Source organism: Micromonospora sp. DSM 45708 (assembly GCF_039566955.1).
Classification (GTDB): domain Bacteria; phylum Actinomycetota; class Actinomycetes; order Mycobacteriales; family Micromonosporaceae; genus Micromonospora.
In genome coordinates this window covers 6,836,880-6,894,097 of the sequence record NZ_CP154796.1, presented here as the reverse complement: position 1 = coordinate 6,894,097, position 57,218 = coordinate 6,836,880, and the positions used below count along the sequence as shown (strand labels likewise).

Here is a 57,218-nt window from a genome sequence, read left to right as displayed (position 1 = left end):
TGCCGATCGCCCCGCCGGCCGTGGTGGGTGGTTCGCCGGGGCCCCCTGTTATGCGTCAGGCGTTAACCGGGGGCCCCGCCTTGCACCTCACCCGGCGGGCGCCGCTGGGGGAGGTGGTGGGGGCGCGGTCGGGCGACAAGGGCGGCGATGCCAACCTCGGCGTCTGGGCGCGGACGGACGCCACCTGGGCCTGGCTGCGCGGCTGGCTGACCGTGGCGCGGCTGGCCGAGCTGCTGCCGGAGACCGCCCCGCTGACCGTGGAGCGGTACGAGCTGCCGAACCTGCGCGCGGTCAACTTCGTGATCCGGGGGCTGCTGGGGCCGGGCGTGGCCGCCTCCACCCGGTTCGACCCGCAGGCCAAGGCGCTCGGCGAGCTGCTCCGGGCCCGGGTGGTCGACCTGCCGGCGGAGGTGCCGGCGTGACCATCGTGGACACCCCCGAGCGTCGCCAGCTCCGCGAGCTGACCCGCGCCTTCGTCACCCGGGAGGTGCTGCCGCACCTGGCCGACTGGGAACGGGCCGGTGAGGTGCCCCGGTCGCTGCACCGGACCGCCGCAAAGGTCGGGCTGCTCGGCATCGGCTTCCCGGAGTCGGTCGGCGGCAGTGGCGGCGACCTGCTCGACTCGATCGTGGTCACCGAGGAGATCATCCGCTCGGGTGGCTCGTCCGGGCTGATCGCCGCGTTGTTCACGCACGGCATCGCGCTGCCGCACATCGTCGCCGCCAAGGGCGAGGATCTCATCGGGAAGTACGTACGGCCCACGCTCGCCGGCACGATGATCGGCGCGTTGGCGATCACCGAGCCGGACGGCGGTTCGGACGTGGCCGCCATCCGGACGTGCGCGGTGCGCGACGGCGACCACTACGTGGTGAACGGGTCGAAGACCTACATCACCAGCGGCATCCGGGCGGACTTCGTGACCACCGCGGTCTGCACCGGTTTTCCCGGCTCCGGCTCGCTGAGCCTGCTGGTGGTCGACAGGGGCACGCCCGGGTTCACCGTGGGCCGGCGGCTGGAGAAGCTGGGCTGGCACTGCTCGGACACCGCCGAGCTGTCGTTCGTCGACGTCCGGGTGCCGGTGGCGAACCGGGTCGGCCCGGAGGACACCGCGTTCCTGGCCATCATGCAGCAGTTCGCCACCGAGCGGCTGTCGCTGGCCACCCAGGCGTACGCGACCGCGCAGCGCTGCGTCGACCTGGCGGTGCGGTGGTGCCGGGACCGCGCCACGTTCGGCCGTCCGCTCGCCAGTCGGCAGCTCGTCCGGCACCGGCTGGCCGAGATGCACACCCGTGCCGAGGCGGCCCGCGCGTACGTGCACGAGGTGGCCGAGCGGGTGACCGCGGGGCAGCCGGTGGTGACCGAGGTGGCGATGGCGAAGAACGTGGCGGTGGCCGCCTGCGACCACGTGGTGGACGCCGCGCTGCAACTGCACGGCGGTTTCGGCTACCTGCGCGACGCGGAGGTGGAGCGGCACTACCGGGACGCCCGCATCCTCGGCATCGGCGGCGGCACCACCGAGATCATGAACGAGATCATCGCGAAGGGCATGGGCCTGTGAGCACTGTTCTCCGGAGCACGGTCGACCCGTCCGCGCCGGCCTTCACCGCCAACCGGGAGGCGCTGCTGGAACGCCTCGCCGAGCTGGACGCGGCGCTGGACCAGGCGCGGGCCGGCGGCGGCGAGAAGTACGTGACCCGGCACCACAAGCGGGGCAAGCTGCTCCCCCGGGAGCGCATCGAGCTGCTGCTCGACCCGGACAGCCCGTTCCTGGAGCTGTCGTCGGTGGCCGCGTACGGCACGGACTTCCCGGTCGGTGCCAGCACCGTGACCGGCATCGGCGTGGTCGAGGGCGTGGAGTGCCTGATCGTGGCGAACGACCCGACGGTACGCGGCGGCGCGATCAACCCGTGGTCGCTGGCGAAGACGCGCCGGGCGGGCGAGATCGCGTTGGCCAACCGGCTGCCGATGGTGAACCTGGTCGAGTCGGCCGGCGCGGACCTGCCTTCCCAGGCGGAGATCTTCATCCCCGGCGGGCGGGTGTTCCGCGACCTGACCCGGCTCTCCGCGGCGAAGATCCCCACGGTCAGCGTGGTGTTCGGCAACGCCACCGCCGGCGGCGCGTACGTGCCCGGCATGTCGGACTTCACCATCATGATCCGGGACCGGTCGCAGGTCTACCTGGCCGGGCCGCCGCTGGTGAAGATGGCCACCGGCGAGGTCACCGACGACGAGTCGCTGGGCGGGGCGCGCATGCACGCCGGCACGTCCGGCCTGGCCGACTTCCTCGCCGAGGACGAGCGGGACGGCATCCGGCTGGCCCGGCAGTGCGTACGCCGGCTCAACTGGCGCAAGGGCGGCCCGCCGCCGCGCACCTCCCACCCGCTGCCACCCCGGTACGACCCGGAGGAGTTGCTCGGCATCGCCAGCGCCGACCTGAAGGTGCCGTTCGACCCGCGCGAGGTGCTGGCCCGGGTGCTGGACGACAGCGCGTTCGACGAGTTCAAGCCCGGTTACGGCACGGCGCTGGTGACCGGTTGGGGCGAGCTGCACGGCTGGCCGGTCGGCGTGCTGGCGAACGCGCGGGGCGTGCTGTTCAGCGAGGAGGCGCAGAAGGCGGCGCAGTTCATCCAGCTCGCCAACGCGGCCGACACGCCGCTGGTCTTCCTCCAGAACACGACCGGCTACATGGTCGGCACCGAGTACGAGCAGCGCGGCATCATCAAGCACGGCGCGCTGATGATCAACGCGGTGTCGAACTCGACGGTGCCGCACCTGACGGTCAACCTGGGCGCCTCCTACGGCGCCGGCAACTACGGCATGTGCGGCCGGGCGTACGAGCCGAGGTTCCTGTTCACCTGGCCGAACGCGAAGTCGGCGGTGATGGGGCCGGCGCAGTTGGCCGGCGTGCTGTCGATCGTGGCCCGGCAGGCCGCCGCGGCCCGGGGCCGGGACTACGACGAGGACTCCGACGCCGCCATGCGGATGATGGTCGAGCAGCAGATCGAGTCGCAGTCGGGCGCGTTGTTCCTCTCCGGCCGGCTCTACGACGACGGGGTGATCGACCCCCGGGACACCCGTACCGTCCTCGGGCTCTGCCTGTCGGCGATCCACAACGGACCGGTGAAGGGCGCCGACGGTTTCGGCGTCTTCCGGATGTGAGGGGCTCGATGATCACGAGGTTGTTGGTCGCCAACCGGGGGGAGATCGCCCGCCGGGTCTTCGCCACCTGCCGGGCGCTCGGCGTGCAGACGGTGGCGGTGCACTCCGACGCGGACGCCGACGCGCCGTTCGTCGCCGAGGCCGATCACGCGGTCCGGCTGCCGGGTAACACGCCGGCCGAGACGTACCTGCGCATCGACCTCATCCTGGACGCGGCCCGCCGGGCCGGCGCGGACGCGGTCCACCCCGGCTACGGCTTCCTCGCCGAGAACGCGGAGTTCGCGGCGGCGGTGACCGACGCGGGCCTGACCTGGGTGGGGCCGTCGGCGAAGGCGATCGCCGCGATGGGCGACAAGATGGCGGCCAAGGCGCTGCTCGCCGACGCGGGCGTGCCGATGCTGCCGACCTGGACCGACCCCGAACAGGTCACCGCGTTCCCGGTGCTGGTCAAGGCCAGTGCCGGCGGCGGGGGCCGGGGCATGCGGATCGTCCGCGACGCGGCCGGGCTCGCGGAGGCCGTCGCGGGCGCGCGTCGCGAGGCGGCGGCGGCGTTCGGCGACGACACGGTCTTCATCGAGCGGTACGTCGAGCGCGGCCGGCACGTCGAGGTGCAGATCTTCGGCGACACCCACGGCACGGTCGTGGCGCTCGGGGTCCGCGACTGCTCGATCCAGCGCCGGCACCAGAAGATCGTCGAGGAGGCGCCCGGGGTGCTGCCCGACGACGTGCGCGCCAAGCTGCACGAGGCGGCGGTGGCGGCCGGCCGGGCGGTCGACTACGTCGGCGCGGGCACGGTGGAGTTCCTGCTGGCGCCGGAGGGGCAGGTGCACTTCCTGGAGATGAACACCCGCCTCCAGGTCGAGCACCCGGTCACCGAGCTGACCACCGGCCTGGACCTGGTGCGGCTGCAACTGCTGGTCGCCGAGGGCGAGCCGCTGCCGCAGCGGGCCACCGACGCGTCCTGGATGCGCGGTTGTGCCATCGAGGTACGGCTCTGCGCCGAGGAACCGGCCCAGGGTTTCCGCCCGGCCACCGGCACGCTGCACCGGTTCGCGATCCCCGGGGTGGACCGCGAGTTCGGCAACCTGGCCCGCGCCGGGCTGCGCCTGGACTCCGGCGTGGTGGACGGCTCGACGGTGAGCGTGCATTACGACTCGATGCTGGCCAAGCTGGTCGCCTGGGCGCCCACCCGCGCCGAGGCGGCCCGGGCCCTGGCCGGCGCGCTGGCCCGGGCCGAGCTGCACGGCGTCGCTACCAACCGGGACCTGCTGGTCCGGGTGCTGCGCAGCGGGGAGTTCGCCGCCGCCGACGTGGACACCGGCTTCCTGGACCGGCACCCCGAGGTCTTCGCACCGCTGCTGCCGGCCGACCAGCTTCCGCTGGCCGCGCTGGCGGCGGCACTGGCCGGGGCCGCCGCGCGCCGGGCCGCCGCCCCGGTGCTGGCCGGGCTGCCGTCGGGCTGGCGTAACGTCCCGGCCGTCCCCCAGGTCACCCGCTTCACCACTCCCGATGGCGACCTGGAGATCCGCTACCGCCTCACCCGCACCGGCACCCTCGCCGAGTGGGAAAGGCGGGGCCCCTTCTCAACGCCTGGAGTAGAGCAGGGGCCCCCGGTCAACACCGAGCCGGAACCGCCGGTGGAGCTGGTGTCGGCCGAGCCGGACCGCGTGGTGCTCGACGTGGACGGGGTGCGGCGGGCGTTCCGCGTACACCGGGTGGGGTCGTCGGTCTTCGTGGACGGCCCGGACGGGGCGACGAGCCTCACCGAGCTGCCGCGACTGCCCCGGCCCACCGCGGAGCTGCCGGCCGGGTCGCTGCTCGCGCCGCTGCCCGGCGCGGTGACCCGGGTGCACGTCGAGGTCGGCCAGCGGGTCGCCGCCGGTGACCTGCTGCTGACGCTGGAAGCGATGAAGCTCGAACATCCCGTGCTCGCCCCGGCCGACGGCGTGGTGGCGGAGCTGCCGGTCGCGCCCGGCGGCCAGGTGGAGACGGGCGCCGTGCTGGCCGTGGTCGACCCCGAGGAGGACCCGCAGTGAACTTCGACCTCACCGAAGAACAGGACCAGCTCCGCGACGCGGTACGCGCGCTGGGCCGCAGGTACGGCCACTCCTACTTCGTGTCCAAGGCCAAGTCGGGCGAGCACACCACCGAGCTGTGGCACGAGGCCGGCCGGCTCGGCTACCTCGGCGTCAACATCCCCACCGAGTACGGCGGCGGGGGCGGCGGCATCACCGAGCTGGCGCTGGTGTGCGAGGAGCTGGCCGCGGCGGGCTGCCCGCTGCTGCTGCTCGTGGTCTCCCCCGCCATCGCCGCCACCGTGATCAACAAGCACGGTACGGAGGAGCAGCGCAAGCGGCACCTGCCCGGCCTCGCCGACGGCTCCCAGAAGATCGTCTTCGCGATCACCGAGCCGGACGCCGGGTCGAACTTCCACCGCCTCGCCACGGTGGCCCGCCGCGACGGCGACGACTGGCTGCTCACCGGCCGCAAGGTCTACATCTCCGGCGTCGACGAGGCCGACCACGTGCTGGTGGTGGCCAGGACCGAGGACGCCTCCTCCGGAAAACTCAAGCCGGCGCTGTTCCTCGTGCCGACCGACGCGCCCGGCCTGGAGAAGTCCAAACTGGACATGGAGATCCTGTCGCCGGAGAACCAGTTCCAGCTCTTCCTGGACGACGTGCGGCTGCCCGCCGACGCGCTCGTCGGCGAGTCGTTGGCCGCCGGCCTGCCGGCGCTGTTCGCCGGGCTCAACCCGGAGCGGATCACGGTCGCCGCGATGGGCGCCGGCACCGGCCGCTACGCCATCGAGAAGGCGTCGGAGTACACCGCCACCCGCAAGGTCTGGGGCGGGCGCTCGATCGGCTCGCACCAGGGCGTGTCGCACCCGCTCGCGCACGCCGCCGTCCAGGTGGAACTGGCCCGGCTGATGATCCACAAGGCAGCCACGCTCTACGACGCCGGGCGCGACCTGGAGGCCGGCGTCTCCGGCAACATGGCCAAGTACGCGGCCGGCGAGGCCGCCGCGCTCGCCGTCGACACCGCCGTCCAGGCGCTCGGCGGGGCCGGCATGACCACCGAGTACGGCGTGGCGACGCTGCTCGGCGCCGTGCGCGCCGGCCGGATCGCCCCGGTCAGCCGCGAGATGATCCTCAACTTCGTCGCCCAGCACGTCCTGTCCCAGGACAAGTCCTACTGACCTGGGTGTCTCCGGCCCCGTACGACAGCCATGGCGTCCCACCCGAGTGGTCGGGGAGACTGGTGGGGTGGGAGCGGGTGAGGTGGAGCGGGCGGGTGAACGGCTGTACGCCGTGTTCGCCGGGCATCCGATGCCCGCAGACATGGCGGCGTGCGAGCACTGCGTGGACCCGGCCGACGTCGACCACTTCCGGCGGACGCCGCTGCACGCTTTGACGCCGGACCAGCTCGGCAGCTACCTGTCCAACCCGGGCACCTGGGGCGACGGGAGCGAGCTGCCGCACCTGGTGCCCCGGCTGCTGACCGCGTACGCCGCCGGCGAGATGACCGACCAGTCGTGGCCGGACACGCTGGCCCGCCGGATCGCCGGGCACTGGGCGGACTGGACACCCGCCGAGCGGAGCGCGGTCGAGGACTTCCTCCGCGCCTGGTGGCGGTCGACGCTGACCTCGTGGCCGTCGGACCATCCGGCGGAGGACATCCTGGACGCGGTGGCCGCGCTGGACCTGGACCTCGGCCCCTACCTGGCGGACTTCGCCGAGCTGCCGGGTCAGACGCCCAGCCGCCACCTCGCGGAGGTCGTGCGGTGGTCGGCACCCGACGAACGGTCGAGACGCGAGCTGGACCGGTGGCTGACCTCCGACATCCCGGCCGGGCTGCTGTGGGCTGCGGCGGTGGCCGACGCGGGGACCCCGCTCGGCGACGAGTTGGTCGAGGCCGCCGACCTGGCCGACCTGCTCCGCACCACGCGCTGACCCGGGTTCGGGGCAGATCTTGGAAGCAAACGGCCCTCAGCTTCCAAGACCCGCGTACGAGAACGCGTCAGGCGTCGAACGTGCCGGACCTGATCGCGTGGACGAAGCCGGTCCACCGGTCGGCGGCGAACGACAGCGTCGGACCCTGCCGGTCCTTGGTGTCGCGAACCATCACGGCCTCGGGCGGGGTGGCAACCTCGACGCAGTTGCCGCTGGAGCCGGACCGGGTGCTCTTGCGCCAGGTGACGCGAGTCAGGTCCATGCCGGCGCCCTCCTAGGCGATCAGGTCTGCTGCGATCGAACGCAGCGTATCTCGCGTTTGCTTGGGTGCCAGCGCAAGGGCTTGCAGTTGCTCATGAGCCGCCGCGTAGGCGACCACCTCGCTCGGTCGGTCCAGATACAGCGCGCCGGTCAGGGTGTCGACGTACACCATGCGCTCCTCGGCCGCGTCCGGATACGGGTCGGGCAGGGGTGGGAAGTCGAGGATCACGAAGCTGCCGTCGAAGCCGACCCCTGCCGAGTAGGGCAGCAACTGGATGTGGACGTTGCTGCGGGTCGACTCCTCCGCGAGCCGCAGGAGTTGGCGGTGCAGCACCTCCGGGCCACCGACCATGCGACGTGCCGCTCCCTCGTCGATGACCACTCGTAGGATCGATGGTTCGTGACCGGCAAGGATGGCTTGGCGCTCCAGCCGTAGGGCGACCTGGCGTTCCACCTCGTTGTCGCGCATCGGCACCGGAGCACCTTCGAAGGCCGCCCGGGCGTACTCCTCCGTCTGCAACAGGCCGGGCACCATCTGGCACTCGTAGGTGCGGATGACGGACGCCTCCGACTCCATGCCCACGTAGGCCGCGAACCAGTCCGGCAGGACATCGCTGTACCGCTGCCACCAGCCGCGCTGCTTGGCCTGCCGGGCTACCGCGATCACCGCTTCGGCCTGGTCGCCCTCGACGCCGTACAGCGTCAGCAGGGCGCGCACGTCGTTCGGGTGCGGGCGGACTTCCGCCGTCTCGATGCGGCTGAGCCAGCTCGCGTCGTGGTCGACCCGCCGCGCGGCTTCGGCCGAGGTGATGCCGGCCCTGTCACGGAGTTGCCGCAGGGTGAGCGCCAAGCGTCGCCGCCTGACGGTGGGGCTCTGACGTGGAGGCACGCCGACATCCTGCCATGCGGAAGACATGATTTCTGCTCGCAGACACCCTCTCCGCAATCACGCCATACGCATATTGCGGATTACGTGTGTGCGTGGGACGGTGTTGGTGGGTGTGGTGGTCGGATGACCGTGCGTGGCCCGGCTGCCACGCCCCTCACGCGAGGAGGGGCGGATGAGCAGAAACCTCAGCTACGCCGAGTACGTGCTGGCCCTGGCCGAGGAGTTGGCACGAAAGCACCGTCCGGTGTGGTCGCTGCGCCGGGCCAGGCGGGTGTGCGCGTGCGGGTCTGCGCTGCCGTGCCGGGTCAAGCAGCGGGTCCTGACCAACCGGGGTCACTGGCCGACGTGAAGGCCGGCGACCTGCTCCACGTGACCCGCGCGGCCAGCCCGCAGTTCGTCACGCCGATCCTGTTCCGGGTGATCCGCGAACTCGACTGGACCACCTTCGACGGGTGGGTGTGGCTCGACGGCTACCAGGTGGACGAACGCGGCGAGGCGACCGCCCGTCGAAGCATCTTCGTCATGAGGGCCGCCCTGCGTCCCCCGATCCGCCAGGTGCGCCCCGGCACCACGATCCCACGCGAGCCGCGCCGGTCAGCGGACCGTACGGCAGGCGGCGTCGATGCGGTGCACCGGACGGACCCGGCGACCCAGGCCCTCCAACAGTGAGTCCTCCACGTGGAAGTCGCGCACCCGGAGCTGCCGCCGGGGCAGCTCGTCCTCGCTCGGGCAGAGCACCTGCGCGCGTACCTGGCCGATCGGCAGGTAGCGGACGCCGCCACGTTCCTGGAGCAGCACCACGTCGACGTCGTCCACGGTGACCACGTGACCGCGGACGTCCTCGGTGACGCCCGGCGACGTCTCGACAGTGGTGACGGTCAGCGGCAGCACCGGCGTGCTGATCACCGGCAGCGCGGCCCAGACCAGCATGGCCAGCACCGCCGCCTCGGTGACCGAGGCGAGCGGCCGGATCACCGCCGCCGGCAGCGGGCCGGTCACGAACAAGGCCAGCACCGGGGGTACGACCAGCAGCGCCAGCGCCAACGTCTCCCCCTGCCGGCCGGCGTCGAGCAGGGTGGGCCCGAGCAGCCAGAGGTAGCCGGCGAAGCCGACGGCGAGCAGCAGCAGGCGGGGCACCCGCTGCTCGTGCAGTCGTTCCGGGCCGAGCTGGAACGCGGCCACGAACGCCGGCAGCAGCAGCGGCAGGTAGAGCAGCGGCCAGGTGACCAGCGCGAGCAGGAAGCTGGCCACCGCGAACCAGGCCGGCGTGCTGTCCACCCAGCGGGCGAAGAGCGGCCGGCGGATTCCGGACGGCATCCGGTCCACGCTGACCCGCAGCACCGCGCCGAGCGCGAACACCGCGACCAGGGCGGTGGAGAGCAGCGCGGCGGCGGTGGTGAGGAAGCCGGCCAGCAGGTTCACCGTGCCGACGTTGGCGACCAGCAGCAGCGTGGTCTGCAACTCGCCGCCCGCCTCGACGCCGAGCCGCAGCACCGAGAAGACGGCCGGCACACCGACGACCGCGGTCCAGAACGACTGGGTGGCCCGCGCGCGGCGCTCGGCCGGGTCGGCCGGCGGCGGCACGGTCCGGGCCGGCGCGGCGGCAACCGGGCCGGCAGTGGCAGCCCCCGGAGCGGCAGTGCCGGCACCCGGCCCGGCCGCACCCGCCCCGACGGCGTCCGCCGGGGCGGTCATCGCCGGGGCGCCTTGTCGTCGAAGTCGACGAGCTTCGGCACGTTCAGCGGCTGCGGCTGGGACTTCTCCGCCTTGAGCCACGGCCCGAGCGTGCGGTTGTACGCGGTCAGCCACGGGCTGCTGATCCCGTCCCGCCCCTCCAGGTAGCTCTTCTGGAGCGCGAACGCGACCAGGTCACGCAGCGCCGGATCGCCGATCGGCACACCGACGCCGAGCAGCTCGCTGGTGCCGAACGGCATGTCGACGATCTCGAACTCGGTGGGGTACTGGGAGAGGAAGCCGGCCAGGATGGTCTCGTCGGAGCTGACCGCGTCGTACCGCTTCTCCCGGATGCCCCGCACGCAGTCGCCGACGGTCTTCACCACGTACGCCCGGATCTGGTGCTTCTCCAGTTCCGCCTCGGTGGTGGAGCCGCCGCTGGTGCAGACGCGCAGCCCCGGCCGGCGCAGGTCCTCGATGGTGCGGACCTGGTCGCGCAGCCGCGTCGGCACCATCACCTCCTGGGTGGTGACGAAGTACGGCCCGGCGAAGCTGATCAGCTTCTCGCGCTCCTCGGTCATCGAGAAGCTCGACACGATCAGGTCGACGGTGCCGCCCTGGAGCGCGGGAATGCGGTCCTCGGTGGCCAGTGCCACCCACTGGATGCGCTGTTCGCCCTGGAAGCCGAGGGAGGCGGCGATGTAGCGGGCGATCTCGACGTCGAAGCCGGTGTGCGCGCCGTTGCGCAGCTCGCCCATCAGCGGCTCGGTCTCCGACACCCCGATCTTGATCTTCGCCTGGCCGTCGATGTGCGAGTCGTGCAGCTTGTCGAGCACCGAGGGCAGCGGGGGTTCGCGGCGGTTGTCGCAGCCGGCGGCGGCGGCCAGGGTGAGCGTCAGCGCCACAGCCAGCGTGGTGGCGAGGGAACGGAGCCGGCGGGGAGAGACCTCGGGCATCGGGCACCTCGATCACGGGACACGACTACGGGAACACCCAGCGTAGCGAGCGTCGCACAACACGCTGTCTCCCCACGGCCCGGGGTACGGCGGACGCCCGATCGCCCGCCGTACCCCGGGGGTCCGTCAGCGGACGGTCAGCGTGCCGATCGCCGGCCGCGGCGTGGTCACCGGCGGCAGCCGCTTCGGCTCGCCCCGACCGGGCACGCCGGCGCGGGCCAGCTCGCTCTTGGCCGCGGCGACCCGGCCGGCGGCCGGGTCCTCCTGGAACGGCTGGGCGTCACCGACGCAGCGCACGCCCTTGGCCGGCGGCTTGCCGGTGAGCAGGTACGCGTCGATCTTCCCGGTCACGCACGCCGAGGTGCCGTACGCGGTGTGCCCCCAACTGTCGCTGCTCAGCAGCCGGCTGTTCGGCAGCAGCGCGGCCGAGCTGACCGCACCCTGGTAGCTGGTCGCCGGGTCCCAGTAGTTGCCGACCACGAGCACCGGGGCGGCGGTGGTGCGGTTGAACGGGCCGGTGTAGGCGTCCTCGTCGCGCACGGTCCAGGTGTCGCGGGCGCAGGGCGCGGTGCCCCAGGCCCAGGCCCGCCCGAAGTAGGGCGCCCGCTGGTCCTCCCTGGCCGCCAGTGCCGGCCAGGCGTCCGCGCTCCTCGGGTGGTACGCGTCGGTGCAGTCCACGGTCAGGAACGTCTCCAGCCCGTTGTCGTACGGGAAGTCGTACCCCCGCTGCTGCCGGGCCTGCGCGGCACGGGCGGCGAGCGCCTTGCGGGCCGACGCGGCGGCGGCCCGGCCGGTGGCCGGGTCGGTCGCGGCCAGTAGTTGCCCGGTGATGTCCACGACCGACTGCCAGCCGTACGGGTCGTAGAGCACGTTGAGCGTGGCCCCGACGAAGTCGGCGTAGCTGACGGTGAACGAGCCGTACTCCGGGTCGTCGATCACGGCCGGCTTCTTGCGCAGCCGCTGCGCCACGGTGTCGTACACGGTGACCGGGTCACCGTCGGCCGCCAACGCGCACCGCTCCGGACCGACCTTGCCGCATCGCACCAGGATCTCGTGCAGCGCCCGGTACGCGCCGTCGGCGCTGCGCAGCCGCGTCTCCTGGAGCTGGTTGCGGGCCCGGCCCTGACCGACCCAGGCGTCCGGGTTGAGCACGCCGTCGACGACGAGCGCGCGGAACCGGTCCGGGAACATGTTGGCGTAGTACTGGCCCAGCGCGGTGCCGTAGCTGAAGCCCAGGTAGCTGAGTTTCCGGTCGCCGACCGCCCGGCGCAGCACGTCCATGTCGCGGGCCACCTCGACGGTGGACGCCGCACCGGTCAGCGGCCTGCCGGTGGTCGAGCACGCCGCGCCGACCGCCTTCGAGGAGGCGACGTACGCCTTCTCCTCCGCCTTCGTCCACGGGAACGCGACGTTCAGCCCGGCGTACGCCCGGGTCTGGTCCTTGACGGTGCGGAAGCACTTGATGGTGTCGCCGGACCCGACGCCGCGCGGGTCGACGCCGACCACGTCGAAGCGGTCGAGCAGGTCGTCGCCGAGGAAGTAGGGCGCGGCGAGCGCGATGCTGGTGCCGGAGCCACCCGGACCCCCGGGGTTGAGGAACAGGCTGCCGATCCTGTGCTGCTGGTCGCGGGCCCTGACCCGGAGCAGCGCGACCTCGGTGGTGGCGCCCTTCGGGTTGTCGTAGTCGAGCGGCAGGCGGACGGTGGCGCACTCGGCGTAGTCGTAGCAGGCGTACCAGTCCAGCTCCGGCGTCGGCACGCGATCCACCCGACGCGCCTCCGCCGCGCTGGTGCGGTCGTACGTCGTCGGTTGCGGCGTCGGCGCGGCCACGGCGGGCGAGACGGCCGATCCGGCGAGGAGGATCCCGGCGATCCCTGTTGCGGTGAGGGACCGGATTACACGGGGCATGTGACTGCCTTCCGGTGGGGAACAGATCCGTCGAGGGGACCTCGATCCCGTCACTCTAGGATTCGCCAGCGACCAGAGTCGGCCCCCAAAGACTGACGAAAGCCGCAAAAGGTCAAGTTATGTAACGATTTTTTCTCGATCGACGCTTTTCGTGCTCCGATGTGGAGCGCGAGTGACGGGAAGCCGTCCCGGGCCGACGGTTGACAGTTCGACGCGCTGGGCCATGCTTGTCGGGTGAGTTCGTTCCCGAGGTCCGATGCGCGGGTGAAGGCCGTCGCCGCGTCCATGGCGACGGTGGCGGCGCTGGTGACGCTGGCGGTGTGGCGACCGCCCGGCATCCTGTCGGTGGTCCTGGCCCTGGTCTGCGTCGTGCTCGGCATGGTCGCCGGCGTGACGATCACCGCCGCCCGGCAGTCCCCCGGCGGCGGCGCCACGCCACCGGTCGAGAGCTGGCCGATCCCCGACCCGGGATACGGCGTGGACGCCGACACGCTGGAGGCGATCGACCCGCGCGCGGTGCGGAACCTGCGCACCCCCGGCGGCGCTCCGGTCGACGCGGACACGCTGGAGGCGCTCGACCCCCGGGCGGTCCGCCGCCTGCGCGCGGCCGGCGCGCTCGACGCCGACACGCTGGAGGCGCTCGACCCGAGGCCGGTGCGGCAACAGCGGACGTGAACGGGCTCAGCGACCGGTGAGCGTGGGACGGGCGAGCGCGTTCACGCCCTGCCCGGCCAGGCAGCGGTAGGTGCGGTCGGGCTCGCTCTCGGCCGGCGGCAGCACCTCCAGGTTCCACCCGGTCGCCGGTTCGACGCCACTGACCAACCGGAACGTGCCCACATTGCAGACCTTGCGGACGGTCGGGTCGGCGGCGACCACGTCGTGGCCGGCCCCGGTGAGACCGCTCGGCAGGTCACCGGCGGCGTAGGTCTCCCAGGTGTGCTGACCGTCGCACGGCACCCGGCTCGCCTCGGCACGTTCGCGGCGCAGGCGTACCGGCCCGTAGCACTCCAACTCGGGCGCGCAACGCGCACCGGCCGGGAGCCGGACGTCGGCGGACGCGCAGCCGGGCATCGGCGTCGGCCCGGCCACGCCGGTGGCCACCGGTGTCGGCGACACCACCACCGGCGGCGTGCCACCGGCCAGCCACGCGCCGCCGCCGGCCGAGGCGGCCAACGCGAGCACCCCGGCCCCACCGAGGAACCAACGCCTCGGCCAGCGCCGGCTCCGCGTCGGCATGGTCGGGTGGTCGTCCCGGACCGGCTGCCGAGGGCTCGGCCCGCCGGTGCGGTCGTACGGCCCGCCGGTGCGTTCGTACGGGCCACCGACGAACGGGGGCGCCGGGGTGCCGGGGTCGAGCGGCAGCGCGGCGAGCAGGCCGCGAAGCTCGACGGCGGAGGGCCGCGCGCCCGGGTCGTTCGACATGCCCAGACGCAGCACGTCGATCAGCTCGTCGGGCACCCCGGGCAGGCCGGGGATCGGATGCTGGAACATCTCCAGCACGGTGACCAGGCTCGGGTTGCGCTCGGACTGCCAGCGCGGCGGCCGGCCGTGCATCACCGCGTAGAGCGTCGCGCAGAGCGCGTAGACGTCGACGGCCGGGCTGGGCGGGCTGTGGTTGAACATCTCCGGCGGCGCGTACGCCGGGGTGAGCACCTCCAGCGTGACCGAGGCGTCGCGCACCTCGGCCAGCACCGCCAGACCGAAGTCGGCAAGCACCGCCGAGTTGAACTCGGAGTGCAGGATGTTGGCCGGCTTGACGTCGCGGTGCAGCACGCCGGCCGCGTGCGAGTGGGCCAGCGCGTCGGCGATCTTCACACCGAGGTCGCGGGTCTCCAGCGCGTCCAGCGGCGAGGTCCGCATCCGTTCCGCGTACGAGCCGTCGCACAGCTCCATGATGAGGTAGGGGTGCTGGTCGACGGTGACCCCGACGTCGAAGAGGTCGACCACGTGCGGGTGCGACGACATCCGCCCGGCGGCGCGGGCCTCGCGCAGGAAGCGGGCCTGGTCGCGCTCGCTGTCCAGCGTCCGGTTCTCGACCTTGACGGCCACCTCGCGCCCCACCGAGATCTGGGTGGCCCGGTAGACGGTGGCGTAACCACCACGGGCAAACACCGACAGGTCGGTCAGACCGGGCACAATGGGCAGCCGCAGGGCGCCGGGCGGGGTCTCGGTCACGACTCGAAAATACCCAACGGTCCCGGTCGGTCAGCGCGCCGCGTCGGAGGCGGACACCGGCGCGGAGTCGTCCGGCCCGGTCGGGACCACCGCGACGGCGGCGCCCCGGCGGGCGTCCCACCACAGGCCGGCGGCGGTCGCGAGCGCGCCCAACCCCTCCCACGCGGCCACCCCGAAGAACCGGCCCGGCGCCACGTCGGAGAGCACCGCGATGGTGAACACGGTGAACGTGACCAGCCGGAACCAGACCGTGAAGCGGTAGAACGGCCGCCACTCGGTAGCCACCGCGAGCAGGTAGTAGACCCCCATGTTGAACGAGGCCATCGAGGACGCGGTGAGGAACGTGCCGGTGTAGTCACCGGGGCCACGCTCGGCCGGCACCTCGAAGCCGAGCAGGCGCAGCTGCGTCTCCGGCCAGATCAGACCCAACGCGCCGAGCAGCAGCGCGAGGAACCCGAAGACCGCGATCGTCCAGCCGGCGCCGGAGCGCGGCAGCCTCATCGTTCCTCCCCACGAACTCCTCCGGCGGCGCTCGCCGACTGCACCACGCTAACCGGCCCCACCGACGAGCACATCCCCGGAACCGCCAGAACAGGGGTGCTCAGCCGGCGGCGAGACGGGCCCGCAGCGCGTCCGCGGCCCCCCGCTCGCTGAGCTGCTCGGTGGCGTACGCCAGGCGGACCGCCTCCTCGGCGCTGGCCAGCGCCTCCGCCGGACGGCCGGCGGCGTCCAGCGCCTCGGCCAGCACCAGCCGCGCCACCACCTGGCTGCGGACGTCCTCGGCCGGGGCGGCGATCGACCGCTGCGCCCAGTCCAACGCCTGCTCCCGCTGGCCGTGGGCGAGCAGCGCGGCAGCGTACCGGGCCATCGTCTGCCGCCGCGAGATCAGCAGCGAGGGCGCGTTGGCCGCCACGGTGGCCACCGGGGCGAGCAGCCCGACCGCGGTCCCCGGGTCACCGGCCGCGACCCGGGCCATCGCGAGCAGCACCCGCGGCGCCACCTGGGCCGGCGCCTGCGGGTTGTGCGGCTCCACACTGGTCAGCACCGACCGCGCCTCCCGCTCGGCGGTCTCGCAGTCGCCCATGTCCAGCGCGACGAAGCCGCGCAGCGTGCCGGCCATGCCGGTGAGCAACGGATGGGTGGTGCGGCCGGCGTACTCCAGCGCGTCGGAGAACAGGTCGGCGGCGTGCTCCGGCTCGCCCAGCCCGCGCGCCACCACGCCGCGCACCACCAGCGCGAAGCCCTGCCCCCAGTCGTCGCCCACCTCGGCGAACTCCCGGTACGCGCGCCGCGCCGCCCGGTCCGCCTCGGCCAGGTCACCCAGCTCGGCGGTGGCGTACGCCTCGACCGCCCGCAGCGTGCCCACCGCCCACGCCTCGCCGACCCGCTCCCCGAACGGCAGGAACACCCGCGCCAGCCGGTACGCCTCCCGCAGCCGGCCGGCGAGCAGCCGGGCGAACGCGGTGGTGCCGCGCAGCCAGGCCCGCCCGTACGGGTCCTTCAGCTCGGCGAACAACCGGGCGGCCCGGCCGAGCACCGCGTCGGTGCCGGCGAAGTCGCCCCGGGTGGTGGTCACCCAGGCCAGGTTCTGCAACGACCAGGCCTGCCCGCGCAGGTCCTTCGCGGCGAGGCTGACCTGGTAGGAGGCGGCCAGCCGGCTGCTCGCCTGCCCCAGCCGGCCGGCGACGAAGTCGGCCATGCCGAGCCGGCGCATCGCCGAGGCCCGCAGCGGGGGCAGGTCGGCGTCGGTGGCCACCTGCAACGCCTCGGAGTAGCTGCGGTCGGCGCGCTCGGCGTCGCCCAACGTCTGCTGGGCCTGCCCGGCCAGCAGCAGCGCCGCGGCCCGGGTGGCCGGATCGCCGGCGTTCGCGGCGATCTTCTCCGCCGAGGCGAGCGCGTCGGCCGGGCGGCCGATCTGCAACAACGCGCGGGCGTGCACCACCCGGTCGGCCGGAGGCACCGCGCCACGGGCCAGCTCGGCGGCGCGTTCGGCGTACTCGACGGCCAGCGCCGGCTCGCCGACGCGCAGCGACCGGCGGGCGGCCCGGCCCAGCGCGGCCACGCCCAGGCCGGCGACCGCCCGGGCCGGCGCATCCGGGCGGAGCTTGACCGCGTCGGCGAGCGCGGTCGCCCGTTCGACGTGCTCGGCGACGAAGTCGTCCCGGGCCGCCTCGGTGAACCCGCCCGCCGGGGTGCCCGCCTCGGCCACGCTCTCCGGGGCGGCCCAGCGGGCCAACGCGGCGTGCCGCTCGGCCAGCTCCGCCTTGCTCACGCCGGTGTACGCGGCCTCCCGCATCAGCGGGGTCGCGAAGGCGAAACCGGTGCGGGTGCGGTGCAGCATGCGACGTTGCAGCAGCTCCTCGACGGCCCGGTCCAGCTCGACCGCGGCCACCGCGGCGGGCCGTCCGTCCCGCCCGACCCGCTGCTCGCGCAGCGCCTCCAGCGCGCCGGTGGCCACCGTGTCGCCGACCACCGCGGCGTCGCGCAGCACCGAGCGGGCGTCCGGCGGCAGCGCGTCGATGCGCGCCGCGAGCACGGCGGCCAGGTCCCGGGAGAGCAACCGGCTGCCCAGCGAGCCGGGGGCCAGCCGCCAGGCCACGTCCGCCCCGCGCCCCGCGCCGGCGGTCAGCGCGCCGCGTTCCATCAGCAGCGTGACCAGTTCGGCCAGGTAGAACGGATTGCCCTGGGCGGTGGCGAGCAGCCGGTCCGCGTCGGCCTGGGACAGCCGGCCCCCGGACAGGTAGCTGGTGAGCAGCCGAGCCGCGTCCGCGCCGCGCAACGGCGGCAACGCGTGCACCTCGGCGTCCGCGAGCCGGGTGAGCGCGCCGGCGGTACGCACCAGCTCGGGGCGGCCGAGCAGCAGCACCAGCACCGGCCCGGTGAGCCGGTTGAGGGTCAGCGCGAGCGCCTTGACCGTCTCGGCGGTGGCGTCGTGCAGGTCGTCCACCACGATCACCAGCGGAGCCTCGCCGGCCAGCCCGCTGAGCAGTTCCGCGACGGCGTTCGGCACCACCTCGGCGTCCGCCGGCGCGGTGGCGGCGTTCCACTCGACGCTCTCCGTGGCGGGCGGCAGTTCGGCGTACCCGAGCAGGGCCAGGAGCTGGTCCACGGCGATCGGCGGCGGGTCGCCGGGGAGCCGGGCGAGGCGCTGGCCGAGCCGGCGCAGGCGCTCCTCGACGGCCGGCCGGGTCACCGCGGTCGCCGCGTCGTTCGGCAGGCCGACCGCGGCGCGGACCAGGTCGGCCAGGGGCGCCAGCCGGCGTCGCTCGCCGAACGCGGCGCAGCGGACCGAGAGCACCCGGGCGCCGGTGTGCGCCGCGTACCGGCCGGTGCCGACGTCGTAGCCGGCGGCGAGGCGCTCCACCTCGGCGGCGAACCGGGACTTGCCGATGCCCGCCTCGGCGGTCATCAGCAGCACCCGGGGTTCACCTCGGTCGATCACCTCGGCGAGCCGGCCGGCGACGCGGCCGATCTCGGTCTCCCGGCCCACGTAGGGCGCCTCGTCGCCGAGGCCGGACCGGGTGCCCGGCGCGTCCAGCAGGCCCAGCAGCTCGTACGCCTCCACCGGTTCGCGCTTGCCCTTGAGCCGCAGCGGACGCAGCGCCCGCCAGGAGGCGACGTGCCGGGTCGCGGTGGAGGTCCGCGCCCCGGCGTAGATCGCGCCGACCGCGGCGGCGTCGGCGAGCCGGGCGGCGGTGTTCACCGTGTCGCCGATGACGGTGTACTCGATGGCGGCCTGGATGCCGGCGATGACGTCCCCGGTGTTGAGCCCGACCCGCAGGCCGAGCGGCGCCCCGCCGCCCCGCTCGTCGTCGAGCACCCGGCGGACGGCCCGTTGCATGGACAGCGCCGCCCGGACGGCCCGCTCGGCGTCGTCCTCGTGCGCGACCGGCGCGCCGAAGACCGCCATGATCCCGTCACCGGTGAGCTTGTCGACGTGCCCGCCGAACGTCTTGACCGCCCCGGCCAGCGCGGCGAGCACCCGGTCGGTGACCGCGCCGACCCGCTCCGGGTCCAGGTCCTCGGACCAGGAGGTGAACTCGGAGAGGTCGCCGAAGAGCACGGTGACCACGCGGCGCTCGGCGGCCGGCAGGGTCGCGGCGGCCGGCAGCGCCGCTCCGCAGTTGTGGCAGAACCGCGCGCCGGGCACCGCGACGGTCCCGCACACCGGGCAGGTCACGGCTGCTCCACCCCGAGGTGTTCGAGCTGGGCGCGGACCGACCACTCGGCGGCCCACCACAGCGACCGGTCGACGTCGGCGTAGACCACGGCGACCACCTCGGGCGCGGTGCGGGCGCCCGCAGCCACCGCGGCGCGCACCTGGTCGAGCCGGGCCCGCCGGTGGGCCAGGTAGAACTCGGCCGCCGCGCCGCAGTCGGCGAGCGCCGGGCCGTGGCCCGGCAGCGCCGGGATCCCCCGGTACGCCGAGAGCAGCTCCAGGCTGGCGAGGTAGTCCCCGAGGTGCCCGTCCGGGTGGGCGACCACTGTGGTGCCCCGGCCGAGGATGGTGTCACCGGTCAGCACCACCCGCTCGCCCTCGTGCTCGGCCAGGAAGCAGACCGAGTCGGCGGTGTGCCCGGGGGTCTTCAGCAGCCGGAGCATCATCCCGAAGCCACCGAAGTCCTCGGCCGGCTCGGTCAGCGGCTCACCGCCGATGGTGTGCGCCGGGTCGGCGGCGAGCACGTGCGCGCCGCCGAGCAGTTCGCTGAGCCTGGGCGCGCCCTCGGTGTGGTCCGGGTGCCCGTGCGTGATCAGCACGAGCCCGACCGGCCCGTGCGCCGCGATCGCGGCCAGATGCCCCTCGTCGGCCGGGCCCGGGTCGACCACCACGGCCGGCGCGTCCGGCCCGGCCCGCAGCACCCAGGTGTTCGTCCCGTCGAGCGTCATCGGCCCCGGGTTGGGCGCACGCAGCAGCGAAACCCAGCCCGGCAACTCTTCCGCGAGAGCCCCTGCGGCCCCCGTCACACGCCCACCCATGGCAGCGATCGTACGACCCCACCCGCCACTCCCCGCGATCTTGCAGTTCCGGCCCGGGGTTTGTCCTCGTTCGGGGCTTGTGCCGGGGCGGAACCTGCAAGATCACGGGGGCCGGGGGACGCGCTACGCGACCTCGACGATGACCTCGACCTCGACCGGCGCGTCGAGGGGGAGTTCGGCCACGCCGACCGCGCTGCGGGCGTGGCGGCCGGCCTCGCCGAAGACGGCGCCGAACAGGTCGGAGGCGCCGTTGATGACGGCGGGCTGGCCGGTGAAGCCGGCGGCGCTGGCCACGAAGCCGGTCAGCTTCACGATCTTGACGACGTTCTCCAGCCCGACCAGCGCGTCGATCGCGGCCAGCGCGTTCAGCGCGCACCGCTCCGCCAGGTCCTTCGCCTGATCGGCGGAGACACCGTTGCCGACCTTGCCGGTGGCGAGCAGCTTGCCGTCGGCCATCGGGAGCTGGCCCGAGACGTAGACGTGCTGCCCGGACTGGACGGCCGGCACGTAGCTGGCCACCGGCGGCACGACCTCGGGCAGCGCGAGACCGAGTTCGGCGAGCTTCGCGTGCGGTCCGTTGCTCATGGTCGTCAGCCCTTCGGGCGCTTCAGGTACGCGACGAGCTGCTCCGGGTTCGGCCCGGGCACCACGGAGACCAGCTCCCAGCCGTCCTCGCCCCAGTTGTCGAGGATCTGCTTGGTCGCGTGGACCAGCAGCGGGACCGTGGCGTATTCCCACTTCTGCATCGGAGGAAGGCTCCCTTGCCTGACTTGGACTTCGGTCAGGCACAGCCTACGGTCCGACCGCCTCAGCCAGTCGCGGGACGCTGCTCCGGAGCGGGTGACTCGCCGCAGGGGCCCTCGTGCTCGTAGCGCTGCGGGCAGCGACCGCGGTCGGGCAGCAGCAGGTCGCAGAAGACGCGGTGCCGGTTGTTCTGGTCGTCGGCGGTGGAGACGGTGGTCTCGCCGGCGTCCAGCTCGGCCAGGAAGCCGAGCGAGGTGGCCACGATGCCGGCGAGCGCGGTCGCCGCCGCCAGGTCGGCCACCCGCACCGGCAGGTGGATGACGTAGCCCGGCTCCTCCTCGTCCCGCCGGCGGCCGGCCGGTCGGAGCAGCGTGCGGACCACCTCGACCGGGGGTCGGTAGGAGCGCTCGTTGAACGGTGTGCCCGCGCCAGGACCGTCGGCGTCACCGGGCCGGGCGGCCCGGTCGCCGGGGGGAAACTGGGCTCGGGGAACGTTCTCCGCGTCGCGCATCCGCTGCCTCCGGACGTCGTACCTGTTCATGGGCACCACCGCGCGGCTCGGAATCCCCCGGTCCGACCGCCGTGTCGCGACGAACGTAGGACGTGGTCGACCACTCCGACAACGGGACGCGCATGACTGATCACGTTTAGTCACATATGTGACACAAGACTGGTCCGGAACGCGACGGCGCTCTCGCGTTCGGCACGCCACACGCGGGGCTGGCAAGCGGCCCGCCGACCGCTACCCTTCCGGACTGGACGCGCGCGGTCGCGCGCCCACCACCTCGACCCCGTGCCCGTCGCCTGGGGCGGCGACGGGCGCGCCGCAACCCGGGGGAGACCGATGACCCAACCGCCCGCCGGTGGCACCACCGGCACACCCGGCGAACCGATCCCACAGCCGGCATTCGTCGGGGCCACGCCGCCGGCCGGCCCCGGTCAGCCACCACCCGGAGCCGGCCCGCCGCCGGGGCTCGGCCAGCCGCCGTATCCGTCCGGGGCGCCGCCGCGCAAGCGCCCGACCCTGCTGATCGTCTCGCTCGTGCTGGCCGCCGCGGTCCTGCTGTGCGGTGGCGGTGGCACCGCCGCGTTCCTCGCCCTCCGCAACGGCGAGGACGGCCAGGGCGCGAAGGAGCCGCAGGTGGCGGTGGACGGTTTCCTCAAGGCCGTCTACCAGGAACGGGACGCCGACAAGGCGGCCACGTTCGTCTGCTCCGCCGCCCGCGACGACGAGAAGATCGCCGCCAAGGTCGCCGAGGTGCAGAAGTACGCCGGGCAGTACCAGAACCCCCGGTTCCGCTGGACCAACCCGACCGTCGACAACCAGACCGGGGACCGGGCCACGGTCTCCACCCGGGTCACCATGACCACCGCCGACGAGAAGGTCGCCGATCAGGAACTCCGCTTCACCGTGGTGCGGAAGACGGGTTGGTGGGTCTGCGAGGTCGCCTGATCCCACCGGCTGGTTAGGCTCGACGGGTGGCAGCGAGTGAGCAGCCGGCCGAGTCCGGCGGCAGATGGCCGGGCCGCCTGCACGTGGTGACCGGCAAGGGTGGCACCGGGAAGACCAGCGTGGCCGCCGCGCTGGCCCTCGGACTGGCCGCCGGGGGCCGGCGCACGCTGCTGGTCGAGGTCGAGGGGCGGCAGGGCATCGCCCAGCTCTTCGGCACCGACCCGCTGCCGTACGAGGAGCGGCACCTCACCGACGCGCCCGGCGGCGGTGAGGTGCGGGCGCTGGCGGTCGACGCCGAGGAGGCGCTCCTCGAGTACCTGGACATGTTCTACAAGCTCGGCGCGGCCGGCCGGGCGTTGCGCAAGCTCGGTGCGATCGACTTCGCCACCACGATCGCCCCGGGCCTGCGGGACGTGCTGCTCACCGGCAAGGTCAAGGAGGCCACCACCCGCACCAGCGGGTCCCGCCGGGCGTACGACGCGGTGGTGCTGGACGCGCCGCCGACCGGGCGCATCGGCCGGTTCCTCAACGTCACCGCGGAGACCGCCCGGCTGGCCAAGGTCGGCCCGATCAAGACCCAGAGCGAGGGCGTCTCCGCGCTGCTCCGCTCCCCGATGACCGCCGTGCACGTGGTGACGCTGCTGGAGGAGATGCCGGTCCAGGAGACGCTCGACGCGGTGGCCGACCTGACCCAGTTCGGCTTCCCGGTCGGCCGGGTGATCGTCAACGGCGTCCGTCCGCCGGTGCCGGCCGGTCGCCCGGTGACCGCGGCCGAGCTGAAGCGGGGGTTGGCCGCCGCCGGCCTGCCGACCGACGCCCGGACCGTGGCCGGCCTCACCGAGGAGGCCCGCGACCAGCGGGTACGCCGCGAGCTGGAGGATTCGCTCCGCGGTGACCTGGTGGAGCTGGGGCTGCCCCTGACCGAGCTGCCGCTGCTGCCCGACGGGGTCGACCGGGCCGGGCTGGAGACGCTGGCCGAGACGCTCGTCCGGGCGGATTGACTCACACCTGGGGCCGGCTGCGGAGCAGAGAGCCCCTCGGGACCGATACGCTCGATTGGTGCCTTCCGAAGACGCGGCGCCTCCGCTGGACGTCGACCAGATCCTCGCCGACCCCGGCGTGCGGATCGTGGTCTGCTGCGGGGCGGGCGGCGTGGGCAAGACCACCACCGCCGCGGCGCTGGCGCTGCGGGCGGCCGAGCGGCACGGCCGGCGGACGGTGGTGCTCACCATCGACCCGGCCCGCCGGCTGGCCCAGTCGCTCGGCCTGACCGAGCTGGACAACACGCCCCGGCAGGTCAAGGGCCTCGACGTCGAGGACAGCGGCGGCGAGCTGCACGCCATGATGCTCGACATGAAGCGCACGTTCGACGACGTGGTGCTCCAGCACACCGACCCGGCGAAGGCGGCGGAAATTTTCGCCAACCCCTTCTACCAGGCCATGAGTTCCACCTTCGCCGGCACCCAGGAATACATGGCGATGGAGAAGCTGGGTCAGCTCCACGCCCGCGGCGAGTGGGACCTGATCGTGGTGGACACGCCGCCGTCGCGCTCCGCGCTCGACTTCCTCGACGCGCCGGCCCGGCTGTCGCGGTTCCTCGACGGCCGGATGCTGCGGCTGTTGCTGGCCCCGGCGCGCAGCGGTGGGCGGAGCATGTTCAGCCTGGTGACGGCGAGCTTCGGGATGTTCTCCAAGGTGGTGCAGAAGGTGCTCGGCGCGCAACTGCTCACCGACCTGTCCGGCTTCGTCGCCGCGCTCGACTCGATGTTCGGCGGGTTCCGGCAGCGGGCCGAGCAGACGTACCGGATCCTCCAGGCCGGCGAGACCGCGTTCCTGCTGGTCGCGGCGCCGGAGCCGGACGCGGTCCGGGAGGCCGCCTACTTCGCGGGCCGGTTGCGCGACGAGCGGATGCCGCTGGCCGGGCTGGTGCTCAACCGGGTGCACCTGCCGGCCGCGCCGGGGTTGTCGGCGGAGCGGAGCCTGGCCGCCGCGGAGCGGCTGACGGACGTCGGCGGGCACGAGGGCACGGTCGAGGTGTTGCGCGCGCACGCCGCGCTGGCCCAGCAGGCGGCCCGGGAGCAGCGGGTGGCGGCCCGGTTCACCGAGGCGTTCCCGGCGGTGCCGGCGGTGTCGGTGCCGGCGCAGCCCGCCGACGTGCACGACGTCGACGGGCTGCGGACGATCGGCGAGGCGGTCAGCCGGCGGTGAACGCGCCGACCGGACCGGTCAGGACGTGGCGGTGGTGACCAGGATCCTGTCCTTGCCGGCTTTCTCCTTGGCGTTCTTCCTCATGGCCGCCTCGAACATCTTGCGCCAGCTCGTCACCTGCGGGTGACGGCGGAGCAGCGCGCGACGCTCACGTTCGGTCATGCCGCCCCACACGCCGAACTCGATCCGGTTGTCGAGCGCGTCGGCCAGGCACTCGTACCGAACTGGGCAGCTCCGGCAGATCCTCTTTGCCACGTTCTGTTCGGCGCCCTGTACGAACAACGCGTCCGGGTCCCCGTTCTGACACGCCGCCAGTGACGGCCAGTCAGTGATCATGCCCATCTGTACACGTCCCCCCTTGCAGTACCTACCGACGTCGCGCGAGCAGCCTCGAACTCCCCCCGGTCGTCCGGCCGGCCTCCCCAGGGCGGCACGGACGACGTGTGGCTGCGATCGCCGTCACCATCATGCTGTGTAGTCACCCGATTACGCAACGTTGTCGGCGAAATCCCTAATTTCCGGACACTCCCGGCTTCCCGGGCCTTCGCCCGCCGTCTACCCGGCCCCGGTACGGAAAAACGCCGCGCCGCTCCCCCGTTCGGCGGAGACTTCTGCGTTTCTCCCGCAACCCCACACCAGGGCTCGTGCGTTTAGCACAACGAGGCCGGCGCGGGATGGAAATGGGGAAAGTTCCCCACGCGCCCGCCGATCCCTGCTCGCGTACCCTGTCGAGGTGACCTGGATGCGGAAACGTGACCACAACGTGTTGACCAACGCCGCATCGCTACTGATCTGTGGCCTGTTGGCCGGCGTGGTGGTCGCTGCGGCGGCCTTCCCCGCAGTGGCGATGTCCGGACTTGCCGCCAAGGCGGGTGCCGAGACATTCGGCGCCCTGCCCAAGGAGCTGACGGTGGCCCGGGCCCCGCAGATCACCTACCTGCTGGCCTCCGACGGCAAGACGCCGCTGGCCACCATGTACGACGAGAACCGCAAGGACGTCAAACTCAAGGACATCTCGCCCTACATGGTGAAGGCCATCATCGCGGCCGAGGACCACGACTTCTACAAGCACAACGGCGTGGACCTCAACGGCGTCGCCCGGGCGTTCGTCAACAACCAGTCCACCGGCTCGTCCCGGCAGGGCGCGTCCACGCTCACCATGCAGTACGTCCGGCTGGCCATCTCCTACTCGGCCACCCACCCGGCCGACGTGGTCGCCGCCACCGAGGACACCAGCACCCGCAAGCTGCGCGAGATGAGCCTGGCGCTCCAGGTCGACAAGGAGCTCTCCAAGGACGAGATCCTGGAGCGCTACCTGAACATCGCCGCGTTCGGCAACGGCGCGTACGGCGTCTACGCCGCCAGCCAGGTCTACTTCGGCAAGCCGCCGAGCAAGCTCGACATCCAGGAGTCGGCGATGCTCGCCGGCATGGTGAAGGCGCCGACCGCGTTCGACCCGACCACCAAGGCCGGCTACCCGGAGGCGGTCGGCCGGCGCGACTACGTCATCCAGAACATGGTGCAGACCGGCGCCATCACCCAGCCCGAGGCGGACGCCGCCAAGAAGATCAAGCTCCAGGTGCGGGACAAGCGCACGCCGAACGGCTGCGTGCAGACCAACACCAACTCCTGGGGCTTCTTCTGCGACTACTTCTACCGCTGGTGGCTCCAGCAGGAGACGTTCGGCGGCACGTCGTACGACCGGGAGCGGCGGCTCAAGAGCGGCGGCTACACCATCGTCACCAGCATGGACGTGCAGGCGCAGAAGGCCGCCGACAAGGCGGTCCGCAACCACCTGAGCGAGAGCAGCAAGGCGGCCCGGATGGTGGCCGTGATCGAGCCGGGCACCGGTCGCGTCCGGGCGGTGGCGGTGAACCGGAAGTTCAAGATCGACGATCCGAAGAACCCGCAGAACAAGATCTCCAGCGACCCGCGCAAGGCGAAGAAGAAGATCCGGGGCAACTACCCGAACACCGTGAACCCGCTGGTCACCGGCGGTCCCGGCATCGCCGGCTACCAGGCCGGCTCGACCTTCAAGATCTTCACGCTGGTCGCCGCGCTGGAGAAGGGCTACCCGCTCAGCTACAGCATCAACGCGCAGAAGGTCTTCAAGTCCGACTACCCGGTCGAGTTCAACTCCCCGGCCGCCTGCCCGGGCACCAACAAGTACTGCCCGCAGAACGCCAACGAGTCGATGGCCGGCATGCACAACATGTGGAGCGGCTTCGGCTTCTCGGTGAACACGTTCTTCATCGACCTCCAGCAGCGGGTCGGCGCGGAGAACGTGGTCAAGGCGGCGCAGAAGCTCGGCATCAGCTTCCGCTCGTCGGACGACGCCAAGCTCGCGGCCAACCCGCACCAGTGGGGCGCGTTCAGCCTCGGCGTCTCGCAGACCACCCCGCTGGAGCTGGCCAACGCGTACGCCACGCTGGCCGCCGACGGCAAGTACTGCGAGCCGATCCCGGTGCAGGAAATCCGCGGGCCGGACGGTGACAAGCTCGACATCGCCAACCCGCACTGCGAGCAGCGGATCAGCACCGAGGTGGCCCGCGCCGCCGTGGACGCCGCCCGCTGCCCGGTCGGTGACCGCTCCGCCACCTCGAAGTGCGGCACCGCCACCGCCGGCAACGTCCGCGGCATCGTCAAGGCGCCGGTGGCCGGCAAGTCCGGCACCACCGACTCGGAGAAGACCTCCGCCCTGGTCGCCATGACCAAGCAGTACGCGGTGGCCGGCATCATGGCCGACCCGGACTGGGCGCAGACCAACCAGAAGATGGGCCACGACGTGCCCAACGGCATCAACCCGGCGGTCTACGAGACGCTGCGGGACGCCATGAAGGGCAAGGAACGGAAGAACTTCACCCCACCGGACGGCAAGATCGTCATGGGTGACCAGCGTTCGATCCCGGGCGTGAAGTGCGAGTCCGTCGACACCGCCAAGTCGCGGATCAAGGGCGCCGGTTTCGAGCCGGTGGTCTCCAGCAGCAGGGTGCCGTCGGAGTGCCCGGCGGGCACCGCGGCCGGCACCAGCCCGGACGGGCGCACCATCAAGGGCGGCGTGGTGCTGATCGAGGTCAGCTCCGGGCAGGGCGCACCGAAGCCCGGCGACTCCACCGGACCGGGCGGTCCGGTGGTTCCCCCGAACCCGGGCAACGGCCGACCGGGACGCCCACGCGGCTGACCGGCGAACGACGACGACGGGCGGGCACCCCTGCGGGTGCCCGCCCGTCGCGTTGCGGTCGGTGCGTCTACAGGCCGAGCTGCCGGCGTACCTCGGCGGCGACCCGGCCCCCCTCGGCCCGGCCGGCCACCGCGGCCTGGGCCGCCTTCATGGCCGGGCCCATCTGCGCCTTGCCGGTGAAGCCGCCCGCGGCGAGCGCCCCCGAAACCAGCTCGGCCAGCTCGTCGTCGGGGAGCTGCTTCGGCAGGTAACGCTCCAGCACCTCGCCCTCCGCGGTCTCCTTGCCGGCCTGCTCCGCGCGCCCGGCATCGGCGAACGCGGTGGCCGCCTCGCGCCGCTTCTTCGCCTCCTTGGTCAGCACCGCGAGCACCTCGTCGTCGCTGAGCTCGCGCTTTTCCCGGCCGGCGACCTCAGCGTTGCCGACTGCCGCGAGGGCCATCCGCAGCGTGGAGGTGGTCAGCTCGTCGCGCGCCTTCAGGGCGGCGCGCATGTCGGTGGTGAGACGGTCCTTCAGCGTGCTCATGGTCGGTGAAACTACCCTGAACAGCATGCGAAAGCGCACACTATTCCGGCTCGCGGCCGGAACCGCCGCCGCCGGCGCGGCCACGCTGGCCTACGCGTCGCTCGTCGAGCGCAACCTGTTCACCCTCCGCCGGTACGACGTGCCGGTGCTCCCGACCGACGCCGAACCGCTGCGCGTGCTCCACCTGTCGGACCTGCACATGATGCCCAACCAGCGGCGCAAGCAGGACTGGGTGGCCTCGCTGGCCGCGCTCGACCCGGACCTGGTCGTGGTCACCGGCGACAACATGGCCGACCCGGAGGCGGTGCCCGGCGTGCTGCGCGCGCTCCAGCCGCTGCTCGACTTCCCCGGCGCGTTCGTGTTCGGCTCCAACGACTACACCGGGCCGGTGCTGAAGAACCCGTTCACCTACTTCCTGCCCGACCGGGAGTACACCGACGGCGTGCCGCTGCCGTACGAGGAACTGCGCGGCATCCTCACCGGCGCCGGCTGGGTGGACCTGAACAACGCCCGCACCACGCTCAAGGCCGGCGGGCGGGCGATCGAGATGGCCGGTGTGGACGATCCGCACATCGAGCGGGACGACTACGACGCGGTGGCCGGGCCGGTCGGTGACGAGGTCGCGCTGTCGATCGCGCTGGCCCACTCGCCGGAGCCGGCCGTGCTGGACCGGATGGCCGCCGACGGCTTCGGGTTGCTGCTGGCCGGGCACACCCACGGCGGGCAGGTCTGCGTGCCCGGGTACGGCGCGTTGGTGACCAACTGCGGGCTGCCCCGGTCAATGGCGCGCGGGCTGCACCGCTGGCCCGGCTCGGACTCCTGGCTGCACGTCTCCGCCGGCCTGGGCACCCACCCGACCGCCCCGGTCCGCTTCGCCTGCCCACCCGAGGCGAGCATCCTGACCCTGATCCCCCGCTGATCGGCGATCTTGGTGCGGATCCGCCCGCGGAGGGGTGAATCCGCACCAAGATCCAGGCGTCGCGTGGGGTGGGGGTACCGAGTTGGACCCCGGAGGCGGGTGGGCTACTATTTGTCGGCACGCCTCGGGGTGTGGCGCAGCTTGGTAGCGCGCTTCGTTCGGGACGAAGAGGTCGTCGGTTCGAATCCGGCCACCCCGACCAGAGGTCAGGCCACTCTCCATCAACAGAGAGTGGCCTGGTGCATTTGCAGCTCCCCCTGCCACCAGGGCGACGTGGCGTTACCTAGCGTGGTGTTCAGGTGTACCTTCCGATGCGATGGGGTGCGTCCTCCTCCGCGTTGGGAGCGTCGTTGTGTCGCACGTCGATCCACGTTTCGCGGCCCAGCTTCGGGCGCTGCGGGCCAGTCGCGGGCTGTCTCTGCGGGCGCTCGGGCAGCTCGCGCACCGGGGCAAGAGTCATCTGCACGATCTGGGGACCGCCGCCAAGGCTCCGACACCGGAAACGGCCCGGCACCTCGATGAGGTTCTTCAAGCTGGTGGGGCACTCGTGCGGCTCGTCGAGCAACCCGTCGACCACGACGCGGGGCGGACACGCGCCGACGCCGCCCGTACCTACGTCCACGTCCACGATCCGGTCAATGCCGCCCGCGTCCTGACAGCGGCCGACCGCATCGCGCCGGCCGAGATCCGTCACCGGCCAGCCGGTCGGGACGTACTCGCCCGGGTCGCCCGCGAGCCCCACGCTCCGGCGACGATCACCGACCTCGCCGCCAGCCTCGGCGCGGGCTGAAGACCACCGACGAGCGACGCACCGCGGCCAGATCCGTCACACCCCACCCGGGACGATCTCCCCACCGCGGGCAACTGACCGATTCACCTGGCAAGGTAGACGCATGCCAGCGATGATCCGATCCCGCCTGACCGATTGGACCACCGTCGTACCCGTGCTCGCCGTGCTCCTGCTCGTCTTCACCTGGGGGCGGGAGCTGCCCGGCGTGCTGATCTTCGTGGTGGCCGCCCTGCTCGCCGTCGCGGTGCTCGCCGCCGTCCACCACGCGGAGGTGGTGGCGCACAAGGTGGGCGAGCCGTACGGCTCGCTGGTGCTGGCGGTCGCGGTCACCGTGATCGAGGTCGGTTTGATCGTCACGCTGATGATCAGCGGTGGGGACAAGACGCAGGCGCTGGCCCGGGACACGGTCTTCGCCGCCGTGATGATCACCTGTAACGGCATCCTCGGCCTGTCGCTGCTGCTCGGCGCGCTACGCCGGCAGGTGGCGGTGTTCAACCCGGAAGGCACCGGCGGGGCGCTGGCCACCGTGGCGACGCTCGCCACGCTCAGCATGGTGGTGCCCACGTTCACCACCAGCCGGCCCGGTCCGGAGTTCTCCCCCGGTCAGCTCGCCTTCGCGGCGGTCGCCTCGCTCGCGCTCTACCTGCTGTTCGTGATGGTGCAGACCGGCCGGCACCGCGACTACTTCCTCCCGGTCACGCAGGAGGGCAGCATCCTGGCGGAGGACACCGACGGCGACGGGCACGCCGAGCCGCCGTCCACGCGTACCGCGCTGGTGAGCCTGGCGCTGCTGGTGGTGGCGCTGGTCGCGGTGGTCGGCGACGCGAAGACGATCTCCCCGGCGATCGAGTCGGCGGTGCAGGCGGCGAACCTGCCGCAGGCGTTCGTCGGCGTGGTCATCGCGCTGCTGGTGCTGGCGCCGGAGACGCTGGCCGCCGCGCGGGCGGCCCGCCGGGACCGCGTGCAGATCAGTCTCAATCTGGCGCTCGGCTCGGCGATGGCCAGCATCGGCCTGACCATCCCGGCCATCGCGATCGCCTCGATCTGGCTGGACGGCCCGCTGCTGCTGGGGCTGGGCGGCACCCAGATGACGCTGCTGGCGCTGACCGCGGTGACCGCCGTGCTCACGGTCGTGCCGGGGCGGGCCACCGTACTCCAGGGCGGGGTGCACCTGGTGCTGCTCGCCGCGTTCGTCTTCCTGGCCGCGAGCCCGTGACCGCGTCGGAAGTCCGCCGACCGCGCGGCCGGTGACCGACCGAAAGGCCGTTGCCCGCCCACCGGTGGGAACGGTTTGATGCCCGTAACTGTCCGGGCGGGCGCCTGGACGGCAACGGGAGGACATCCACTGTGTTCAGTCTCAGGCCACGTCGTGGCCTCATCGGCCTGCTCGGGTTGACCCTGGGGGTCACCGGGCTGACGGTCGTCAGCACCGACGGCGCCGCCGTCGCGGCGCCGCACTACACCACCCCACCCCAGGTGCAGGGCGGCTGGGTCGACTCGGCCACGCCCGCGAAAGCGTACAACTGGGCCGAGGGCGTCAACATGCCGCTCGGCACCCGGGTCGACGACGCCGGGAAGTCGCACACCTCGCGGATCTACGCCACCTTCGACCTGTCCCAGTTCGAGGGCGGCCGGAAGATCTACGGCGGGAAGGTCTTCATCCAGGAGCAGACCGCGGCGGACTGCACGAAGCGGGCGATCGAGATCTGGCGTACGAAGCAGGTGGGTTCCACCCCCACCTGGAACCGGCAGCCGGAGCCGATCGGCAAGCTCGACGAGATCCTGACGCCGGAGTACTGCCCCCGGGCCACCATCTCCTTCGACGTGGGCACCGCCGTCCAGGAGGCGGTGGCGCAGAAGCAGCGGCGGATCACCTTCCTGCTCCGGGTGCCGGAGCAGTACGAGACGGACCCGACGTACGCGCGTGAGCTGAACTGGTACAAGCAGGTCCAGCTCAGCGTGCAGTACAACTCGCTGCCCACGGTCGACAACGCGCGCCTCTACAACGGCGGCTTCGCCTGCACCCAGTTGCGGCCGTACCCGAAGATCGGCGCCTTCGCCCACGTGCTCCAGGCGGTCGGGACCGACGCCGACGAGTGGGATCAGCGCAGCCTGCGTACCGACGTCGCGTTCTGGCCGGTCGGCCATCCGGAGCAGCGTCGGGAGGTGAGCGGCGAGCACGGCAGTTCGGGCCGGGCGAACACGGTCCAACTGGCCGCCGACGCGCTGGCCGACGGCACGTCGTACGTCTGGCAGGCCCGCGTCGGCGACGGCGCGGACACGTCCGACTGGTCGAAGAAGTGCTACTTCAGCTACGACGCCACGGCGCCGGCGGCGCCGACGGTGACGTCGTCGAACTACCCCTCGTCGGAGACCGGCCAGTGGGTGCCGGCCGGCGAGCCGGGTGTCTTCACGTTCTCCGGCAACGGCAGGAAGGACGTGGCGGGCTTCCAGTACTCGTGGTCCCAGCTCGGCGCGGGCGGCTGTGAGTCCGGCGGTGACGTCGGCCAGTTGGTCTGCACCGACCCGCTGAGCCGCCCCGGCACCGTCCGGCCCGACGCGCCGGGGGGCACCGCGACGGTGACGATGAGCCCGCCCGACGCCGGTCCGCAGCGGCTCACCGTGCGTTCGGTCGACCTGGCCGGCAACACCTCGGGGACGGTCGTCTACGAGGTGAACGTGCCCTGGTCCGCGCCGCAGGTGGAGGTGCAGGGCGGTCCCCCGGAGTGGAACCAGGACGTGCTGCTGAAGATCACCCCGGCGCCGGGGCTCAACGGCGTCGAGGAGTACGAGATCACGCTCGACAACGAGCCGGCGGAGACCCGGCAGCCCGAGGCGGACGGTGTCGCCTGGTTCAGCTTCCGGGCGAGCAACCCCAACGGTCACCGGGTGACGATCCGCAGCCGCAGCGCCAACGGATTCGTCTCCGAGGAGACCACCTGGTACGCCACCTTCAACCCGTGGCCGGGCGTCCGGTCGGACGTCTACCAGCGACCGGCCGACGGCAGCCCGGTGGGTGGGGTCGGGGTGCCCGGCACCTTCACCTTCTCGCCGCCGCCCGGGTGGACCGACGTGGCGACCTACCGGTACGCGTTCGGCGACGACGGCGAGTTCGCCGACGTGGCCGCCGACGGTGAGGGCCGGGCGACCGTGACGTGGACGCCGCAGACCAGCGGGTGGATCACCCTGACGGTCTTCGCGGTCAAGGCCGACGGCACGTTCAGCGAGTACGCCAACTGGTACTCGTTCGAGGTCGCCGGCACCGCCTGACCGGTGGGGCGGGGTGGACGAGCAGCGTCCGCCCCGCCCCGGTCAGTCGTGCAGCTCGGTGCGGGCCACCTCGGCGAACGCCGCGCTCAGGTAGTCGGCGAACGGGCGTCCGGTGACCGCCAGCAGGTCGGCCACGAGCAGCGGGGCGTGCCGGGCGACCGCCGCCGGGTCGGGCGGGTTCTCGTCGTCGCCCGGGTCGTAGACACCGAGCGCACCGGCCAGCAGCACCAGCAGCACGTGCGGGTCGACCTCGGGCCACCACGTCGCGGCCGACCGGGCGCAGCGTTCCAGCACCTGGCGTACGTCGTCGCCGTCCAGTCCGTCCGGATGCCCCTCCTCCAGCAGCAGCCGTACCGCACCGCCGAGCACCAGCCCGGCCCGGTCGGCGGCGGCGAGTCGTTCCACCGCCGCCCGGTACGCCTCGGCGTCCCGCGCCCGGGCCGCGTCGACCGCGTCCGTGGCGGTCACGGCGATCTCGCGGGCCGGGGCGGGCAGATGACGCCAGGTCGTGGTCACCGGGCCAGCATGGCAGACGGGGTGGGCTTGCTCACCTTCCGGCTCCGCGCCCGCCGGGGCGGGGGTAAACGGGTCGCGGTCGTCGTACCCGCCGCCCAGAATCCCAGCCATGCCGCGCCGCGTCCTACCAGCCCGTCCCGAAGCCCGCCGGATTCTCCTGGGGACCCTGCTCTCCGCCGTCGGGCGCGGCCTCACCCTGCCGTTCCTCTTCATCTACCTCACCGACGTGCGCGGCCTGACCGACGCCCGCGCCGGCCTGGTGATCGGCTGGTTCGGCGCGGTGACGCTGGCCCTGTCGCCGCTGGGCGGCACGCTGATCGACCGGTTCGGCGCCCGGCGGGTGGTGCTGCCGTGCCTGGTCGTCGAGGCCGTCGGCACCGGCTCGCTGGCCCTGGTCGACTCCACCGCCTCGGCGTTCGGGGTGATGACCCTGGTCGCCGTGGGCAGCTCGGCGATCTGGGCCGGGCAGAACACCATCCTCGCGTCGCTCACGAGCGACGGTGAGCGGCAGCGGGTCTTCGGGCTGAACTTCGCCCTGCTCAACCTCGGCATCGGCGTCGGCGGCCTGATCTCCGGCGCGGTGGTCGACGTGGCCCGCCCGGTCACGTTCCAGGCGATCTACCTGCTCGACGCGGTGAGCTACCTGACCCCGGCCCTGATCCTGCTCACGCTGCCGCACGTGGGGCGCCGGCCGGCCACGGTCGCGGACGGGGGCGATGCCGCGCCGGCGGCCGGCGGCTATCTGACCGTGCTGCGGGACCGGCCGTTCCGCCGGCTCGTCGTCTTCGGGCTGGTGCTCACCACCTGCGGCTACGCGCAGATCGAGGTGGGCTTCGCGGCGTACTCGGTGCGGGTGGTGGAGGTGACGCCGCGGGTGGTGGCCTGGGCGCTCGCCGCGAACACCGTGATGATCGTGCTCTCCCAGCTGCTGATGCTCCGGCGGCTGGAGGGACGCAGCCGCACCGGCGCGCTGGCGTTGGTCGGCGCGGTCTTCGCGGGCGCCTGGCTGGTGCTCGGTGCGGCCGGCGTGGTCGGTGGCGGCAACGCGCTGCTCGCGGCGCTCGGCGTGGTGGCCTGCTCGGCGATCTTCGGGTTCGGCGAGACGATGCTGTCGCCGGTCATGCCCGCCCTGACCAACGCGTTGGCCACCGACGAGCTGCGTGGCCGCTACAACGCGATGAGTTCGATGATCTTCGGGATCAGCGGGGTCGTCGGTCCGGTCACCGCCGGGCCCCTGATCGGCGCGGCGGACGGACGGGTCTGGGTGGCGGTCGTGGTGGGTGGCTGCCTGGCCGCCTCGCTGCTCGCCCTGTCCCTGCGCCCCCTGCTCAGCGCGGTCCAGGACGGCCGCCCGGCCCCCACCTCCACCCCGGACCCCCACCTCGCCCCCACGGCCTGACCGTCCCAGCCGTCGATCAAGGAGTTCGGGCCACCCTTCCGCGCTCTGCCGGACGCGAACTCCTTGATCGACGAGCGGGAGGGCACGGACGAGGACGGGCCCCGGAGCGTCGCTCCCGGGCCCGTTCTCGGTGTGGTCGCCGTCAGGCGGCGGGGACCTCCGCGGTGGTCTGGATCCGGTCCAGCGCCGGCGCGGACACCGGCGACTTCTCGGTCAGGTACGCGGTGAAGGCGTCCAGGTCGATCTGGCCGGTCACCGCGTTGGTGCCGCCGGTCAGGACGCTGAAGCCGTCGCCGCCGCCGGCGAGGAAGTTGTTCACCGTGACCCGGTAGGTCGCGGTGTCCGTCACCGGGGTGCCGTTGATGGTGAGGCTGCCCCGGACCACCCGGCTGCCGGCACACGGCGTGCCGGCCGGCGCGGTGGTGCCGTTGACGTCCACGACGTAGTGCACGGACGAGGAGGCGTAGAGCACCCGCGCCACGGTGAACTGCTGCTCCAGCATGCAGTAGAGCTGCGCGCCGGTCAGGTCCAGCGTCACCAGGTTGTTGGCGAACGGCTGGACGGTGAACGCCTCGGCGTAGGTGACCGGGCCGGCGTCGAGGTCGGCGCGGACACCACCGGGGTTCATGAACGCGGCGACCGCGTTCTGCTCGGTGTCGGTGGCGGCGAGCTGGGCGTCGGCGATCACGTTGCCCAGCGGCGACTCACCGGTCTGGTACGTCGGCTTGCCGTTGGCGTCGACCCCGGTCTGGTACAGGTTCTCCTGGGTCTTGGTGATCGCGGCGGTGGTCTCGCCGACCACCCGGTCGGCCACCGGGCCGAGCGCGGTCTTGTACCGGCTGATCAGCTCGGTCGAGGCCGGGTCCTTGGCGACGTCCCGGGTGACCACCACGTTGTTCGCCGACGCGCTGACCACGTCCCGGGTACGCGGGTCGATCTTCAGGTTGATGTCGGTGACGAGGCGGCCGAACGAGCTGGCGCTGGTGACCAGCTTGCCGTTGATGTTGCAGTTGTACGCGGCGTGGCTGTGGCCGCTGACGATCACGTCGATCGACGGGTCCATCCGGTTGGCGATGTCGACGATCGGGCCGCTGAACCCGGTGCAGTCGTTGATGCCGCCGCCGTTCTGCACGCCACCCTCGTGCAGCAGCACGACGATGCTCTTGACGCCGAGCAGCCGCAGGATCTTGGCGTACTTGTTGGCGGTGTCGGCCTCGTCGGTGAAGCGCAGCCCGGCCACGCCCTGCTGGCTGACGATGTTCGGGGTGCCCTCCAGCGTCATGCCGATGAAGCCGATCGGCACACCCTTGACGATCTTGATGCCGAACGGCTGCATCAGCGGCAGGCCGGTGGAGGTCTTGAACGCGTTCGCGGAGAGGTACTTGAACTTCGCGCCCGCGAACGGCGTGCCGTCGGCGCAGCCGTCCACCGGGTGGCAGCCGCCGCGCTGCATCCGCAGCAGCTCGGTGGCGCCCTCGTCGAACTCGTGGTTGCCGACGCTGGCGAACTCGAGCCCGGCGAGGTTCATCTCCTCGATGGTGGGCTCGTCGTGGAACGCGGCGGAGAGCAGCGGCGAGGCGCCGATCAGGTCGCCCGCGGCGACCGTGACGGTGCCCTTGCCCTGCGCCTGCGCCGCGGCGCGCATGGCCTTCAGGTGGCTGGCCAGGTATTCCGCGCCACCGGCGGCCTGCCCGTCGATGGTGCCGCTGGAGCCGGTCGGCGGCTCCAGGTTGCCGTGGAAGTCGTTGATCGCGAGCAGCTGGACGTCGACCGGCTTCGAGTGGGCCTCGGCCTGGTCGGGGGTGACGGCGACGGCGGTGAACGCGGTCGCGGCGAGTGCGGCCAGGCCGACGGCGGCCCGGCGGCGCATCCCGGGGACGGACATGGAACTCCTCGTGAGATACCGGCGCGTGGTGTCCGGACGATGATTCGCCCGGCGACCCTGATGCGTGCCGTGACAGGGGTCGATCGCGGAAGGCGGCACTCGGGGGAACGCCGCCCCGCCCGGGGTAGCTTCTCATCCACCGGGCCGCAGGTCGACCGGGGTGGCATTCGGAATGTTCGCCGCACCAGGCGACCCGTACCGGTCTGCCCGACGAGTCCGACATGACCGTCGGATGAATTCCCGCACGGCGCACGCGGTTCGTGGAAAGGGCGCCGGCCCCCAGGGACCAGGGAGCCGGCGCCGTCGCTCATGTCACGCCGAAAACCTTGCTCTGGCAACCTTCCTGACCGGAAACACTCCCGGCGGGCCATCCGTCGCCAACCGAACGGCCGTTCATGTCCACCGGTCCGGCGGCCGGAGCGGACTGTCCGAACTCGACCTGAACACCGGAGGGCGGGTTGGCGACCGCGACGTGGGCGGTGCCGACCAGCGTCCGGAGCGCCGCCCGGGTCCACCGCCCGGCGACACCCGGCCGGCCGGACAGATAGTCGACGGTGCGGGCGACACCCCACCCGTGCGCCTCCCGCAGCCCCCGGGCCAGCATGCCGAGATAGACCGGGGCGGGCCGGGTCCAGGGCACCTCCACCGCGCGGTGCGGGGCGGTGAACGTGAGCATCGGCCGGCCGTCGCGCTCCCCGACCCGGAGCAGCGTCTCGTAGCGGCCCGGACCGAGCGTGGCCCGGCCGGTCGCGACCGCCGCGCGGATCCCGGCCAGGTCCGCGCCGGGCGGCCGGTACATCTCCTGGGCGGCGATGTCGGCGAACTGCTCGACCGTGACCAGGTAGCCGCGGACCGCCGCCCGGCCGGGCAGCTCCGGGTCGTAGAACGCCATGCCACCGGTCCAGGCGCGGGACTCGCCGGCGAAATAGACGCCGCCGGGGACCAGCGCCGGAACCGTCCGGTGCGGTGGTCGGCAGTCCCGACAGCCCGGGTACGTGCGCAGCCCGCCCGGTGGACGCCCGCCGCGCAGGTACCAGTCGAGCCGAGCGGCGTGCAGGTTCGACCCGTACGCGACGTACCAGAGCAGGGGCACCGCAGCGGTCAGAACCCGCACGTCCGACCGGCGGCATGACTGACCTGGACGGTGTGCGTGACACAGCCGCCGTCGGCGACCCGGTGCAGCAGGAACGCGGTCGGCTCGGCGACCCAGCCGATCTCGTCCTCGTCGGCCATGGTCAGGCTCGCCTGGATCCAGGTGCTCGGCGCGCAGGTCAGCACCGTACCGGCGAACGCGCTGGTCACCTGGCGGTGCAGGTGGCCCGCGGCGACGCGTACGACATGGGGGTGTCGGGCGACCACGGCGGCGAACGCGTCGGCGTCGGCGAGCCGGATGGCGTCGGCGGCCGGGACGCCCACCGCGACCGGCGGATGGTGCAGGCACACGACGGCGGGCGCCTCCGGCCGGCCGGCGAGCACCCCGTCGAGCCAGTCGAGCTGCTCGTCGCCGAGCCGACCGCCGGAGCCGCCGGGGCTGAGCGAGTCGAGCACCACGAGCGTCGCGTCCGGGTGGTCGACGTGGTAGTGCGCGGAGAATCCGCCGGCCAGGTGGGGGGTGCCGCCGAACGTGTCGAGCAGCGACTCGCGGTCGTCGTGGTTGCCGGCGGCCAGGTGCACCGGCAGCGGGAACCGCCCGACGATCTCGCGGAGGGCGAGGTATTCGTCCGGCCGGCCGGAGCCGGTGAGATCGCCGGTGATCACCACGCAGTCGGGCCGGGGGCGCAGGGCGAGCGCCACGCCGAGCGCCCGGTGCAGGCCGGCCGCCGGCTCGGCGGCGAGCGGACCGGTGGTCACATGCGGATCGCTGAGCTGGGCGATGAGCATCGGCGCCTCCTCGGGCCGGGACCCTCACGCTACCGCCGCGCCGGTCCGCGCGTTGCCCACAGGCCGCGTCCACAGGCTGTGGATAGCACATGTGTACGAAGGTCGGGAGCGGCCCCGCTGAGTACGCTTGATCGCGACCCGACCCCCCTCCGAGCAGGAACGACGTGGACCACGAGCGAGTCCTCCGCGACGTCACGGTGCGCCTTCCCACGGCGTCGACCGTGCCCGAGGCGTGCCAGTGGACCGTCGCCGCGCTCGCCCGGCACACCCCGGCGACGGCCACCATCCTGCTCCGCGTCCACGACCGCCTCCGGTGCGTCGCGGCCACCGGTGCCTGGCAGGTCTTCTCCCACGTCCCGGCGACGACCGACGGCACCGGGACGGCCCGGCACCGGCCCGAACCGTCGGTGGCGCGGCGGGTCTACGCCTCCGGCGAGACCGCCGCCGTTCCCGACGTCGCCGCCGACCCCGACTACCTCCCGGTCCGCCCGGACGTCACCGCGGAACTCTGCGTCCCGGTCCGTGACCCGGACGGCCGCCCGATCGGCGTGCTCGACCTCCAGTGGAGCGAGCCGGTCACGCTGGCGCCCTGGCAGGAGACAGCCGAACGGCTGGCCGACCGGCTCGGCGCCCGGATCGCGGCGCTCGGCGGGCCACCGGCCGAGAGCCGCAGCGAGAAACTGCTCCGGCACGCCGCCGCGTTCACCGCCGCCGGAACCGACTGGGACCTGATGGCCGCCGCCATCGCCGCGGCCCGCGACGTCTCCGCGCTCTCCGCCGCCGTGCTGGTGCTCACCGGCCGGGACGGGCCCCGCCTGGGCGCGCCCACCGACACCCCGGGCGACCTGGAGGCGCGGATCCGGGCCGAACTGGCCGAGGCCGGTCCGGCCGCGCTGGACCGCATGGTCGACCGCGCCCACCGCTACGGCTCGGCGTACACGCTGGGCGAGGCGGGGCACCCCCCGACCGAGGAGTACCTGCCACTGACCCGGGCCGGCGCGCGCACGCTGGTGGCGGTGCCGGTCGGCACGCCGTCGAGCGGCGGCGTGCTGCTGGTCGCCGACGAACGGTCACTGCGACCCGACCCGACCACTGTCAACCTGATCGAGCTGCTGGCCGGGCAGGCATGGACCTGTCTCGACCGGCTACGGACCCTGGCGCGGCTGCGCGAGCAGGCCAGCTCGGACCCGCTCACCGGGCTGCGGCACACCGGGCCGTTCGGGCAGCGGATCGCCACCGCCACGCCCGGGCGTACCGCGTTGCTGGCCATCGACGTGGACGGGTTCAAGGACGTCAACGACACGTACGGCCACCAGGCCGGCGACCGGCTGCTGGTGGGGCTGGCCCGGGCGCTGGAGGGCGCGCTGCGGCAGGGCGACGAGCTGTACCGGACCGGTGGCGACGAGTTCTTCGCGGTGATCGAGGTGAGCCACCCGCAGGAGGCGGTCCGGATCGCCGAGCGGCTCACCGAGGCGGCCCGAGTCACCGGCCGGACGATCAGCGTCGGCATCGCGCTGCCCCGCCCCGACGAGCCCCCGGAGCGCACCCTGCACCGCGCCGACCAGGCCCTCTACGCGGTCAAGCGGCACGGCCGGGACGGCGTCCACCTCTCCGCCGCCTGACCCCACCCCCCGCGCCCTCACCGCACCTCGCCCCCTCAGCGCCCCTCGCGCCTCGCGCACCCCTGCTCGCCTCGCGCGCCCTTTCACGGAAAGAGTGGCTATGGGGACCCGAATAGCCACTCTTTCCGTGAAAAGAGGGCTCGGGGCGCGGGTGAGGGCGCACGCGGGTGGTCAGTGGGTCAGTTCCTTGGCGAGGAGTTCGGCGATCTGGGCGGTGTTGAGGGCGGCGCCCTTGCGGAGGTTGTCGCCGGTCACGAACAGGTCCAGCGCACGTGGGTCGTCGACGGCGCGGCGGATGCGGCCCACCCAGGACGGGTCGGTGCCGACCGCGTCGATCGGCATCGGGAACTCCCCGGCGGCCGGGTCGTCGACCAGGATCACGCCCGGCGCGTTGCGCAGCGCCTCGCGGGCGCCCTCGGCGTCCACCTCGGTGGCGAAGACCGCGTGCACGGCGACCGAGTGACCGGTCACCACCGGCACCCGCACGCAGGTCGCGGAGACCTTCAGGTCGGGCAGCCCGAGGATCTTGCGCGACTCGTTGCGGAGTTTCAGCTCCTCGGAGGACCAGCCGCCGTCATCCAGCGCGCCGGCCCAGGGCACCACGTTGAGCGCCAGCGGGGCCGGGAACGGGCCCAGCTCCTCGCCGACCGCCTGCCGCACGTCGCCGGCACGGGAGCCGAGCGCCCGGTCACCGGCGATCTTGGCGAGTTGGAGGTGCAGCGTGTCCACCCCGGTCTGCCCCGCCCCGGAGGCCGACTGGTAGGAGGCGAGGACCAGTTCGCGCAGGCCGTACTCGCGGTGCAGCGGGGCGATCGCCACGATCATCGCCAGCGTGGTGCAGTTGGCGTTGGCGATGATCCCCTTGGCCCGGTTGCGAACCTGCTCGGGGTTGATCTCGGGGACCACCAGCGGCACGTCCCGGTCCATCCGGAACGCGCCGGAGTTGTCCACCACCACCGCGCCACGGGACACCGCGATCGGCGCCCACTCGGCCGAGACGTCGTCGGGCAGGTCGAACATCGCCACGTCGACGCCGTCGAACGCGTCGGCGGTGAGGGCCCGGACGGTCAACTCCTCGCCCCGGCACGGCACCCGGCGGCCGACCGAGCGCGCGGAGGCGAGCAGCCGGATCTCGCCCCACACGTTGCGGCGGGAGGAAAGGATCTGGCACATCACCGTACCGACGGCACCGGTCGCCCCGACCACGGCGAGGGTGGGTAGCGACGGCATCCGCGCTACCGCCCGGTGCCGGCGTAGACGACGGCTTCGGTGTCACCACCCAGCTCGAAGGCGTCGTGGATGGCCTTGACCGCCTTGTCGAGGTCGGTGTCCCGGCAGACCACGGAGACCCGGATCTCGGACGTGGAGATCATCTCGATGTTCACGCCGGCGGTGCCGAGCGCGGCGAAGAAGCCGGCGGCGACGCCCGGGTGGGAACGCATGCCGGCGCCGATCAGGGAAACCTTGCCGACGTGGTCGTCGTAGAGCAGGCCCTTGAACTTGACCGGCTCCTGGATCTTGCTGAGCGCGGCCATCGCGGTCGGACCGTCGGCCTTGGGCAGCGTGAACGAGATGTCGGTGCGGCCGGTGCCCTCGGTGGACACGTTCTGCACGATCATGTCGATGTTGATCTCGGCACCGGCCACGGTGTCGAAGATCCGCGCGGCGGCGCCCGGCTCGTCGGGCACCCCGACGATGGTGATCTTCGCCTCGCTGCGGTCGTGGGCGACCCCGGTGATCAGCGCCTGTTCCACGGAAAGGTCCTCCATCGATCCGGTGACCATGGTGCCGGTGTTGGTCGAGTATGACGAACGGACGTGGATCGGCAACCCCGCGCGCCGGGCGTACTCGACGCTGCGCAGGTGCAGCACCTTCGCGCCGCAGGCGGCCAGCTCGAGCATCTCCTCGTAGGTGATGTGCTTGATGTGCCGGGCGTTCGGCACGATCCGCGGGTCGGCGGAGAAGATGCCGTCCACGTCGGTGTAGATCTCGCAGACGTCCGCGTGGAGCGCGGCGGCGAGCGCCACCGCGGTGGTGTCCGAGCCGCCCCGGCCGAGCGTGGTGACGTCCTTGGTGTCCTGCGAGACGCCCTGGAAGCCGGCGACGATCACCACCGCGCCCTCGTCCAGCGCGCCCTTGAGCCGCCCCGGGGTCACGTCGATGATCCGGGCCCGGCCGTGCACCGAGGTGGTGATCACGCCGGCCTGGGAGCCGGTGAACGAGCGGGCTTCGTACCCCAGGTTGTGGATGGCCATGGCGAGCAGCGCCATGGAGATCCGCTCCCCGGCGGTGAGCAGCATGTCCAGTTCGCGGCCGGGCGGCAGCGGGCTGACCTGGTTGGCCAGGTCGAGCAGCTCGTCGGTGGTGTCACCCATGGCGGAGACCACCACGACCACGTCGTCGCCCGCCTTGCGGGCCGCCACGATGCGCTCGGCCACCCGCTTGATCCGCTCGGCGTTGGCGACGGAGGACCCGCCGTACTTCTGCACCACGAGTGCCACGACGGTGCACTCCCTCCCGGTGACGACCCTGAGCGTGCCGACGCCGCCGGGTCTGAAAGTCCGGCGGCGCGTGTCAGACGCCCTCAGGGTATCGGGCGGGCCGCGACGCCGGGTCGGGTGATCCCACCATCCGGCCCCGGCGTGGGGCGGCTCACCAGCCCCGGGCGGCACACGACACGCCAAGCGGTACAGCCGTACGGTGGGCTGACCGGAGCCGTGGTCGCACCGCAGAATGACCTGGTGCACGCTCATCGACGCGCGGGTCGCCGGCTGTCCGGCGTACTCGCGCTCACCCTGCCGACGCTGCTGACCGCCTGCGTCGCCGACCCACCGGGTTCGGCGCCGGCCGGCACCGCCGATCCGGTGCCGGTGCAGGTCGACGCCGCCCGCGACGAACTGGCCGGGTTGGCCGCCGCCGCGCAGGACCGGCACCTCACCGCCACGTACGCGTTCGCACCTCCCGGCGGCCCCTCCCGCACCGTTGCGGTGACCAGCGGGAACGACGGGAGCTGGCGGGTCGACGTACCCGGCTGGGGGCGGGACGGCACGGTGGACGTCTCGCTCGCCGCCACCTCGGACGGGCTCTTCCAGTGCGCCCTGCCCTCGGCCGGCTGGACGCGGCCCGCCGGCTGCGTACGCCTCGGCGACGCCGACGACGCGGTGCCCCGCCGGCTGGACCCGCGCGTGCAGCACCCGTTCACCGACTGGTTGGAGGTGCTCACCGACCGGCGGGCGCCGTTGGCGGTCTCCCCCGCCACGCCGCCGGCCGGCGTCACCGGCCGGTGCTACGCGGTCGACTCCACCTCGGCCTCGCTGAACGCACCGCTGGACGTGGGCGTCTACTGCTTCGGCGAGGACGGCACCCCGCTGGCGGTCCGTGCCACCCTCGGCAGCCTCACGCTGACCGGCTCGCCCGGCCCGGCGCCGGCGACCGTCGAGCTGGCCGGGGCGGTGACCGAGGGCGAGCCGGTCAGCCGGGACGCGCCGACGCCCGGAACGTCGTAGCACTTTGTCCGTTACGGGTGGCCTTGCCCACATCAGCTCATCCCGGTGCGGGTGACAAACCGGGCATCGGGGACGCTGTACCCCATGACCGACCTGACCCCGCTGCTCGCCTTCCGCTGGAGCCCTCGCGCGTTCGACCCCGACGCCGAGCTGACCGCCGACGAGGTGGCCGCGCTACTGGAGGCGGCCCGCTGGGCGCCCTCGGCCGGCAACGCCCAGCCGTGGCGGTTCGCGCTCGGGCACCGGCAGGACGAGACCTGGAAGCGGATCCTGGTCGGCCTGCCCGACGCCGACCAGGGCTGGGCCCGACACGCCGCCGCCCTGCTGCTCGCCGCGCACGCCGGCGGCGACCCGGAGCGCAACGCGTACGACCTGGGCCAGGCGGTCGCCCACCTCACCGTGCAGGCCACCGCGCTCGGCCTGCACGTCCGCCAGGTCACCCGCCTGGACCGCCGCCGCCTCGCCGCCGAGCTGGACCTGCCCGACGACATCCGGCCGCTGGTGGTGGCCGCGGTCGGCCGCCTCGGCGACCCCGCCACGCTCCCCGCGGACCTGTACGCCCGGGAGACCGCGCTCCGCCGCCGCCGACCCCTCCCCGCCCTGCTGCTCCGCTGAGCCGACCGACGCCGGACCCGACCCGGGTCGACGCCGGAGCCGGCGCGGGTCGACGCCGGAGCCGGCGCGGGTCGACGCCGGAGCCGGCGCGGCGGGCTCAGGGGCGGGCCGGCCGGCTCACGTGCCCCGGGCCGCGTGCAGCAGGGCGGCACCGACCTCGGTGTTGCGGTAGAGCACGTGCCGCCCGGCCCGGAACCGCGCCACCAGCCCGGCGGCGTGCAGCGCGGACAGGTGCTGGGAGACGTTCCCGGCCGACATCCCGGTGAGCCGGGCCAGGTCGGTCGTGGTCACCGCCGTGTCGAGCAGGTGCAGCAGCGCGGCCCGGCCGGAGCCGACCACCCGGGCCAGCGGGTCACCGGGTGGGGCCGGGGCGCGCGCCCAGAGCGTCCCGACCGCCCGGACCGGGTACGCCCCGGCGGGCAACGAATCCTCCAGCAGGTTCCACAGCACCCGCCGGTCGGTGAACACGCCCGGGTTCAACGCCAGCCCCCGACCCCGCAGGTCGAAGTCGCGCTCGAACGGGTCGTCGCTGACCACCCGGTCGTCGAGCCAGCGCAGGCTCGGGTGGAGCTGCTCGAACAACCGCCCCGCGCCGCCCTCGGCGAGTTGGCCGGCCCGGTACGCCACGTCGGCGTCGAGCAGCGCCCGCATGCGCGGCCAGTCCGGGGCGATCGCCTCGTCGTACCAGACCCGGACCGCGTCCACGAGCTGCGGCAGCAACCCGCGCGGGTCGGCGAGCAGGGCCTGCCCGAACGGGCTCAGCGGTCGACTCGGGACGGTCGCCAGCAGATCCTGGACCACCACGTCCGGCGGTGTCGCGGCGATCTGGTCGAGCTGCTCGGCCATCCCCGTGTCGGGCCGGGCCGCCGGGGTGACGAAGTCCGGCAACCAGCGGCGCGGCCGGGTCAGCTCCACCAGCGGACGGACCCGCGCCGCCACCTCCGGGCGGCGCAGGGCCACCCGGGCCCGGTCGATCCAGGGCAGGTGCACCGCGTAGCGGACCGGGTCGGACAGCGCCCACATGCTCATGACCGTCTCGTTGGCCGGCGACACGGCGAACCGCACACCCGCGACGTCGGCCAGAGTGAACCGCAACTCGGACACACGCACCCCCGGACGCACGATTCGGCCCAGACTAAATGGCTCGACCGGACCGTGGTGGCCCCGGTTTGCTCACCGGTCATGGGGGCCAGAGAGAGCATCCGCACCGCCGTCCGACACGTCGTACCGCCGGCCGGGCTGACCCGCGCCCTGGCCGTGCAGGCCATGGTGAACGCCGTCGGCAACGGCCTGTTCCAGGCCGGCAGCGCGGTGTTCTTCACCCGGGCGCTGGGGCTCAGCCCGGCCCAGGTGGGTCTCGGCCTGTCGCTGGCCGCCGGGGCGTCCCTGCTCGGCACCGTCCCGCTGGGCGCGCTCACCGACCGGTACGGCCCGCAGCGGGTCTGGATCGTCGGCCTGCTGCTCGACGCGGCACTGTTCGCCTCGTACCCGTTCGTCGGCGGCTTCGCCGGGTTCCTCGCCGTGGTGCTCGCGCTGGCCGTGGTGGGCGCCGCCGCCGGCACCGCCCGCCAGGTCTACTCGATCAACGTGCTGCGGCCGGAGGAACGGGTCACCGCGATGGCCTACCAGCGCTCCTCGCTGAACGTCGGCTTCGGGGTGGGCGCGCTGATCAGCGGCCTGGTCCTGGCCGTCGACACGATCTGGGCGTACCGGGGGATGGTCTGGTTCATCGCCACGGTCTTCCTGGTGACCGCCGGCTTCGTCCGCCGCCTGCCCCGGCTGCCGGAGGTGACCCGCCCGACCGAGCCGATGAGCCGGCTGGCGGTGCTGCGCGACCGCCCGTTCATGACGGTCGCGCTGCTCTCCGGGCTGCTCACCGCGCACCAGACGCTCTACCTGACCGTGCTGCCGCTGTGGATCCTCACCCGCACCGACGCGCCGAAGACGCTGATCGCCGCGCTCGTGCTGCTCAACACCGTGCTGATCGTGCTGCTCCAGGTGCGGGCCAGCCGGGGCGCGGACACCGCGCCGGGCGCGGCCCGGGCGTCCCGGCGGGGCGCGCTGCTGATCGCCCTGTTCTGCGTGGTCGTGCCGATCTCCGGGCAGACCCGGGGCGGGCTCACCGTGGCGGCGCTGGTGGCCGCCGCGACGTTGCTCATCGTGGCCGAGCTGATCGAGTCGGCGGGCACCTGGGGGCTCACCGCCACGCTGCCGCCCGCCGCCCAGCGCGGCGCGTACGTCGGCGCGTTCGGGCTCGGCTCCCAGGTGCAGTTCCTGGTCGCGCCGGCCGGGCTGACCGCGCTCGGCGTGAGCACCGGCGGCTGGGGCTGGTACCCGGCGGCGGCCGTCTTCGTGCTGGTCGGGCTCGTGATCGTGCCGGCGGTGACCCGGGCGGAGCGGACGCCCCGGTTGGGCGGGACGCCCGAGTCCACCGAAGCGGTGACAACGGTCCCATAGTCCGGACCGGCCTTCCCACCGCCCGTCCCACCACGTAGGGTGACCCTGACATGTGGCAGGCGTACCTTCTCCTTCGCTGCCGCGACGAGGCCTGACCGGCCGGCACCTCGTCGCGGAGTTGAACCGCGCCGTCCAGCACATCCGAACTCCCCCTCGGCACCGCCGCGCACCGTCGCCCGGCACCTCGCCGACACCTTCCGATCTGCTGACGCCACATGTTCCCAGGGAGCACTCCGAGATGGCTCAACCTGTCACCGACACCGAGACCGATCCGTTCGCGCGCCAGCGCCCCAGCCGGATGCCGGTCCACCGTTACCTCCCGTACGACAGGCAGTTCCGGGTCGAACTGCCCGACCGCACCTGGCCGACCCGCCGCGTCGAGGCCGCGCCCCGCTGGTGCGCCGTCGACCTCCGCGACGGCAACCAGGCGCTGATCGACCCGATGTCGCCCGAGCGCAAGCGCCGGATGTTCCAGCTCCTGGTGCAGATGGGCTACAAGGAGATCGAGGTCGGCTTCCCGTCGGCCAGCCAGACCGACTACGACTTCGTCCGGCAGCTCATCGAGCAGGACCTGATCCCGGAGGACGTCACCATCCAGGTGCTGACCCAGTGCCGGGAGCACCTGATCGAGCGCACCTTCGAGTCGCTGCGCGGCGCCCGCCGGGCCATCGTGCACTTCTACAACTCCACCTCGACGCTCCAGCGCCGGGTGGTCTTCGGCCTGGACCGGGACGGCATCACCGACATCGCCACCCAGGGCGCGCGGCTCTGCCAGAAGTACGCGGAGATCCACACCCCGGACACCGACATCCACTACGAGTACTCGCCGGAGTCCTACACCGGCACCGAGCTGGAGTACGCGCTGGAGGTCTGCGCGGCGGTGATCGAGGTGGTCGACCCGACCCCGGACCGGAAACTGATCGTCAACCTGCCGGCCACGGTCGAGATGGCGATGCCGAACGTCTACGCCGACTCGATCGAGTGGATGCACCGGCACCTGCCCCGGCGGGACAGCCTCTCGCTGAGCCTGCACCCGCACAACGACCGGGGCACCGGCGTGGCCGCCGCCGAGCTGGGCCTGCTGGCCGGCGCCGACCGGATCGAGGGCTGCCTGTTCGGCAACGGCGAGCGCACCGGCAACGTGGACCTGGTGACGCTGGGGCTGAACCTGTTCTCCCAGGGCATCGACCCGATGATCGACTTCTCCAACATCGACGAGATCCGGCGCGCCGTCGAGTACTGCAACCAGCTCCCGGTGCACGAGCGTCACCCGTACGCGGGCGACCTGGTCTACACCGCGTTCTCCGGCTCCCACCAGGACGCGATCAACAAGGGCTTCGCCGCGCTGCACGCCGACGCCGCGGCGGCCGGGGTGCCGGTCGACGAGTTCACCTGGGCGGTGCCCTACCTGCCGATCGACCCGAAGGACCTGGGCCGCACCTACGAGGCGGTCATCCGGGTCAACTCGCAGTCCGGCAAGGGCGGCGTCGCGTACATCATGAAGTCCGAGCACCAGCTCGACCTGCCGCGCCGCCTCCAGATCGAGTTCTCCGGCGTCGTGCAGGCCGTCACCGACCACGACGGCGGCGAGGTCGAGCCGGGCACCATGTGGGAGATCTTCGCCCGCAACTACCTGGTCGACCACCAGGTCGACCCGGCGGTCACGCTGGCCGGCTACACCATCGGCACCGTCGACGGCAAGGTCGAGATCGACGCCCGGGTCGCCTTCGGCGGCGCGAGCCGCGCGCTCACCGCGGTCGGCAACGGCCCGATCGACGCGTACGTCAACGCGTTGCAGTCGCTGGGCGTGGCGGTACGGGTGCTCGACTACCACGAGCACGCGCTCGCCTCCGGCGGTGACGCGCAGGCCGCCGCGTACGTGGAGTGCGAGGTGGACGGCCGCACGGTGTGGGGCGTCGGGGTGGACGCCAACATCGTCACCGCCTCGATCAAGGCGGTCACCAGCGCCGTCAACCGCACCCGCGCCTGAGGTGCAAGGAAGGGCCCCCTCCTGACGCATTCCGCACAGGAGGGGGCCCTTCTTAACGTCCGCGCCCGAACGGCCCGAGTGTCAACAGGGGCCCCTCCTCTTTTGGAGGCGTCAAGAAGGGGCCCCTCCTTCCGCCCTCGGGCGGTGGATGAGGACGGCGGCGAGCAGCGCGCCGGCCAGCAGCAGGCACGCGCACCACAGCAGCGCCCCCCGGTACGCGTCGGCCAGCGCGCCCTTCTGCTCGTACCCGGTGCCGGAGAGGCCGACCAGCAACGGCAGCGCGGCCACCGCGAGCAGGCCGCCGGCCCGGGAGGCGGCGTTGTTGAAGCCGCTCGCCACCCCGGCGAACCGGTCCGCCACGGCACCGAGCACGCTCGTCGTCAGCGGCGCGACCACCAGCGTGAGCCCGGCGCCGAACAGCGCCACGCCGGGCAGCACGTCCACCCAGTACGACGCGCCCGGACCGACGCGGCGCAGCAGCAGCAGGCCGACCGCGGCGACCACCGGGCCGACGGTGAGCGGCAGCCTTGGGCCGATCCGGGCGGAGAGCGCGCCGGCGCGCGGCGAGCCGACCAGCAGCAGCAGCGTCATCGGCACCGTGGCCAGGCCGGTGAGCAGCGCCGACCAGCCGACCACGTTCTGGAGGTAGACGGCGAGGAAGAAGGTGAACCCGCCGAGCGCCGCGTACACCACGACGGTGAACACGTTGAGCACCGAGAAGAGGCGGCTGGAGAACAGCCCGGTGGGCAGCATCGCGGTGTCCCCGCGCCGCCGCTCGACCAGCACGAAGACCACCACCGCGGCCAGCCCGACCAGCGCCGCGGCCAGCACCGCCGGGGAGGCCCCGCGCGCCGGCGCGTCGATCAACGCGTACGTGACGCCGCCGAGCGCCAGTGCGCCGAGCAACGCGCCGGCCACGTCGAACCCGCCGTGCCCGCCGGTACGCGAGACCGCCTCGTCCCGGCTCTCCGGCACCCAGCGCATCGCGGCGAGCACCACGCCCACGGCCAGCGGCAGGTTCACGAAGAAGATCCACCGCCAGGAGAGCGTGTCGATCAGCCAGCCGCCGACCAGCGGCCCGAGTGCGGTGGACACCCCGGAGAGGCCGGACCAGGTGCCGATCGCCCGACCCCGGTCGTCGGGGTGGAAGCTGGCCTGGAGCACGGAGAGCGAGCCGGGGGTGAGCAGCGCGCCGCCGGCGCCCTGGAGGAAACGGGCGGCGATGAGCCAGCCGGTGCCCTGGGCCAGCCCGCAGAGCACCGACGCCACCGCGAACCAGACCACCCCGAGCAGGAAGATCCGCCGCCGGCCGAACCGGTCGCCGAGCGCGCCGCCGAGCAGAACGAACGCGGCGAGCATCAGCAGGTAGCCGTTCACGGTCCATTGCAGACCGGCCACGGTGGCCTTCAGTTCGGCGCCGAGGCGCGGCAGCGCCACGTTGACCACGGTGCTGTCCAGGAACACCATGCCGGAGGCGAGGATCGCGGCGAGCAGCGTGCCGCGTCCGGCGGCGGAACCGGTACGCAACGCGGGAGCGGGAGTGGTCACGTCCATCAACTCTGCCCGTGATCTCCCGCCGACGCCACGAATCACGGAAACCGCCGCCGGGTACTGTGCGGACTCGCCCGGAGCCCGCAAGCTGGAGAGGTGTCGTCTGTGCGTACGAGATCAGGAGTCCGAGCCGGGCTGTCCGCCGCGCTCACCGCGGTGCTCGCCCTAGGCGTGGTCGGTTGCGACGGCCCGGTCACCGAGCCGGACGCGCCGCCGAGCGCCTCCGGGAACGTGGATCAGCAGCTCGGTGAGCTGACCGTGGCCACCGCCGGGTCGATGAAGGGCTACAGCCGTTCCCGGTTCCCGCACTGGCGGGACACCGGAAAGAACTGCGACGTCCGGGACACCGTGCTGCAACGCGACGGGGAGGACATCAAGCTCTCCGGCTGCAACGTGGTGGGCGGGCGGTGGGAGAGCGCCTACGACGGGGTGGTGCTGACCGACCCGTCGGACGTGGACATCGACCACATCGTCCCGCTGGCCAACGCGTGGCGGTCCGGCGCGGACGAGTGGGACGACTCGAAACGCGGCGACTTCGCCAACGACCAGACCCGGCCGCAGCTCATCGCGGTTTCCCTCCGCTCCAACCGGGCAAAGGGTGACCAGGATCCGTCCCAGTGGAAGCCGGCGAACCGGTCGTACTGGTGCCAGTACGCGGCGGACTGGGTGACGGTCAAGCACTACTGGCGGCTGACGGTGACAAGTGCCGAGAAGGCCGCCCTCACCGACATGCTGGAGGGCTGCACATGGGCGAGCAAGCCGTGACCGGGGCGGACGGCACACCGGCTGAGGAGAAGACGCCGGACGCCACCGGCGACGACGCCGCGGCGGCCAGCGGCGGCGACCCGACCCCGACCGGTCCGGCCTCGGCCGGGATGACCGCGGACGGCCAGCAGGCCGTGCCCGCCGACGTCTCCGGTGCGGGCATGTCCGCCGACGCCACGCCGGGTGCGCCGGCCGGCCCGGCGAGCCGCACCGCCGACATCACCGCCGGCCCGGGTGGGGTGATGACCGACGAGGTGGGCGTGGTGACCGGGGAGCTGACGTTGCGTACCGAGCACGCCGACGGCCGGGTGGCGCTGCGGGTGCAGTACAAGGACGCCGACGAGTGGTACGCGGTCACCGGCGGCTCGGCGCCGCTGGCCGACCCGGCCGGGCTGGACGCGGTGCACACGGTCGCGGTGGGCCTGCTGAACCGCCCCGAGGGCTGAGCCGGACGGACGCGTCGGCCCTCCCCTGCGGGAAGGTCCGACGCGTCCGGCGTGTCACGGGGTCGGGATGAGTTCACCGGTCTCGCCGGGTGCCGCCCCGTCGTCCGGTCGGACCAGCTCCGGCTCCACCTCGTGCGGCCGGATCCGGCCGGCCGCGATGTCCTCGGCGTAGTGGCAGGCGACCCGGTGCCCGTCGAGCACCTCGCGCAGCGCGGGCCGCTCGTCGGCGCAGCGGGTGGGCTGGGCCCACGGGCAGCGGGTGTGGAACCGGCAGCCGGCGGGCGGGTTCGCCGGCGACGGCAGGTCGCCGGCGAGCAGGATCCGCTCCCGGCGGTCCTCCACCTGCGGGTCCGGCACCGGCACCGCCGACATGAGCGCCCGGGTGTACGGGTGCATCGGCTCCCGGTAGAGGTCGTCGCTGGACGCCTCCTCCACCAGGCCACCGAGGTACATCACCCCGACCGTGTCGGCGATGTGCCGGACCACCGCCAGGTCGTGCGCGATGATCAGGTACGTGAGGCCGCGTTCCTCCTGCAACTCGTCGAGCAGGTTGAGCACCTGGGCCTGGATCGACACGTCCAGCGCGGACACCGGCTCGTCGGCGACGATCAGGTCCGGTTCGAGCACCAGCGCGCGGGCGATGCCGATGCGCTGGCGCTGGCCGCCGGAGAACTCGTGCGGGTACTTGCTGAGCGCGGACGCGGGCAGGCCGACCGCGGCGAGCGCCTCCCGGAGCCGCTTGTCGACGGCCGCCTTGTCCTTCGCCAGGCCGTGCGCCTTGAGCCCTTCGACCAGCAGCGATTCCACCGACTGCCGGGGGTCGAGGCTGGACAGCGGGTCCTGGAAGATCATCTGGATGCGGCGGCGGATCCGGCGCATCGGCTCGGCCTTGAGCGAGCGCAGGTCGGTGCCGTCGAAGACGATCTCCCCGGCGGTCGGCTCGACCAGCCGCAGCAGGCCCCGGCCCAGCGTGGACTTGCCGCAGCCCGACTCGCCCACCAGCCCGTACGTCTCGCCCCTGTTGATGGAGAGCGAGACACCGTCGACGGCGTAGACGTGCCCGATCGTCCGGTCGACGAGCACGCCGCTCTTGATCGGGAAGTGGACCTTGACGTCGCGCAGTTCGATAAGCGGTCCGGTCGTCCGCTCGGTCGACTCGGTCACGGGACCGCCACCTCCTCGGAAACGGGGTTGTTGCAGCGCAGGTCGCCGCCGTTGGCGGTGGGCTCCAGCGGGGGCGGCCCGTCCAGGCAGGCGTCCACCACGTTGTCGCACCGGGGGGCGAACGCACAGCCCTCCGCCCACGGGATGTTGTCGGCCACCGAGCCGCGGATGGCGTGCAGCCGCTCGCCCCGGGGCGAGTCGAGCCTCGGCACGGAGTTGAGCAGCCCGTGCGTGTACGGGTGCCGGGGCCGGGCGAACAGTTCGTGCCGGGCCGCCCGCTCCACGATCTTGCCGCCGTAGAGCACGTTGACCGTGTCGCAGAGGCCGGCCACCACGCCCAGGTCGTGCGTGATCATGATCAGGGCGGTGCCGGTCTCGTCGACGAGCTGCTTGAGCAGCGTGAGGATCTGCGCCTGGATCGTCACGTCCAGCGCGGTGGTCGGCTCGTCGGCGATCAGCAGCCGGGGCTTGCAGGCCAGCGCGATGGCGATCAGCGCGCGCTGCCGCATGCCGCCGGAGATCTGGTGCGGGTACTCCTTGAGCCGCCGCGTCGGGTCCGGGATGCCGACCGCGTCGAGCAGTTCCCGGGCCTCCTTCAGCGCCACCTTGCGGTCCATGCCCCGGTGCCGTTCGAGCACCTCGGCCACCTGGGTGCCGATCGGGATGACCGGGTTCAGCGAGGAGAGCGGGTCCTGGAAGATCATGCCGATGTCCCGGCCGCGCCGGTCCCGCAGGTCCTCCGGACGCAGTTTCAGCAGGTCCGCGCCGTCGAAGTTCACCTCGCCGGTGACCCTGTTGCCGCGTTTCGGCAGCAGGCCCATGATCGCCAGACTGGTGACGCTCTTGCCGCAGCCGGACTCGCCGACCAGGCCGACCGTCTGCCCCGGCTCCACGCTGAAGCTGACCTCGTCGACCGCGGTGAACGGCCGCTCACCCTTGCGCTGGAACACGACGCTCAGGTCGCGTACGTCGAGCAGGCTCATCGGGTCACGTCCTCACCGTGCTGGTCGTTGGTCCACACCGCGCTCACCGCCGGCTCTTCGGGTCGATCGCCTCGCGCATGCCCTCGCCCAGCAGGGTGAAGCCGAGCGCGACCACGATGATCGCGGCGGCCGGGAAGTAGGCCAGCTCCGGCCGGACCTCGAAGTACCGCTGACCGTCCACACCGAGCATCAGGCCCCACTCGGCGCGGTTGATGTCGGGGTCACCGAGGCCGAGGAAGGAGAGCGACGCGGCTTCCAGGATCGCGGTGGAGAGCGTCAGCGTCGCCTGCACGATCACCGCGGTCATCGCGTTGGGCAGCATGTGCCGCAGCACGATCGCCCCACGCTTGACGCCGAGCGCCCGGGCGGCGAGCACGTGGTCGCTCTCCCGCTGGGCGAGCATCGAACCGCGCAGCAGCCGGGCGAAGATCGGCACGTTCACGATGGCCACCGCGAGGATGACCGTCCACTGGCTGGACCGGCTGGCCAGGGCCACCAGGCTGATCGCCAGCAGCAGCGCCGGCAGCGCCAGCATCACGTCGGTGAAGCGCATCAGGATGTTGTCGACCCAGCCGCCGAACGCGCCGGCGAGCGCGCCCACCAGCACGCCCAGGGCCAGCCCGATCAGCGTGGCGAGCACGCCGACGAACAGCGTCTGGCGGCTGCCGTGGATCATCCGGGACAGGAAGTCCCGGCCGAGCGGGTCGGAGCCGAGCGGGAACCCGCTGCTGGCGCCCGGGATGTTGTCGACGGTCAGGTTGCGGGTCAGCTCGTCGAAGCGCTGCGCCGGGTCGTGCGGCGCCAGCAGCGGGGCGAAGAGCGCGACCAGCACGAAGATCGCCACGATGGCCGCGCCGACCATCGCGGTCGGGTTGCGCCGCAACCGGCGGAACGCGTCCCGGACCAGGCTCACCCCGCCCTTGTCGGCGGTGGCCTGGGCCAACTGCTCCAGCCGGGCGCGCTTGCGCTCGCCGAGGCGGTCCAGGCCCCGGGGCAGGGTGCCCTCGGGCTTCTCGGTGACGGCCGACGGGTCCACGCTCTCACGCGGGGCGCCCACGGTGGGCCGGGTGATCGGATCGCTCATCGCACACGCACCCTGGGGTCGATGAAGGCGTAGGAGAGGTCGACCAGGAGGTTGACCAGCACGAAGACCAGCGCGGCCAGCAGGATCAGCGCCTGGAGCACCGGGTAGTCGCGACCACCGCTGATCGAGTCGTAGATCAGCGTCCCGAGACCGCCCCAGTTGTAGACCCGCTCGGTGAGCACGGCCCCGGAGAGCAACGCGCCGGTCTGGAGGCCGATGGTGGTGACCACCGGCAGCAGCGCGTTGCGCAGGATGTGCCGGCCCCGGATGGTCTTGTGCCGCAGCCCCTTCGCCTCGGCGGTACGGACGAAGTCCTCGTTGAGGACGTCGAGCACGCTGGCCCGGGTGATCCGGACGACGACCGCGAGCGGGATGGTGGCCAGCGTGATCGCCGGCAGGATCAGGTGCCACAACGCGTCACCGGTGGCGTCGAACTCCCGGGTGAGCAGCCCGTCGAGCACGAAGAAGCCGGTGATGTCGGTGTTGTCCATCCCGGTGCTGATCCGGCCGGACGGCGGGAACATGTGCATGTTCTGGGTGAACACGTCCTTGAGCAGGTAGCCCAGGAAGAAGATCGGGATCGAGATGCCGAGCAGGGTGCCGCCGATGCTCAGGTTGTCGAGCAGCCGGCCGCGGTGCCGGGCGGCCAGGTAGCCGAGCGGCACACCGAGCCCGATCGCGATGATCATGGCAGCGGCGGCCAGCTCGACGGTCGCCGGGAACGCGCGGCCGATCACCTCGGTGACCGGGTCGCCGCTCCGGATCGAGTTGCCGAAGTCGCCGGTCAGCAGCCGCTGCATGAACTTGGCGTACTGCACCAGGATCGGCTGGTCGTAGCCGAGCGCCTTGACCAGCAGCGCGCGCCGCTCCGGCGTGGCCCGCTCACCGAGCAGCGCCTCGATCGGGCCGCCGGGCAGGTTCCGCAGCCAGACGAAGACGAGCGCGGACAGCCCTATCAGGGTCACCACCAGTTGGAGCAGGCGGCGAACTATGACTCGCAACATCTCTCACACACCAGATTCTCGGTTGAACAGCGGGTCGGCCCGGGCCGGGAGCGAGAGCCCGGCCCGGGCCGATTCCGCGTGTGGCGTCAGCGGTGAAAGCCGCCTCAGCCGACGCTGACGGTGTTGAACCGCTCGTCGGTCAGCGGGCTGGCGACGAGACCCTTGACGTCCTTCGTGACCACGATGGCCGGCGGGGCGTGCCAGACCGGCACGGCCGGCAGCCACTTGGTGGCGATGTCGCGGTTGACCTGCTCCCAGGCGGCCTTCTTGCCGGCCTCGTCGACCGTGCCGTCGGCCTTGGCGATGGCCTCGAACATCTCGGTCATGCCCTGGTCGCCGAACTCGACCTTCTCGCGGCCGAAGAACGTGCCGACGAAGTTGCCCGGGTCGTTGTAGTCACCGGTCCAGCCGAGCAGGTGCAGGTCGTGCTTGCCGAACTGCTGCACGTCGTCCTTGTAGCCACCGTTCCACGGGCGGGCCACACCGTTGACCGTGATGCCCACGGCCTTCAGGTCGTTGGCCAGCACGGTGAAGATCTCCTGCGGGTTCGGCATGTACGGCCGGGACACGTCGGTGGGGTAGTAGAAGTTGAGCGTCAACTTCTCCGCGCCCGCCTCCTTGAGAAGCTGCTTGGCCTTCTCCGGGTTGTAGTCGTACTTCTGCACGTCCTGGGCGTAGCCGAGCACCGTGTCCGGCATGAACTCGTCGGCGACCTTGGTGCCACCCGGGCCCTTGGTCTGGACGAGCTGCTGGCGGTTGAGCGCGTACGCGATCGCCTGCCGGACCCGCAGGTCCTTCAGCTTCGGGTTCTTCTGGTTGATGCCGAGGTAGAGGATGTTGAACGCGGGGCGGTCGAGGACCTGGTAGCCCTCGCCGGCCAGCGCCTTCCGGTCGGCCGGGGCCGGGAAGTCGATGCCCTGGACGGTGCCGGCGCGCAGCTCCTGCTTCCGGGTGTTCTCGTCCTTGATGATCTTGAGAACGAGCTTGTCGACCTTGGCCTTCTCGCCCCAGTAGTCGGCGTTGCGCTCCAGGGTGATCTCACCCTTGGTCTTGTCCCAGCCCGCGAACTTGAACGGGCCGGTACCCACCGGGTGCTCGTTGGCGAACGCGCTGTACTCGAACGAGTCGCCGTTCTGCTTCACGGTGTCGGCGTCGTACTTCTTCAGCGCCTCGGGGCTGGCGATGGAGAGCGCGGTCAGCGCGAAGGCACCCGGGAAGGCGCCCTTGTACTGGTTCATCGTGACGACGGCCGTGCCGTCGTCCTTCGCCTCGCACTTGTTGTAGACCGGCTGGCCGACGCCCTCGGCCTCGTT

The 57,218-nt window shown here is 72.8% G+C and carries 52 protein-coding genes and 1 tRNA gene (2 of these 53 cut by a window edge); 26 read left to right on the top strand and 27 right to left on the bottom strand.

Annotation, left to right across the window (positions count from 1 at the left end; genetic code table 11):
* The 6 genes from VKK44_RS30335 to VKK44_RS30310 all read left to right on the top strand — a co-directional run.
* A protein-coding gene (locus tag VKK44_RS30335; RefSeq protein WP_343444606.1) for an acyclic terpene utilization AtuA family protein crosses the window boundary here: on the top strand, positions 1–422 show its end. The gene continues 1,258 nt to the left of window position 1, outside the view; only the last 422 of its 1,680 coding nucleotides appear in the window; the start codon falls outside the window, past its left edge; the stop codon is at positions 420–422.
* A complete protein-coding gene (locus tag VKK44_RS30330; RefSeq protein WP_343444605.1) occupies positions 419–1,558 on the top strand; it encodes an acyl-CoA dehydrogenase family protein in 1,140 nt (379 codons plus the stop codon). Before VKK44_RS30335 ends, VKK44_RS30330 begins: the two co-directional genes overlap by 4 nt.
* Positions 1,555–3,159 carry an acyl-CoA carboxylase subunit beta gene (locus VKK44_RS30325; RefSeq protein ID WP_343444604.1) on the top strand — a complete coding sequence of 535 codons (1,605 nt, stop codon included), beginning with the start codon at positions 1,555–1,557 and terminating at the stop codon, positions 3,157–3,159. The genes VKK44_RS30330 and VKK44_RS30325 overlap by 4 nt, the downstream gene beginning before the upstream one ends.
* Before the next feature lie 8 nt (positions 3,160–3,167).
* On the top strand, positions 3,168–5,195 hold the full coding sequence (locus tag VKK44_RS30320) for an ATP-binding protein (RefSeq protein ID WP_343444603.1): 2,028 nt from the start codon (positions 3,168–3,170) through the stop codon (positions 5,193–5,195).
* Positions 5,192–6,355 (top strand): acyl-CoA dehydrogenase family protein, encoded by a 1,164-nt coding sequence (locus tag VKK44_RS30315; protein ID WP_343444602.1) that lies wholly within the window; start codon positions 5,192–5,194, stop codon positions 6,353–6,355. The genes VKK44_RS30320 and VKK44_RS30315 overlap by 4 nt, the downstream gene beginning before the upstream one ends.
* Before the next feature lie 67 nt (positions 6,356–6,422).
* Positions 6,423–7,109, top strand: coding sequence for a hypothetical protein (locus VKK44_RS30310; protein ID WP_343444601.1), 687 nt, complete (start codon positions 6,423–6,425; stop codon positions 7,107–7,109).
* A gap of 67 nt (positions 7,110–7,176) precedes the next feature.
* Here VKK44_RS30310 and VKK44_RS30305 read toward each other — a convergent pair whose 3' ends face one another.
* Positions 7,177–7,371, bottom strand: a complete 195-nt coding sequence (locus VKK44_RS30305; RefSeq protein WP_343444600.1) for a DUF397 domain-containing protein — start codon at positions 7,369–7,371, stop codon at positions 7,177–7,179.
* A 12-nt stretch (positions 7,372–7,383) separates the two neighbouring features.
* Positions 7,384–8,220 (bottom strand): helix-turn-helix domain-containing protein, encoded by an 837-nt coding sequence (locus VKK44_RS30300; RefSeq protein ID WP_343444599.1) that lies wholly within the window; start codon positions 8,218–8,220, stop codon positions 7,384–7,386.
* A gap of 211 nt (positions 8,221–8,431) precedes the next feature.
* On the opposite strand from VKK44_RS30300, the gene VKK44_RS30295 reads away from it, so the two are divergent.
* A complete protein-coding gene (locus tag VKK44_RS30295; RefSeq protein ID WP_343444597.1) occupies positions 8,432–8,608 on the top strand; it encodes a hypothetical protein in 177 nt (58 codons plus the stop codon).
* Positions 8,596–8,928: a hypothetical protein gene (locus VKK44_RS30290; protein WP_343447954.1), complete on the top strand. Its 333-nt coding sequence runs from the start codon at positions 8,596–8,598 to the stop codon at positions 8,926–8,928. Before VKK44_RS30295 ends, VKK44_RS30290 begins: the two co-directional genes overlap by 13 nt.
* Here the strand turns inward: VKK44_RS30290 and VKK44_RS30285 are convergent.
* The 3 genes from VKK44_RS30285 to VKK44_RS30275 all read right to left on the bottom strand — a co-directional run bounded on the left by VKK44_RS30285 (position 8,854) and on the right by VKK44_RS30275 (position 12,797).
* Positions 8,854–9,954 (bottom strand): hypothetical protein, encoded by a 1,101-nt coding sequence (locus VKK44_RS30285; protein ID WP_343444595.1) that lies wholly within the window; start codon positions 9,952–9,954, stop codon positions 8,854–8,856. The two genes, VKK44_RS30290 and VKK44_RS30285, sit on opposite strands and share 75 nt — an antisense overlap.
* Entirely contained in the window at positions 9,951–10,889 is a 939-nt protein-coding gene (locus VKK44_RS30280) for a transporter substrate-binding domain-containing protein (RefSeq protein WP_343444594.1), read from the bottom strand. The genes VKK44_RS30285 and VKK44_RS30280 overlap by 4 nt, the downstream gene beginning before the upstream one ends.
* A gap of 126 nt (positions 10,890–11,015) precedes the next feature.
* A complete protein-coding gene (locus VKK44_RS30275; protein WP_343444593.1) occupies positions 11,016–12,797 on the bottom strand; it encodes an alpha/beta hydrolase in 1,782 nt (593 codons plus the stop codon).
* Positions 12,798–13,061: 264 nt separating this feature from the next.
* Here VKK44_RS30275 and VKK44_RS30270 point away from each other — a divergent pair, with 264 nt between their 5' ends.
* Positions 13,062–13,472: a hypothetical protein gene (locus VKK44_RS30270; RefSeq protein WP_343444592.1), complete on the top strand. Its 411-nt coding sequence runs from the start codon at positions 13,062–13,064 to the stop codon at positions 13,470–13,472.
* A gap of 6 nt (positions 13,473–13,478) precedes the next feature.
* Here the strand turns inward: VKK44_RS30270 and VKK44_RS30265 are convergent, their stop codons facing one another.
* The 7 genes from VKK44_RS30265 to VKK44_RS30235 all read right to left on the bottom strand — a co-directional run bounded on the left by VKK44_RS30265 (position 13,479) and on the right by VKK44_RS30235 (position 21,204).
* Positions 13,479–14,972, bottom strand: a complete 1,494-nt coding sequence (locus tag VKK44_RS30265; protein ID WP_343444590.1) for a serine/threonine-protein kinase — start codon at positions 14,970–14,972, stop codon at positions 13,479–13,481.
* A gap of 30 nt (positions 14,973–15,002) precedes the next feature.
* Entirely contained in the window at positions 15,003–15,473 is a 471-nt protein-coding gene (locus VKK44_RS30260) for a hypothetical protein (protein ID WP_343444589.1), read from the bottom strand.
* A gap of 100 nt (positions 15,474–15,573) precedes the next feature.
* On the bottom strand, positions 15,574–19,152 hold the full coding sequence (locus VKK44_RS30255) for an adenylate/guanylate cyclase domain-containing protein (RefSeq protein WP_343444588.1): 3,579 nt from the start codon (positions 19,150–19,152) through the stop codon (positions 15,574–15,576).
* Positions 19,149–19,949, bottom strand: coding sequence for an MBL fold metallo-hydrolase (locus VKK44_RS30250; protein WP_343444586.1), 801 nt, complete (start codon positions 19,947–19,949; stop codon positions 19,149–19,151). The genes VKK44_RS30255 and VKK44_RS30250 overlap by 4 nt, the downstream gene beginning before the upstream one ends.
* Positions 19,950–20,072: 123 nt before the next feature.
* Positions 20,073–20,534, bottom strand: coding sequence for a RidA family protein (locus VKK44_RS30245; protein WP_343444584.1), 462 nt, complete (start codon positions 20,532–20,534; stop codon positions 20,073–20,075).
* A gap of 5 nt (positions 20,535–20,539) precedes the next feature.
* The gene (locus VKK44_RS30240) at positions 20,540–20,695 is read right to left on the bottom strand and encodes a DUF4177 domain-containing protein (RefSeq protein ID WP_013289021.1); all 156 of its coding nucleotides are present in this window, start codon (positions 20,693–20,695) and stop codon (positions 20,540–20,542) included.
* Between the two features lie 62 nt (positions 20,696–20,757).
* Positions 20,758–21,204: a hypothetical protein gene (locus VKK44_RS30235; protein WP_343447952.1), complete on the bottom strand. Its 447-nt coding sequence runs from the start codon at positions 21,202–21,204 to the stop codon at positions 20,758–20,760.
* Between the two features lie 333 nt (positions 21,205–21,537).
* Here VKK44_RS30235 and VKK44_RS30230 point away from each other — a divergent pair, with 333 nt between their 5' ends.
* From VKK44_RS30230 to VKK44_RS30220, 3 genes are read left to right on the top strand one after another with little or no spacing between them, the layout of a single operon-like run.
* The gene (locus VKK44_RS30230; protein ID WP_343444583.1) at positions 21,538–22,146 is read left to right on the top strand and encodes an Rv0361 family membrane protein; all 609 of its coding nucleotides are present in this window, start codon (positions 21,538–21,540) and stop codon (positions 22,144–22,146) included.
* 26 nt (positions 22,147–22,172) lie between these two features.
* Positions 22,173–23,147: an ArsA-related P-loop ATPase gene (locus VKK44_RS30225; RefSeq protein WP_343444582.1), complete on the top strand. Its 975-nt coding sequence runs from the start codon at positions 22,173–22,175 to the stop codon at positions 23,145–23,147.
* Between the two features lie 55 nt (positions 23,148–23,202).
* Entirely contained in the window at positions 23,203–24,354 is a 1,152-nt protein-coding gene (locus tag VKK44_RS30220) for an ArsA family ATPase (RefSeq protein WP_343444581.1), read from the top strand.
* 18 nt (positions 24,355–24,372) lie between these two features.
* Here the strand turns inward: VKK44_RS30220 and VKK44_RS30215 are convergent, their stop codons facing one another.
* Complete coding sequence (locus VKK44_RS30215; protein ID WP_343444579.1) at positions 24,373–24,696, bottom strand: WhiB family transcriptional regulator; 324 nt, start codon at positions 24,694–24,696, stop codon at positions 24,373–24,375.
* A 400-nt stretch (positions 24,697–25,096) separates the two neighbouring features.
* Here VKK44_RS30215 and VKK44_RS30210 point away from each other — a divergent pair, with 400 nt between their 5' ends.
* Complete coding sequence (locus tag VKK44_RS30210) at positions 25,097–27,535, top strand: penicillin-binding protein (protein ID WP_343444577.1); 2,439 nt, start codon at positions 25,097–25,099, stop codon at positions 27,533–27,535.
* A 67-nt stretch (positions 27,536–27,602) separates the two neighbouring features.
* Here the strand turns inward: VKK44_RS30210 and VKK44_RS30205 are convergent, their stop codons facing one another.
* Positions 27,603–28,058, bottom strand: a complete 456-nt coding sequence (locus VKK44_RS30205; RefSeq protein ID WP_343444576.1) for a GatB/YqeY domain-containing protein — start codon at positions 28,056–28,058, stop codon at positions 27,603–27,605.
* Between the two features lie 25 nt (positions 28,059–28,083).
* On the opposite strand from VKK44_RS30205, the gene VKK44_RS30200 reads away from it, so the two are divergent.
* The 5 genes from VKK44_RS30200 (at position 28,084) to VKK44_RS30180 (ending at position 33,037) form a co-directional block, all read left to right on the top strand.
* Entirely contained in the window at positions 28,084–28,977 is an 894-nt protein-coding gene (locus tag VKK44_RS30200) for a metallophosphoesterase (RefSeq protein WP_343444575.1), read from the top strand.
* 125 nt (positions 28,978–29,102) lie between these two features.
* Positions 29,103–29,179: transfer RNA gene (locus VKK44_RS30195), tRNA-Pro, on the top strand.
* Between the two features lie 150 nt (positions 29,180–29,329).
* Positions 29,330–29,767: a helix-turn-helix domain-containing protein gene (locus VKK44_RS31100; protein ID WP_458351584.1), complete on the top strand. Its 438-nt coding sequence runs from the start codon at positions 29,330–29,332 to the stop codon at positions 29,765–29,767.
* A gap of 112 nt (positions 29,768–29,879) precedes the next feature.
* Positions 29,880–30,983, top strand: a complete 1,104-nt coding sequence (locus VKK44_RS30185) for a calcium:cation antiporter (protein WP_343447951.1) — start codon at positions 29,880–29,882, stop codon at positions 30,981–30,983.
* Positions 30,984–31,114: 131 nt separating this feature from the next.
* Positions 31,115–33,037, top strand: coding sequence for a DNRLRE domain-containing protein (locus VKK44_RS30180; RefSeq protein ID WP_343444574.1), 1,923 nt, complete (start codon positions 31,115–31,117; stop codon positions 33,035–33,037).
* Positions 33,038–33,079: 42 nt separating this feature from the next.
* Here the strand turns inward: VKK44_RS30180 and VKK44_RS30175 are convergent, their stop codons facing one another.
* Positions 33,080–33,553 (bottom strand): hypothetical protein, encoded by a 474-nt coding sequence (locus tag VKK44_RS30175; protein ID WP_343444572.1) that lies wholly within the window; start codon positions 33,551–33,553, stop codon positions 33,080–33,082.
* 109 nt (positions 33,554–33,662) lie between these two features.
* Here VKK44_RS30175 and VKK44_RS30170 point away from each other — a divergent pair, with 109 nt between their 5' ends.
* Positions 33,663–34,952, top strand: a complete 1,290-nt coding sequence (locus VKK44_RS30170) for an MFS transporter (protein WP_343444570.1) — start codon at positions 33,663–33,665, stop codon at positions 34,950–34,952.
* Between the two features lie 142 nt (positions 34,953–35,094).
* Here the strand turns inward: VKK44_RS30170 and VKK44_RS30165 are convergent, their stop codons facing one another.
* The 3 genes from VKK44_RS30165 to VKK44_RS30155 all read right to left on the bottom strand — a co-directional run bounded on the left by VKK44_RS30165 (position 35,095) and on the right by VKK44_RS30155 (position 38,718).
* The gene (locus VKK44_RS30165; protein ID WP_343444569.1) at positions 35,095–36,837 is read right to left on the bottom strand and encodes a bifunctional metallophosphatase/5'-nucleotidase; all 1,743 of its coding nucleotides are present in this window, start codon (positions 36,835–36,837) and stop codon (positions 35,095–35,097) included.
* Positions 36,838–37,144: 307 nt separating this feature from the next.
* Positions 37,145–37,951, bottom strand: a complete 807-nt coding sequence (locus VKK44_RS30160) for a histone deacetylase (RefSeq protein WP_343444568.1) — start codon at positions 37,949–37,951, stop codon at positions 37,145–37,147.
* A complete protein-coding gene (locus tag VKK44_RS30155; RefSeq protein ID WP_343444566.1) occupies positions 37,939–38,718 on the bottom strand; it encodes a metallophosphoesterase in 780 nt (259 codons plus the stop codon). Before VKK44_RS30155 ends, VKK44_RS30160 begins: the two co-directional genes overlap by 13 nt.
* A gap of 164 nt (positions 38,719–38,882) precedes the next feature.
* Between VKK44_RS30155 and VKK44_RS30150 the strand changes: the two genes are divergently transcribed.
* On the top strand, positions 38,883–40,340 hold the full coding sequence (locus VKK44_RS30150; RefSeq protein WP_343444565.1) for a GGDEF domain-containing protein: 1,458 nt from the start codon (positions 38,883–38,885) through the stop codon (positions 40,338–40,340).
* Positions 40,341–40,511: 171 nt separating this feature from the next.
* Here the strand turns inward: VKK44_RS30150 and VKK44_RS30145 are convergent, their stop codons facing one another.
* Both VKK44_RS30145 and VKK44_RS30140 read right to left on the bottom strand, forming a co-directional pair.
* On the bottom strand, positions 40,512–41,570 hold the full coding sequence (locus tag VKK44_RS30145; RefSeq protein ID WP_343444564.1) for an aspartate-semialdehyde dehydrogenase: 1,059 nt from the start codon (positions 41,568–41,570) through the stop codon (positions 40,512–40,514).
* 5 nt (positions 41,571–41,575) lie between these two features.
* Complete coding sequence (locus VKK44_RS30140; RefSeq protein WP_343444563.1) at positions 41,576–42,841, bottom strand: aspartate kinase; 1,266 nt, start codon at positions 42,839–42,841, stop codon at positions 41,576–41,578.
* 240 nt (positions 42,842–43,081) lie between these two features.
* Here VKK44_RS30140 and VKK44_RS30135 point away from each other — a divergent pair, with 240 nt between their 5' ends.
* Positions 43,082–43,846: a hypothetical protein gene (locus VKK44_RS30135; protein ID WP_343444561.1), complete on the top strand. Its 765-nt coding sequence runs from the start codon at positions 43,082–43,084 to the stop codon at positions 43,844–43,846.
* Positions 43,847–43,930: 84 nt separating this feature from the next.
* Positions 43,931–44,461: a nitroreductase family protein gene (locus tag VKK44_RS30130; protein WP_343444560.1), complete on the top strand. Its 531-nt coding sequence runs from the start codon at positions 43,931–43,933 to the stop codon at positions 44,459–44,461.
* 117 nt (positions 44,462–44,578) lie between these two features.
* Here the strand turns inward: VKK44_RS30130 and VKK44_RS30125 are convergent, their stop codons facing one another.
* Positions 44,579–45,490, bottom strand: a complete 912-nt coding sequence (locus VKK44_RS30125; protein WP_343444558.1) for an ArsR/SmtB family transcription factor — start codon at positions 45,488–45,490, stop codon at positions 44,579–44,581.
* 153 nt (positions 45,491–45,643) lie between these two features.
* On the opposite strand from VKK44_RS30125, the gene VKK44_RS30120 reads away from it, so the two are divergent.
* Complete coding sequence (locus VKK44_RS30120; RefSeq protein ID WP_343444557.1) at positions 45,644–46,918, top strand: MFS transporter; 1,275 nt, start codon at positions 45,644–45,646, stop codon at positions 46,916–46,918.
* Positions 46,919–47,156: 238 nt separating this feature from the next.
* Positions 47,157–48,908: a 2-isopropylmalate synthase gene (gene leuA / locus VKK44_RS30115; RefSeq protein WP_343444555.1), complete on the top strand. Its 1,752-nt coding sequence runs from the start codon at positions 47,157–47,159 to the stop codon at positions 48,906–48,908.
* Positions 48,909–49,019: 111 nt separating this feature from the next.
* On the opposite strand, the gene VKK44_RS30110 is transcribed toward leuA, so the two are convergent.
* Positions 49,020–50,462, bottom strand: coding sequence for an MFS transporter (locus VKK44_RS30110; RefSeq protein WP_343444554.1), 1,443 nt, complete (start codon positions 50,460–50,462; stop codon positions 49,020–49,022).
* A 102-nt stretch (positions 50,463–50,564) separates the two neighbouring features.
* Between VKK44_RS30110 and VKK44_RS30105 the strand changes: the two genes are divergently transcribed.
* Together VKK44_RS30105 and VKK44_RS30100 are read left to right on the top strand one after the other, a co-directional pair.
* Entirely contained in the window at positions 50,565–51,224 is a 660-nt protein-coding gene (locus VKK44_RS30105; RefSeq protein WP_343444553.1) for an HNH endonuclease family protein, read from the top strand.
* The gene (locus VKK44_RS30100) at positions 51,206–51,670 is read left to right on the top strand and encodes a hypothetical protein (RefSeq protein WP_343444552.1); all 465 of its coding nucleotides are present in this window, start codon (positions 51,206–51,208) and stop codon (positions 51,668–51,670) included. Before VKK44_RS30105 ends, VKK44_RS30100 begins: the two co-directional genes overlap by 19 nt.
* 54 nt (positions 51,671–51,724) lie before the next feature.
* Here the strand turns inward: VKK44_RS30100 and VKK44_RS30095 are convergent, their stop codons facing one another.
* The 5 genes from VKK44_RS30095 to VKK44_RS30075 all read right to left on the bottom strand — a co-directional run.
* A complete protein-coding gene (locus VKK44_RS30095; RefSeq protein ID WP_458351583.1) occupies positions 51,725–52,834 on the bottom strand; it encodes an ABC transporter ATP-binding protein in 1,110 nt (369 codons plus the stop codon).
* Positions 52,831–53,817 carry an ABC transporter ATP-binding protein gene (locus VKK44_RS30090; protein ID WP_343444551.1) on the bottom strand — a complete coding sequence of 329 codons (987 nt, stop codon included), beginning with the start codon at positions 53,815–53,817 and terminating at the stop codon, positions 52,831–52,833. The genes VKK44_RS30095 and VKK44_RS30090 overlap by 4 nt, the downstream gene beginning before the upstream one ends.
* 43 nt (positions 53,818–53,860) lie before the next feature.
* Entirely contained in the window at positions 53,861–54,901 is a 1,041-nt protein-coding gene (locus tag VKK44_RS30085; RefSeq protein ID WP_458351582.1) for an ABC transporter permease, read from the bottom strand.
* On the bottom strand, positions 54,898–55,905 hold the full coding sequence (locus tag VKK44_RS30080; protein ID WP_343444549.1) for an ABC transporter permease: 1,008 nt from the start codon (positions 55,903–55,905) through the stop codon (positions 54,898–54,900). Before VKK44_RS30080 ends, VKK44_RS30085 begins: the two co-directional genes overlap by 4 nt.
* 104 nt (positions 55,906–56,009) lie before the next feature.
* Positions 56,010–57,218 carry the 3' portion of an ABC transporter substrate-binding protein gene (locus VKK44_RS30075; RefSeq protein WP_343444548.1) on the bottom strand. The gene runs 465 nt beyond the window's last position, so 1,209 of the gene's 1,674 nt are visible here — the last part of the coding sequence; its start codon lies beyond the right edge, outside the window — the gene reads right to left on this strand; it ends in the stop codon at positions 56,010–56,012.

Bases quoted from the DNA above. Each gene is read 5' to 3' on its own strand.
- VKK44_RS30320 (WP_343444603.1), top strand. From the start codon at position 3,168: ATGATCACGAGGTTGTTGGTCGCCAACCGGGGGGAGATCGCCCGCCGG.
- VKK44_RS30305 (WP_343444600.1), bottom strand. From the start codon at position 7,371: ATGGACCTGACTCGCGTCACCTGGCGCAAGAGCACCCGGTCCGGCTCC.
- VKK44_RS30295 (WP_343444597.1), top strand. From the start codon at position 8,432: ATGAGCAGAAACCTCAGCTACGCCGAGTACGTGCTGGCCCTGGCCGAG.
- VKK44_RS30285 (WP_343444595.1), bottom strand. From the start codon at position 9,954: ATGACCGCCCCGGCGGACGCCGTCGGGGCGGGTGCGGCCGGGCCGGGT.
- VKK44_RS30280 (WP_343444594.1), bottom strand. From the start codon at position 10,889: ATGCCCGAGGTCTCTCCCCGCCGGCTCCGTTCCCTCGCCACCACGCTG.
- VKK44_RS30275 (WP_343444593.1), bottom strand. From the start codon at position 12,797: ATGCCCCGTGTAATCCGGTCCCTCACCGCAACAGGGATCGCCGGGATC.
- VKK44_RS30260 (WP_343444589.1), bottom strand. From the start codon at position 15,473: ATGAGGCTGCCGCGCTCCGGCGCCGGCTGGACGATCGCGGTCTTCGGG.
- VKK44_RS30250 (WP_343444586.1), bottom strand. From the start codon at position 19,949: ATGGGTGGGCGTGTGACGGGGGCCGCAGGGGCTCTCGCGGAAGAGTTG.
- VKK44_RS30245 (WP_343444584.1), bottom strand. From the start codon at position 20,534: ATGAGCAACGGACCGCACGCGAAGCTCGCCGAACTCGGTCTCGCGCTG.
- VKK44_RS30240 (WP_013289021.1), bottom strand. From the start codon at position 20,695: ATGCAGAAGTGGGAATACGCCACGGTCCCGCTGCTGGTCCACGCGACC.
- VKK44_RS30235 (WP_343447952.1), bottom strand. From the start codon at position 21,204: ATGCGCGACGCGGAGAACGTTCCCCGAGCCCAGTTTCCCCCCGGCGAC.
- VKK44_RS30230 (WP_343444583.1), top strand. From the start codon at position 21,538: ATGACCCAACCGCCCGCCGGTGGCACCACCGGCACACCCGGCGAACCG.
- VKK44_RS30215 (WP_343444579.1), bottom strand. From the start codon at position 24,696: ATGGGCATGATCACTGACTGGCCGTCACTGGCGGCGTGTCAGAACGGG.
- VKK44_RS30210 (WP_343444577.1), top strand. From the start codon at position 25,097: ATGCGGAAACGTGACCACAACGTGTTGACCAACGCCGCATCGCTACTG.
- VKK44_RS30205 (WP_343444576.1), bottom strand. From the start codon at position 28,058: ATGAGCACGCTGAAGGACCGTCTCACCACCGACATGCGCGCCGCCCTG.
- VKK44_RS30200 (WP_343444575.1), top strand. From the start codon at position 28,084: ATGCGAAAGCGCACACTATTCCGGCTCGCGGCCGGAACCGCCGCCGCC.
- VKK44_RS30185 (WP_343447951.1), top strand. From the start codon at position 29,880: ATGATCCGATCCCGCCTGACCGATTGGACCACCGTCGTACCCGTGCTC.
- VKK44_RS30170 (WP_343444570.1), top strand. From the start codon at position 33,663: ATGCCGCGCCGCGTCCTACCAGCCCGTCCCGAAGCCCGCCGGATTCTC.
- VKK44_RS30165 (WP_343444569.1), bottom strand. From the start codon at position 36,837: ATGTCCGTCCCCGGGATGCGCCGCCGGGCCGCCGTCGGCCTGGCCGCA.
- VKK44_RS30155 (WP_343444566.1), bottom strand. From the start codon at position 38,718: ATGCTCATCGCCCAGCTCAGCGATCCGCATGTGACCACCGGTCCGCTC.
- VKK44_RS30145 (WP_343444564.1), bottom strand. From the start codon at position 41,570: ATGCCGTCGCTACCCACCCTCGCCGTGGTCGGGGCGACCGGTGCCGTC.
- VKK44_RS30130 (WP_343444560.1), top strand. From the start codon at position 43,931: ATGACCGACCTGACCCCGCTGCTCGCCTTCCGCTGGAGCCCTCGCGCG.
- VKK44_RS30125 (WP_343444558.1), bottom strand. From the start codon at position 45,490: ATGAGCATGTGGGCGCTGTCCGACCCGGTCCGCTACGCGGTGCACCTG.
- VKK44_RS30120 (WP_343444557.1), top strand. From the start codon at position 45,644: ATGGGGGCCAGAGAGAGCATCCGCACCGCCGTCCGACACGTCGTACCG.
- leuA (WP_343444555.1), top strand. From the start codon at position 47,157: ATGGCTCAACCTGTCACCGACACCGAGACCGATCCGTTCGCGCGCCAG.
- VKK44_RS30110 (WP_343444554.1), bottom strand. From the start codon at position 50,462: ATGGACGTGACCACTCCCGCTCCCGCGTTGCGTACCGGTTCCGCCGCC.
- VKK44_RS30100 (WP_343444552.1), top strand. From the start codon at position 51,206: ATGGGCGAGCAAGCCGTGACCGGGGCGGACGGCACACCGGCTGAGGAG.
- VKK44_RS30090 (WP_343444551.1), bottom strand. From the start codon at position 53,817: ATGAGCCTGCTCGACGTACGCGACCTGAGCGTCGTGTTCCAGCGCAAG.
- VKK44_RS30085 (WP_458351582.1), bottom strand. From the start codon at position 54,901: ATGAGCGATCCGATCACCCGGCCCACCGTGGGCGCCCCGCGTGAGAGC.
- VKK44_RS30080 (WP_343444549.1), bottom strand. From the start codon at position 55,905: ATGTTGCGAGTCATAGTTCGCCGCCTGCTCCAACTGGTGGTGACCCTG.